This is a genomic window from Congzhengia sp. (genome assembly GCF_037235575.1).
Taxonomy (GTDB): Bacteria; Bacillota; Clostridia; order UBA1381; family UBA9506; genus Congzhengia; species Congzhengia minquanensis.
Genome location: NZ_JAXUNN010000039.1, coordinates 115,344 through 172,319 on the forward strand (window position 1 = coordinate 115,344; position 56,976 = coordinate 172,319).

Sequence of the window (56,976 nt, forward strand, 5' to 3'; positions counted from 1 at the left end):
CTTGACATTTTTGATTGTGCGTGATACAATGCGTATATGGAAAGCGAACTTTACATTCGAGGAGGAGATACAGTGAATAACCGATTGGAGGAAATCCGCAAGCACCACGGCCTGACGCAGGAAGAGCTGGCCGACCGGCTTGCGGTTTCCAGGCAGACCATTGGCTCTTTGGAAAGCGGGCGGTATAACCCGTCCATTCTTTTGGCGTTTAAAATCGCCAGGCTTTTTAACTTGTCGGTAGAGGAAATTTTTTTATATGAGGAGGAAGAACAATGAAAAATAAAGCTTTGAACATTCTTTTGTGTGTGTGCGGAATTTTAATTGCGCTCGTTTCCGCTTTTGTTTTAAAGGGGCAAGTGCCCAAACAGCTCAGCGGCGTGCTGATCGGTATTGGGGCTGGGCTGTTTGGCATGACGGCGTCAAACCTGTTTCTAATTCGATATAACAGCCGCCACCCGGAGGAGAGCAGGCGGGCGGATATTGAATCCCGTGACGAACGCACCATCGCAATCCGCAACCGCGCAAAAGCAATGAGCGCCGACATTATCCAGTGGTGCATCATTGCATTGGCTGCGGTTTCCATCGTCATGGATGCGCAGCTATGGGTCACCTTGGTAATTGTCGGTGTGTTTTTACTGAAAAACGTGTTAGAGGTTATTTTGATGATAAAGTATGAAAAAGAGATGTAAAATAATCAACAGGCGCACTGAATTCAGTGCGCCTGTTGATTATTTTTCGAAATGCACGTCCAGCTGGGGGTAGGGGATTTGAATTCCGTTAGCGTCGAAGGCTTTTTTCACCCGTTCTGTCAAATCAGATTTTACGTTTAGAAACTTGTCACATTCGCACCACACGTTTACAGAAAACACCAGAGCGCTGTCTGCCTGGTCGGAAAGAAAAATCATAGGCGCGGGGTCGTCTAAAATAAATTCGCAGTCGTTTACTACGGCGTTTAAAATTTCTTTTACCTTGTCTAAATCAGAGTTGTAGCTGACGGAAAAGAGAAAATCAGCCCGCCGGGTTTTGTTGGCCGAAACATTTACCATTTTTTCGTTGGACACTGTGCCGTTGGGAAAAATGACCCTGCGGTTGTCCGCTGTGGTAATTTTGGTGTAGAACATGCCAATTTCCGTAACTGTGCCGCTTTCGCCTTCCACAGAAATAAAATCGCCCACATTAAACGGCTTGAAAATGAGCAGAATAAGACCGCCGGCAATGTTTGACAAGCTTCCCTGCAGTGCCAGGCCAATGGCCACGCCGGCAGAGCCCACTACCGTGACAACCGAGGCGGTAGGGAACCCTACGATAGACGCGGCGGTGACAATGAGCAGTATTTTTAGCGAAACATGTATAAAGTTAATGGTAAAGGTCTTCACGCCGCCGTCCATTTTAGACATGCCGCGGCTCTTTTTTAAAAACTTTATGAACATGCGCACCAGCTTAAATCCAATAACCAGCACCAACCCGGCGCCTAAAAGTTTTAGGCCGGTGCTTGCGCAGAAGGAAACAAACCGGGCCAGCAAATCAGAAAGCATTTGTTTATCCATTTCATGATTCTCCTTTTTTTCGTTTACATAGCACCCATTATATCAAAATCCGCCGTGGTTTTCAACCGATAAATTTCTTTACAAAATTTGCCTTTCGTGATATACTAAATAAAGAATTGTTTTGGAAAGAGGGCTAATAAATGACAGACAAAATAAATGCATTTAAAAACAATATAAAGGATAAAAAGGTGTCGGTAATTGGAATCGGGGTAAGTAACCGTCCCTTAATTCATTTTTTAGCTGAAAACGGGGCTGTTGTAACCGCCCACGATAAAAAGACAGAGCAGGAGCTGGGGGATGCGGCACAGGAGCTAAAACAAAAAGGCATTCGGCTGGTTTTGGGCGAAGATTATTTAAACGGGATTGACGGCGAAATCGTGTTTAAAACCCCGGGACTTCGGTTCGACCACCCGGCGCTGACACGCGCACGGCAAAACGGGGCGCACATCACGTCGGAAATGGAAGTGTTTTTCGAGCTTTGCCCCGCAAGCATCATTGCCGTGACGGGCAGCGACGGAAAAACCACAACCACTACGTTAATTTATAAAATGCTGTCGGAGGCGGGACTGAAAACCTATTTGGGCGGCAACATCGGCATGCCGCTGCTCTCCCGGGTGGAAGAGATGAAAGAGAGCGATTATGTGGTGTTAGAACTTTCCAGCTTTCAGCTCCACACCATGAAAACCAGTCCCCTGGTTGCGGTGGTGACCAACATCACCCCCAATCATTTGGATTATCATAAAGACTATGCAGAATATATCGATGCAAAAAAAAATATTTTGTCCTTTCAAAACCAGGAAGGCACCGCAGTGCTGAATTTGGACAACGAGGTGACGGCTGGGCTTGTGAAAGAAGCGAAGGGGCGTGTGATGACGTTTTCTAAAAAGCACGTTTCGGCGGACATTTATTTTGACGGCACGGATATTTTTGTTTCCGGGAAAAAAGTGCTTGCGGCAAGGGACATTCAAATCCCCGGACAGCACAACGTGGAAAATTACATGGCGGCCATCGGCGCGGTTTATACACTGGTGCCGGAGGAGGTTATCCCCATTGTGGCCAAAACCTTTGGCGGCGTGGAACACAGAATTGAGTTGGTGCGGGAGCTTGGCGGCGTGAAATATTACAACAGCTCCATCGACTCGTCACCCAACCGCACGAAAAACACCCTAAATGTGTTTTCCCAGCCGGTAGTGCTCATTGCAGGCGGCAAGGACAAGGGAATACCCTATGATGAAGTTGGAAAACCTATTTTAGACCATGTGAAAACATTAATTTTAATTGGCGCAACGTCCCAGGTAATTTACAGCGCGGTGAAAGCCGAAATGGACAGGCAAAACAAAAAAATCCCGGTGTTTTTTGAAACCGATTATGAAGCGGCGGTGCGCCGGGCAAAAGACGCGGCCGCCCCGGGCGACGTGGTGCTGCTTTCTAACGCCAGCACCAGTTTTGACATGTTCCGTAATTTTGAAGAACGGGGCAACCTTTTTAAGGAGTTGGTGAACAGGCTATGATAGAAATTTTAAAACAATTATCGGATGCAGGCGGCATTTCCGGCTTTGAGTTTGTTTTGGCGCCAAAGGTGGAGGAACTTTTAAGGCCCTATTGCGACGAGGTGACCCGGGACCAATGCGGTAATGTAATCGGCTGGGTGCACTGCGGCGAAACCGACGCGCCTACGGTGATGATTGAAAGCCACATGGACGGCATTGGCCTGATGGTGAAAAATATTACAGATCGGGGCTTTTTAACCTTTGTGCCCATCGGCGGCATTGATCCGCGGATTCTTCCTGCCAGCGAGGTGGTTGTCTACGGGAAAAAAGAGTTGTTCGGTGTTATCGGTGCAAAACCGCCCCACTTGCAGTCGCAGGAGGACGCAAAAAAAGCACCCAAAATTTCGGATATGGCAATTGACGTGGGAATGAGCGCGGAGGAAGTGAAACAAATCGTTTCGGTGGGCGATATGGTATATTTTAAAACCGAAGCCGTGTCCCTGCCCTGTGGCAAAGGCTTTTCCGGCAAATATTTAGACGACCGGGCGGGCATCGTGTCCCTGCTCATTTGCCTGGAACGGCTAAAGGGCCATAAGCTTCCGTTCCACCTGGCTGTGCTGTGTGCAGTGCAGGAGGAAGTGGGCCTTCGGGGAGCTAAAATGGGTGCGCACAGCATTTTCCCCAGCGCTGCGCTGGTTGTAGACGTGTGCCACGGCAACACGCCGGACAGCGGGGCAGAGAGCGTGTTTGCTCCGGGCAGCGGAACGGTTTTGAGCCTGGGACCGAACATTCACCCAAAAATGGCGGAAATTGCAAAACGTGCGGCGGAGGAAAAGGGCATTCAATTCAGCTTAGACGTCGACGGCGGCAACACAGGCACCGACGCCTGGGCTGTTCAGGTGGCGCGAACGGGCATTGCCACGCTTTTACTTTCCATTCCGCTGCGGTATATGCACACCACAGTGGAAACGCTGAGCTTCGACGATGTTACTGCCACAGGCGACCTTTTGGCGGAAACGCTGATTCATTTAAAAGGGGAGGAATTTTCATCATGTATTTAAAAGAACTGACTGACCTTCCCGGCGTGTCCGGCGACGAGGGACAGGTTCGGGCATTTATCGCCGACAAGATGCAAAACTTGTGCGACGAACTGGTTACCGACAGCATTGGAAACCTCATTTGTTTGAAAAAGGGAACAGACGAAAATCCGAAAAGATTGATGGTCTGCGCCCACATGGACGAAGTGGGGCTGATTTGTTCCCGCATTACCGACGACGGGTTTATCAAGTTTAAGTGCGTTGGCGGCATCGACACCAGGGTGCTGGTGTCGAAAAAGGTGCGCATCGGACGCAGACTGATTTCCGGCGTCATTGGCGCTAAGGCAATTCACCTGCAGGAAAAAGAGGAGCGTGAGCAGGTGCCGAAGGTGACCGACCTCTACATTGACATTGGTGCAAAGGACAAAGCAGAAGCGGAAAAGCACGTGTCGGTGGGCGATTACTGTGTGTTCGACTCGGAGTTTGTGGAGTTTGGCAGCGGCTTTATCAAAGCCAAGGCGCTTGACGACCGGCTTGGATGTGCCTGCCTCATGTCATTGGCAGAGGAGCGGTTCGCGTTCGACCTTTATCTGGTGTTCACCGTGCAGGAGGAGGTAGGTCTTCGGGGCGCAAGGGTTGCGGCGGAACGCATTCGTCCTGATGCTGCCATTGTTTTGGAGGGCACGACCTGTTCGGACGTTTATGGAACAGACGAAAAGGACTATTCCACCATTTCCGGCGGCGGCGCGGCCCTTTCCATTTTAGACCGCGGCACCTACTACGACAAAGAGCTGACAAACGCGCTGTATGCCACGGCGAAACAACATGAAATTCCCGTGCAGTTTAAGCAAACGGCCTCCGGCGGAAACGACGCCGGGGCAATTCACACAGCCGCAGGCGGTGTGAAAACCGCGGCAATTTCCGTTCCTGCCCGGTATATTCACTCGCCCTCGTCGGTAGTGAACAAATCAGACTATGAGGCGCTTAAGGCCTTAATTCATACTTTTTTAAAGGAGGGCTTTTGTAAATGAAGCTTTTAAAAATGCTGGCCCAGGCCGCAGGGCCTTCCGGCAATGAGAACAGTGTGCGCGAAGTGATTAAGCGGGAGGTTGCTCCTCTGGCGGATGAAGTATATACCGACAATTTGGGAAGTCTGATTGCCCGCATAAAAGGGGACGGGCCAAAGGTGATGATTGATGCCCACATGGACGAGGTGGGTGTAATTGCCACGTTTATTGAAGACAGCGGCCTGGTGCGTTTTGCAAGCCTCGGCGGCTTAATGCCGAACACCGCCCTTTCTCAGCGGGTTCGCTTTTTAAACGGCGTTTTGGGCGTGGTTTCAAAAGAACAAAAGGAAAACGCGAAAGAGCTGAAGTTTGCAGATTTTTTCATCGACATTGGCGCTAAAAACAAAGCTGATGCTGAGAGCAAAATAAAAGTGGGCGACGCGGCCTGCTTTGAAGGCCCGTTTGAAGAAATCGGCACCCGGGTGGTTTCTAAGGCCTTAGATGACCGTGTGGGCTGTTATGTGCTGATTGAAACCATGAAAAAAATTAAGGAAAGCGGCGAATGCAAAAACGATTTATATTTTGTGTTCTCTGTGACCGAGGAACTGGGCCTAAGGGGCGCAAGAGCCGCGGCAGACGGCGTTTTGCCTGACTTTGCCGTTGCGGTAGACGTGACCATGACAGGCGATTTGCCGGGAAAAAACAAAATGGCAGTTCAGCTTGGCGGCGGCCCAGCGGTGAAAGTGAAGGACAATTCTATTCTCTGTCATCCCTATATGAAAAACTTTATGGTGCAAACTTGTGAAGAAAACAACATTCCGTTTCAAATGGAGGTTTTAGAGAGCGGCGGCACCAACGCCGGTGCAATTCACATATCGAACGGCGGCGTGGTCACGGGCGCAGTTTCCATTCCCGCACGGTTTATCCACACCCCCTGTGAAATGGTGGACATGGGCGACATTAACGGCGCGGTGACGCTGCTGACCAAAATGGCAGAAACAGGCTTTTCCATGTAATTTTATGCATGAATACCGCAGCTAAGCATGTTCGGATAGAATAAAAAAAGAGAGGGCATTTTTTCATGCCCTCCCGTTTGCAGACAAAATAATTTGCTATTCCATTATTGAGCCGTCTGGGTGAAACAACGGCAGTTTTTCCAAATAGATGATGTCGCTGCGGTCTGCCGCCTCGCCTTCGGCTAAAACCGCCATGCGGCCGGAAATAATGCCGCCTACGTGGTTCACCAGCTTTTCTAAAGCCGCTAAAGATTCGCCTGTGCTGATAACGTCGTCTACAATTAAAACGCGCTTGTTTTTCATAAACGCCGCGTCGCTTGCGTCGATGCTCAGTTCCTGCTGGTGGTCGGTGGTAATGGAGTTCACCTTCACGGTGACAATGTCTTTCATGTAAAGCTTGGGCCCCTTGCGGGCAACGATATATTTGTTCGTGCCGGCCTGGCGCGCCATTTCGCAGATTAAGGGAATTCCCTTTGCCTCGGCGGTTAACATCACGTCAAACTCCGGCGCGCGGGAGAGAAGCTCTTTTGCGCAGGCTGTAGTAATTTCCACATCGCCGAACATGATGAAAGCGGCGATATATAAATCGTCCGTCACGCGGCAGAGTGGCAGGGACCGTTTTAAGCCCGCAATTTCCATTTCATAAGCAGTTTTCATTGGTAAATCAAAACCTTTCAAAATTTGCTTTTGCCCGCCGTGTCGAAATGCGCCGGACAACGTTTTTATTATATAAAAATTGGAGCGCTAAGTCAATAAGGAATTTTAAAATTCGCAATTTCATGTAAAATTGTGAAAAAATTTACTTTTTTTATAAAATACACTTGCATTTTTGGACAAATTCATTTAAACTATAGTATAGGAAAATTGTGTATATTAATATTTATGGAGGTTAACTTATGATATCAGCAGGAGAATTCAGAAACGGCGTTACGTTTGAAATGGAGGGCAACGTGTTCCAGGTTGTGGAATTTCAGCACGTAAAGCCGGGAAAGGGCGCAGCGTTTGTCCGCACAAAGCTGAAAAACGTAATTACAGGGGCCGTGGTGGAAAAAACGTTCCGTCCCACTGAAAAAATGCCCAAAGCGCATATAGACAGAAAAAGCATGGCTTATTCATATAACGACGGCGATCTTTACTATTTTATGGACAACGAAACATTTGATATGATGCCCTTGGGCAAAGATCAGCTTGGCGACGCGCTTAAGTTTGTAACGGAGAATATGAACGTTACAATTCTGTCTTATAAAGGCAGCGTGTTCGGCGTTGAGCCCCCCACCTTTGTGGAGCTGAAAATCACCGAGACGGAGCCGGGCTTTAAGGGCGACACATCTACCGGCGCAACAAAGCCTGCAACGCTGGAAACCGGAGCTCAGATTAATGTTCCCCTGTTTGTTGACCAGGGCGACACCATCCGCGTAGACACAAGAACCGGGGAATATATGGAACGCGTTTAAGGAATACTATATTTTATTGGCAAATCAGCCAAATTTTGAAAGGAGCGAGGAATTATGGCATATCTCAGCGAGAAAGTAGCATACTTAAAAGGCCTGGCCGAAGGCATGAAACTGGACGACACAAAAAACGAGGGAAAAATGCTTTTGAAAATCATCGACGTGCTGGATGAAATTGCAGCAACCGTTGAAGAGCTGGACGAAGAAGTTTTAGATAACACAGAACGCATTGAAGAGGTGGAGGACTGCTTAGACGACGTGTGCGAAGACCTCTACGACGACGAGTGCGACGGTTGCACCGGATGCGACGGCGATGAAGATGAGGACTTTGACGAGGAAGAGGAGGACATGGAATTTTATGAAGTGGAGTGTCCGTCCTGCAAGGAAAAAGTTTATTTTGACGAGGATATGATTAACGACGAGGTATTAATCTGCCCCAACTGCAACGAAAAAATTGAAATCGAGTTTGAAGAGGGAGAGGAATAATTCATGGGTTCCTGCTGTTTCACAGGCCACCGGGCAATGAGCATGGAGGAGCAACAGCGGATTTATCCAATCCTGATGGAAAAACTTACAGAAGCAACGGCAAAAGGCGTCACCGTTTTTAGAAACGGTGGCGCCTTAGGCTTTGACACGATGTCGGCTTTGAGCGTAATTAAATTAAAGGAAAGACATCCGCAACTCAAGCTCTTTATCGACGCGCCCCACAGGGGCCAGTCGGAACGTTGGGAGGAGTTTGACAGAAATGTTTATGAATATATATTGGCCCGTGCCGACAAGGTTACGTATGTATCGGAACGCTACCAGAGGGGCTGCATGCAGAAGCGCAACCGCTTTATGGTAGACAATTCTGACTTTGTGATTGCATATGTAAAAAGAATCCGCGGCGGTTCCTATTACACTGCCTGCTATGCAGAAAGCCTGGGCAAGGAGGTTGTTTATTTATGACCGTCTTCGCGCGCAGCGTTTTCAGCCGCCAGCCGGTCAATTTGACCCATGTCCTCCGCTAAATCTGTTTTGCCCATTGCCGCCCGCTCCAGGGCGGTTATTTTTTTCAGCATTTCCACAATAATGTCGTTCTGGCTCTTTAAAAGCTTTCGCACAGCCGCCATGTCAGCGGTGTAAACACTGCGGCGCACATAGTCTGTGCCGGGCGTTCCGTGCCGTGGATTAAATTCCAGCTGCTGGGCGTGTTCCGTGCCGGCGGGGGTATTCTGCCTGCGGTGACTTTCCGTGCCGCCGTTGGGAGTTTCGCTCCGAAGCGCCTGTCTTCTGGGCTTTTCTTTCGGAGGGTGCTCTAAAATGTCACGGGTTAAGTAGAGCATAATTTTCCCGTCCTGGCGGTAGCCATAGGTGAAAAAGCTTTCGCTGTCCGACTGAATGTGGTACAGCACGTTCTCCTGGGTGGTGCCGCGGATATATTTTTTCGGTGCATTCCACTTGTTATTTTCCGACAGCGCGGTGGTCATTACCAGCCCGTTTTCACACCAGCTGATGGACAGGCGGCCGCCGACGTCCGACATCGCAAGTCCCTCCGACTGGCCGGAAACCAAATGCACAGCAGAAATGGCGCATTCATCGGTGTTGGTGTTTTTTGTCAGGAACAAAATGTTTACAAACTTGTCAAAGGCGGCATAGGCGGCAATTTGCAGGTTGTCATCTTCATCTGCCGTTATTGCGGCGTGCTCTAAATTGCAGCCGCAGTCTAAGGGCTGAAACCCGTCAAAATCCTTCCGCGACCAGCGGAACTTTTTGGTGCCGTAAACCTCCTCGCCGTTTCGGTAGAGCAGGGTTAAATCGCTGGTTTGATGGCTGCAGACAGAAAAGTCCGTGCCTTGAATGTAGTCCACCACCTTGGGTTGCCCGGCAGCATCGCCTAAGAGTTGGTGCACCAAAATATCGTCATCCTTAGAATGAATGACATAAAACAAATTTACAAAATTTCCAATGAGGGTTAGCGTGAGATTTTTAAACGCAGGCGTTTTATCCCGGTTCTCCAAAAGCCGGCGGGTGGTCCAGGTTTCCCCGTCGAAGGTTAAATATACAATGGCTCCGGCTGCGTCCTGGCACACAACGTGGATGTGTTTCTCCGTGGCGGCGGCGTAAAAGTCGTCATAGGCGCCGGGAAGAATACACTCCGAAAATGTAAATCTGGCATCGGCCTTTTTGCTTACACAAAGCCCCTGGGCGGGTTTTATAAAAAAGTGATACCAGGTGCCGCCAAAGGCAATAATATGTTCTCTCTTCATCATTTTCACCTTTCCATGTATTACGTTTGCTTATTAATAACGTATGAACCTTGGAAACTGAAAATGCCTTTCGTAAAATTTTTTTTAAAATTTTTAAAAGCAGGGAACTTTTTGCAAAAATGAACGTCACAATTAATAAACCGGGGCAATTTATAATTGCCCCGGGAGGATTGACAAAACTACATGCTAATTTTGGCAGAAAGGGAAATGATTATGAAAAAAGTAATATCGCTTATGCTGGCGGTTCTGATGAGCCTGTCGGTTTCAGGCGCTGTGTTTGCAGACGCCGAGGTCAGCGAAAACATGAAAAATGCAATTTTGCTGGCAAAGGACAAACTGGGAATTGACGACGAGACTTATGTTATGGAGGACTGTTCTGAAACGGAAAACCGCGGCGAAAAAACCTATTCCATCACCTGGAAAAGCCGGGGCGAATATGACAGCGGCAATATATCTGTGGAAATAGATGGTGACGGACTGGTGTGGGGCTACGGAGAATATAACCGCAGCAGCGAATCAAAACCCCTTCCGGCCTGCACGTGGGACGAGGGAAAACAGGCGGCCCAGGCATTTTTAGAGGCCATGAACCCGCAAGTGGCCAAAGAAGCCGTGTTTGATAACATTATTTATTCAAAATACAGCGGAAACTTTACCGTTACATATGTGCGTATGCACAACGGCATTAAAGTGAACAACACAGCGGCAGTTACGGTGAACGCGGATACCCGGAAAGCCGTGGGGCTAGACTCCAACTGGAACAAAAATGCGACCTTTGAAGAGGGCACTCCCATCTCGCTTGACCAAGCGAAAGACGTGTTCAAAAGCGACATCGCCTACGACCTTTATTACTATGAAAAAGCTCCGTCCTATTATGCGGACGATGCGGCAGACAATGAGATATGCTTAATTTATATGATAAAAGGCGAAAATAAGTATATCAACGCGTTCACCGGAAATCTTGAAACTTACGGCGAGCTTGCCAAAAACAGTGGCGGTGGTTCAAGTTCAAGAAACGAGGCTACGAAAGACGAAATATCCGACAGCGGCGATAAACCTTCCCTCTCTGAAGAAGAAATTGCTTATATTCAGGAGGTAGAAGGCCTCATTTCCAAAGAGGAGGCAGAAGCAAAAGCCCGTGCTGTTTCCGAATTTCAGCTTAGCAGCGAAATGAAGCTAACCGCGGTTTCGTTAACTACGTCTTACCGCGACGAATATATTTACCGCCTGTCGTTCCACAACGGTAAGGAGGATGAAGATTATAAATATGCCTCCGTTACGGTGGACGCGAAAGATGGCGTGGTAATCAGCTTTGACTCCAGTCCTTGGAGCTACCGGGAACTGACAGAGGAGGAGAAGGCTGAAAAACCGGCCATTGATAAAGCAAATGCGCTGAAATTCATTCAGCAATATTATCCCGATTTGGCCGGCATGGTGGAAAACACACAAAATAATGAATATACCACCTATTTTGCCAGGGTGCACGATGGCGTAGCGTTCAGCAACAACGGTTTTTCCTTTCATTACCGCGACGGCAAGCTGGCCTCCTTTGACCTTTCCTGGTCGAAGCTGGACATTCCGTCAAAATCCGCGGCGAAACCATTGGATGAGGCCTATGGCGTGATTTTGGGCGAGGACAAATTTACCCTAAGCTACATTCCTACCTACAACGAAAACCAGTGCGAAATGAAGCTTGCCTACAGATTAGATGATGTGTCTATCTACAGCGCGGTGAGCCTGCGTCCGTTAAATTACAGAATGGAAGAAAAGGAAGATTTTGAAATTGCTTACACCGATATCACAGGCCACTATGCGGAAAATGCAATTCGAAAGCTGGCAGAAGTTGAGCTTGCCCTGGGTGACCCGAAGGAGAACGAATTCCACCCGGAAGAAACTGTGAAGCAGGAGGAGTTTCTAACCTTTGTCTGCAAAGCGTTTGACCGAGGCACCCATGATATGTATAAAAACTTAGTTTCGTCCGGTATTTTAACAAAAGAAGAAATTGCGCCGAAAAAGGACGTTACCAGAATGGAAGCAATTCGTTACATTGTGAAGCTATTTGGCATGGGCGAGGTTGCAGAAAAAACCGGCATTTTTAAAGACATTTACACAGACGTCAGCGAGGCTGACAGAGGCTATGCGGCAATTGCAGCCGGATATAAAATTGTAAACAGCGAGGTAACAGAGCTTTATCCCGAAAACGGGCTGAGACGCGCAGACGCTGTGATGATGATGTATAACTGGCTGACAAAATAAAACTCCATTTAAAATGGAACCCCTCACGCAAACAGCCCGGAAAGCACATGCTTTCCGGGCTGTTTGTCATATGGTTTTTAAATAGGTTAAAACGTCTTGCTTCATTTGTAGAATGTTCATTTTTTTGTCCCCGCGATACCAGTTTAAAAACACGCCGGTTTCAGCACAGGCACGTTTTGTTAAAATGTCTTCCAAATTTTTAGCCGCCTGGGTTAAGAATACGCGCGCTTCCTGTTTATTTTGCCTCCTTGCAGAATCCGTCCCAAGCTTTACGTTTTTTGCATAATCATATAGGCAGTGCATAACATAACTGTGCAGTTCTAAAGAGCTGATTAAGTGCGCTTTTGCCGCGCCGCTGACGCCGCTTTCTTTTTTTACGTCGGCATACACTTCGTTAAACCCTATAGACGCGGCTTCAAACAGCTTTTCCATGCCTGGGTCGTGAAAATGTTCATCGCCTGTCATTAAATCCTGTGCAAAGCGCCGCAGGAAGCCGTCGTTAAGCGAGAGGTTATGGAAAGGAAGCGGGCCATATTCGTGATAGTTAAAATTGTTTCTATCGCAATACCAGCGCAAAAGCTCGCCGCTCCCTTCTGCAAAGGCGTTGAAATAGCGCCGGTAAAATGTGCAAACCGTTTCTGCCGCACCGCCGTAAAGCTGCGTGCAATATTGTAAAACGGTGTCGGTTGCACTGCTTATATCCCATGCCATTTTTGAAAATCCGAAGGCCGACATGGTAAATTCTCTGATGTTCGAAATGTTTAAAATGGCATAGTCCCCACAGGCGGATTGAAGGGCTGTTTCAAGGCAATAACGCATTTTTTCCGGTTGCGTGCCCTCGGTTAAGTGGGGGCCCCAGTTCCAAAACTGCACATGGTAATATACACCGTAACTTCGGCCTTTTTCCCGCTTAACCCGCCAAAAATCGTCCGACCACAACTGGTTATACCCAATATCAGAAAAAATGATGGTCGTCTTTTGGGGAATGGTTAAAAAGCCCTGGTTAAACAAATCCGCCCCCTCCATCCACAGGGTAGCAGTGGAATAAAAGTTTTCCGTGCCCAAAACGTCTTTCACCAGCTCATATTGGGCATGAATCGCGTCGGAAATCAGGCTGCCGCGCTCCTTTGGCGTGCTGCCTACCAGCCTGTCGGCGTGCCACACCGGGCGGTCTGCCTTTCCCCTAAGTCCAAGCTGCCAGATAACACGGGGATATTTAGCCCATTTTTGCGCATAGTGCCGCCAAATTTCAAACATTTTTTTCCGGTTTGAGATGAACGAAATTTCGCACTTCTCACCGCGGGCTTTCAAATAGTTTTGAAAGGTAAAGTAAGAAACGCCCATAGGTTCAATGTGGTGCTGGGAAACATAAAGCCCGCGGCGAGCGCAAATTGCAACCAGCGTTTCTTCTGCCGGATTACAAATGTCCACGAAAGAGGAGGGAATGATCAGATTCATCTTAAGCCGCAGAGCGGTTTCCGCCACCATTTCCATTGCCTGCGGATGAATGACCTGGCCGTAGAACGGATAGTCGATATCCCGTATTCCGCCATTTTCCATCCACTCTGTTAATAAGTCTTCGTCGTTTAAAAAGAAACCGCGGAAGCCAAAGCTTTTTGGTCTGCCGGAAATGATTTGTGCCGGAACGGCCAAATTCTGCCGCACATCGGGCAGAACGCCGTCAAATAAATAGCAGGGCGGAATGTTTAAAATCTCCTCGCAAAAGGTGTAAATGCCCCACATGGTGCCAAAATCGTCTGTTCCTAAAATATAGATCATATTTTCCTGAACTGTGATGGCATAGCCCTCTTTGCCTGTCGGCTGTTCTGCACCTCTTGCCGCTTCTGCCGCCTGTGGATTGGAAACCGTGCCGATAAATATTGAGTTTGCCTTTGGCACGCCGTAGGCAAGCGGTTTCGGGCGTTCTTTGCCGGACAATCGGCAAAGGTCTTTTTGCAAATCCTCTGCGGCAAGATACACCCAGCTTTCCTCACCGTCTGCGGCAAAAATTTCTGCGCTCTTTCCATTTTCGATTAGCTGAAACATAATGGTTCTCCTCCTTTTTTCTTGATTATATCACAGTTGTTGGCTGCGTCAAGCAATAAAACAGGAAAAAAGTTGCACAATTCGCTACGTCTTGACAGCGAACGGAATGGGGGATATAATGAATAAAAAAGGAGGGCGGATAAATGGAACGGTTTATGGTTTCAACTACCGCGCCGATACAGCATTTAAGCTGGGTGGCGGTGGAGCGTGAGAGGGGCCGCGTTGTGAGCTTTTCCGGCGGCAGGCTGTGGGACACGCTGATTGTGGTGGTGGAGGGGAGTCTGCTGTATCAGCCCTGCGGCAAGCGGGCGTGCGACGGATTCACAGCCCAAAAGGGCGACTGCGTGTTCTTTCCCCGCGGCGCAAAAAACATCTGCACCTATTTAGAGGGCCGCAACAGAATCATCAGCGTGCAAATGCAGGCGGCGGGACAGACGGCTTTTTTTCATAACCGTCCCAAGCTTTATCCCAACGCAGCGGCGGACGGGGAGGTGAACAGAGTTATCACCTCGGTGCTTTCCTGTGAGGACATTGAGCCCCAGGCACGTTCCCTTTTTTTAACCTCCCAGTTCTATCTGCTGTTATATCATTTAAAGCGCAGCTTTTTAAACAGTGCGGAATGGGAGCAGAACCAAAGGGACTATCAGCGTTTAAAGCCCGCCATTGACGACCTGACGCTGCATTTTTACGAAAACAGGAAAGCTGCGGAATATGCCGCCATGGTGCACATGTGCGAAAGCGGGTTTCGGAAGCTGTTTTTAAAATGCATGGGCCAAAGCCCCATTGCATACCGCAACGCGGTGCGTATGCAAAAGGCGAACGACATGCTGACAAGCGGCGAGTTTTCTGTCACCCAGGCGGCCCAAGCGGTAGGGATTGAGAACCTCTCGTTTTTTTGCCGGGAATATAAAAAATTTTTTGGCACATGTGCAAACCGAAGAAGCGGCGGCTGAAAAATTTTTGGAAAATTATCTATTTTTGCCGCGGTGAGCCGGAGGCACGGACTTTTTTAACTTTTTTTACAAAATAAAGTTTTCTTTGGATATTTTTAAGCAGCATACAAATAATAGGATTGTAACAAAACGTTAAAAAAGGAGATTTTTAAAAATATGAAAGCGACGGGAATAGTCAGAAGAATAGACGACTTGGGACGCGTAGTTATTCCGAAAGAAATCCGCAGGACACTCCGCATCAGAGAAGGCGCACCTTTAGAAATCTACACGGGCAAGGACGGCGAAGTTATATTTAAAAAATATTCTCCTGTGGGAGAGCTTGGCGAGTTTGCGGGTGACTATGCGGAAACGTTGGCGAAAACAAGCGGTTTTCCCATCTGCATTACTGACATGGACAGCGTTATTGCCGTTTCCGGCGTGCCCAAGCGCGAGCTTTCCGACAAGAAAGTAAGCACCGACATTGAAAAGCTCATGGAGGAGAAAACCACCTTCATCTGCCGGGGACAGGAAAACAAAACCGTTCCCGTTATAGAGGGCAGCGAAAAATATAACGCGGGCATTGTGGCCCCCATTGTGTCCGAGGGCGACACCATTGGCTCAGTGGTGTTCTTTTCAAACGAGCAGGCTCCGAAAATGGGCGAGATTGAAGAAAAACTTGCGCTTTCCGCAGCAGGATTTTTAGGACGGCATATTGAGCAGTAATCAAATAGAAAGAAAAGCCCGGAGATTTCACTCCGGGCTTTTCTTCTGCGCCAAACCACTTGATTTTAAAACCAATTTATGTTAAACTGTTTTTAACATTTTACGATGACAAACCACAACAGGAGGATTTGCACATGGCAGAACAAGTAACAATCAAAAACGAATTTTTAACGGTGGACATCAGCACCCTGGGTGCGGAAATCCAGCGCGTTAAGGGCGCGGGAGGCACAGAATTTTTGTGGAATGGGGACGAAGCGGTCTGGAGCGGCAGGGCCCCTATTCTGTTTCCCATCTGCGGCGGCCTGAAGGAGGACAAATATGTGCTGGAGGGCAGGGAATATACCATGTTCAAGCACGGTTTTATCAAAAATAAAACCTTTACCGTTGTTACGGCGGAAGACGCTAAGGCCGAGCTGGTGTTTTGCGCAGACGAAGAAACGAAAAAGGAATATCCCTATTCTTTTGCTTTCCGTGTAATTTTTGAGCTGACAGGAAACAGTCTCGCCGTTTCCTACAAGGTTGAAAACGAAAACGGTAAAACCATGTATTTCAGCGTAGGTGCCCACGAGGCATATGCCTGCCCGGACGGCATTGAAAATTACAGCGTGGTGTTTGAAAAAAACGAAACCTTAGACAGCTACATTTTAGACGGAAACCTGTTGGAGAAAAATTTTATCCGCGTTATGGAAAACGGCACGGAGTTCCCCTTAAAGTATGATTATTTTCAGGTAGATGCGTTGGTGTTTAAAAGCCTGCAGTCAAGAAAAGTGACACTGGTTCATAAAAATTCAGCAAAAAAAGTTACAGTTTCCTTTCCAGGGCATGACTTTTTCCTGCTGTGGACCAAGCCCACGGGACGATATATCTGCTTAGAGCCTTGGTGCGGCATTCCCGACGGGGTGGACGCAGATTTCGATTTTGCAAACAAAGAGGGAATTATCCCCCTGCCGGCTGGTGAAACTTACACGGCAGTTCACACCATAACCTTTGAGGAATAAATTGAACGATTAAATAAAAACAACAGGGAGGCATTTGAAAATGAAACCGGAGCTTGTTAAATTCACTGTTGCGCCATCGGTGGTGCAGGCGGACTGCGAAAGCGAAATTCAAATTACAAGTCAAGACGGCTGTTTCCAGTTTTTCGACGACGTGACCTACGACGTGGAGTTTATTCCCATGGAGGAAAGCGACGTCCCCATGGATCAGGCCATGTCGCTGTGTGGGTTCGACCTGAACAGAAAATCCGTTCAGGCCAGGCCGGAACACGGCATTTTAAAACTGCGCTATTTCTTTTCGGGCGAGCAGGAGTGGAAAATTCACATTTCTACAGTCGGATATGGGCCGCATTTAAACCCGCTTTATGAACCCTACCGCCCCTATTGGGACAGCTTGATGAAAGCCCCGGAGCAGGGCGTATACCTCTCCGTCTATTCTTTGAAGCCCGACCTGCTTGGCCGGCGGGCGCTGAGGGGCGATTTGCACATTCACACGTCGATATCCGATGGGAAGGAAACGCCTGAAATGGTTGCGGCCGAATACCGCGCCGCAGGCTATGACTTCATTGCCATAACCGACCACAACGTTTTCGGCACGGCAAAAAATGCAATAGATAAGTTTCAGTTTCAAACGGATTTTCAAATATTCATGGGCGAAGAGGTGCACAACGGCTATGCGGGCTATTTCCACATGGTGAACGTTGGCGGAACCTACAGCGTGAACGATATCTATTTAAACGATCCCCAGCGGGTGGAAAAAGAGGCCCAGGCACTGGCGGAAGAAGTGGAAGTGCCAAAGGGCTTGGACAGGCGCGAATATTTAAACCGAGTTTGGCTTTACCGGGAAATTAAAAAAAGCGGCGGGTTTGCTATTTATCCCCACCCCTACTGGCAGGTTTCTCACCACTATCACACGGAAACAAAAATGACGAGAGCAATTTTAAAAAACGGCCTCTGTGACGCCTATGAAGTGCTGGGCGGTTGCGGGCCGGAGGACAACAACCTGCAAACCGCACTTTACAGCGAGCTGCGGGCAGAGGGAACAGAGGTTCCGGTGGTCGGCTCAACCGACAGCCACTCGGTTTTAGACGCACGGACGCATTTTAAAAATGCGTCTACCATTGCATTTGTTCAAAACGGCGACGTGTTAGGTGCAGTTGCGTCGGGCTACAGCGTTGCAGCAGAGCACCTGCCCGGCGAAAGCACAAGGGTTTATGGTCCGTTTCGGCTGGTGAAATATGCCCAGTTCCTCCTGCAAAACTATTTCCCGGTTCACAACCGGCTTTGCCAGGCGGCGGGAACCGCAATTTTAGGGCTGGTGTGCGGTGAAAACATAAACGCTTTGGCAGAGGCGCAGGAGGCACGCGTTGCCTCCTTTGAACAACAATTCTTCGGCAGATAAGGAGTATTTCATGAAAAAAATAACGGCACTTTTCCTTGCAGTTTTGTTTTTGTTTCCATCCCTTTCCGCCGGCGCGGAAGAACCGGGCGCAGACGCTCCTGTCTTAGAGTTTGCCGCCAATGAGAATGGAAAATATATTTACTGCAACAACCCGGAATGGATTCGGAGTGAAAATCTGGCGGATAACTCTAACCCAAATCCAAAGTTTTTAATGAATAATGAGAATTTGGGCCCTGACCAATATACCATGTTCATTTCTTTAGTGAACAGAACGGAATTGCCAAAAGCAAACGGAACAGGATTTGGCACACAGGGATTCGACATTGAGGTGGACGTACTTGTCCGCGCTAAGGAGGACACAGAGCTTCGCCTTACATCAGTTGGGTTTGAGGTGCCGGAGCAAAAAAAATATTATTTAAACGGAAACGCATATACCGCAGAGGAGGACTTAGGGTGCTTCACAGCCTGGGCAAGCTATTTAAAAACGCCCGTTTCACAGCTGGACTCAGGCAAAAGCTACCAGCCTGTGTCCTTTCACGAAACCACGGTTACGGTGGAAAAGGGTGAAGCGGTGTGGCTGAGCAGGTTCATTCCCAACTACCGCGAGGTGCCCTTCTGCCGCGTGGTGCACATGATGGCAGACTTTGAAATTGTGTCTGGTATGGCAGATGTGAACATTGCGGCTCTGCGGTCTACCGGCGTACTTTCAGACAGGAGCAATTTTGTAAAGGACGCGGCCTTCGGCTCCTATGTGCGGGAAAACCAGCACAAGGGAATTGCAGACGCAAAAAATCAGGTGGACGCAAACCTCAATTTTGTGATTGACGACTCGTTCACCGACGGGACAAAGCTTCCTGTGACAATTGTAAATCAATATGCCTATGAAGGCAATACGGTGACGAACTGGTTCACCAACCTAAACCCCAGGGCCGACCCGTGGAATAAATATAACGCGGCGGAGTCTTCGCTTTTAAAATTTCGTTATGAAGACCCCAAAAAGCTTAGCTACTACGGGAAAAATGTGCCGGCCTCCCAGCAGAACAACGTGTGGCGCTTCGACTCGGAGCATGCAGATACCACCCAATATCCCGGCAGAATTTGCGGCTTTACAAAAAATCAATATGTTCCAAACTTCCCGCTTTCCGGCTCGGTTGACGAAAGCCTCTGTCCCAATTTGGGCAATTACGGCGTGTTTCAAAACTATCACATCACCATTGACAACCAGGGAAAAGAGGACAAATATTTTTTGTATAAGCTTAACACCATGTCCAACAATTTAATTATTCTGCGGGACGAAAATGGGGACGTTTTACAGCCATACCCTGTTACCAAGGGGGCAACGGCTGTAAAAGAGAGCGACTGTCTGGCCTGTGTGAAGCTTCCCGCTGGAGTGAGCACGAAATTTACACTCACCGTGGTGCTCACCACCAACCACTACGGCGGGATGGAAAACGCCTTTGTTGTCAGCGATACGCCAAGCCCTGTGAAAACCTATGACGATTCATGCCTATATAATGTAAAGAATACATCGTTTACAGGAAACGAAACATTAAAATGGGCTGACGGCAATCTGCTGAAAACCCAAGACGGTCGAACTTTTAAAAACACAGGCATGACGGAAACTACGAAACGCCAGTTTCACGGCCGGGTGGGCGAAATGCGGTTTTTATACACACCGGCCGGGTATGTTGCCAAATCCTGCCTGTACGACGGCACGCCCTACTACAACGTGCGCGAGTTCTACCGGGATGTGTACCTGTTAGATGAAAGCTTTAACATAAAGCTGAGCCACCGGTTCGACAGTTATGCTACAGATATGTCCTATGCAAACGGGAAATTTTATGTAAATGCAGGAACAATTTTCGAGTCGGAGGATTTTGTGACCTGGAATAAGTCTGCCCTTACTGAAATGCCCGTTGGAAATTTAGGAAACCTTGCTGCATATATGAAAAACGGCAGACTGTTTTTGTCGGTAGGCGGGGAAGAATTCTTACAGCCAGAGGCTGTGCCCCCGGCGTATGTGGACGCAATCGGCAACGTGTTCTACTGCGCAGACGGACGCGATTTGTTCGTTTCAGCCAACTGCTTGAGCTGGAAAAAATATACTTTCTCAGAGAAAATTAACGCTTTGGGCAGACACGGTAATATACTCACGGTAAACGGCGCCCAAGAGGTGGACGTATCAGAGGTTTTCAGCACCACCGCTGTAAAGCTTGGTGATCAGCTGTTAGAACTTGCCGTCCCCATGTTGATAACAGAGGACGAAACCGCCTATATTCCGCTCCGCGCTTTTGCGGAAGTGGTTGGTGCCGCAGTAAGCTGGGACGCAGACGCAGGCGAGGCAAAGGTTTTTTACAATAAAAACGAATTTGTGTTCTCTAAGCACAATTTCGGCGGCACCATGTACCTTTCAGAAACAGAAGCGGAAGAAGTGCTCAAAAAGGACGTAAAAGCGTATCCTGATGCAGTTATAATAGAATAGGCAGAAAGGAGAAGGGGCATATCATTTTATGAACTGATATGCTCTTTTTCGTTGCGGATTTTTATATCAATATAAAAATTTTTAAAATTTATGCAATAATTCCGCATCTTAAGTTGTATGAAATATGTATTTGCAAATACACCCCAAGGGAAAGGAGCGAAGGAAATGACCGATGGCGAAAACCAGTATTTTTCGAACATGTACGAAAAATATGCAAAGTCCGTTTACAGTGTATGTCTGCTTTACCTAAAAAGCAAAGAAGACGCCGAAGAAGCAGTAACAGAAGCGTTCATACGGCTCATGAAGCAACGGCCAGATTTTGAAAACGATGCTCATGCAAAATCATATTTAATAAAAATATCTGTTAATATCTGTAAAAATCTATTAAAGTCGGGCTGGAAGAAAAATGTGGTTCATAATGAAGAGATATTGCAGTATATGACATCTTCTGAGGACAGGGGAGTCATGGAAGAGGTTTTATCTTTGTCCCCGAAATACAGAGTTGTAATCTATATGCATTATTATGAAGGTTATACAGCTCAGGAGATAGCCGATATTATGAACATATCGCTTCCGGCAGTTTTATCCAGACTGTCACGCGGACGCGGTAAGCTTAAGGAGATTTTAATAAAGGGAGGATTTTTTTATGCGTGAGAATGACCTAAGGCGGGTATTTGTAAAAATTGAACCGGATGTTGCGCTGAAAGGCAGAATCATCAATAGAATAGATCATTTGGAGGACAACAATATGAAACATGCCTCAAAAAAAGGAATACGCCGCACTGTCGTAATTGCAGCATGTATTACAGCAGTCAGTATTACAACAGTGTTTGCGGCAGGAAACATTATTTCCTATTTTCAGTCTGAGAAATCGGTGGAGCTAACAGATATGAACGCTCTTTCGCGATATAATGAAGAGGTAGGTATAACAGCCTCAAATCATGGTTATACCCTGACGATTGATAACCTTGCCACCGATGATAATTTTATGCACGTATTTTATACGCTGAAACAAGACAATGGATTTACAGAACAAGACGGGGAAAAGCATTTGTGGTTTATATGCCGCATAAATGGTCAGGTTGCAAACTTTGGCAATCATAATGAGGAATATGGATATTTATCAGAGGACGGCAGCTACAAGGGCGTTTTAAAGCTGAATATAGCTTCGATGAAAATTCCTGAAACTTTTAAATTTGAGATGTATTCTGTTGAAGGTTCACAGCTTAACGGCGAATTTGAAGGCGATTATCTTTACCGCGACGGCGTTCAGCTCACGGAGAGCGACATTTCGAAACTTTTATATGTTTCAACCACCGCGAACAAGTCGAGCGTGAAGACAAAGAGTATTGTAAGAAACATTCATAGAAAATTCAGCGTTCCATATTATGACAAAGACAATAACCTGAAAACAGGCGAAGCCGAAATTTCAAAAGTTGTATTTTCACCGTTTGGAAATCAGATTATCGTAAAGGATAAATGCAAAGGCGCAGGCGCAACGTCTGTGAGCGGCTGGGCGCTGTTTGATGAAAACGGGAAGAGCCTGGATATTTTAAATACGGATTTTACTGGGTCGCCGGAGGGCGCGGAATCTACAAATGCAATTGAATTTTTAAAAGCAGATATAAATACCAAGTATTTAAAGTTCGTGCCGATGAAACAAGATACATATGAATTTTTAAGAATGAATACACAGGCAATCGGCACATATCCGCTCACGTTTAAAGTGAATCGTTATGGCAATGTGGTAGTTACGGACGTACGTATCACAGATGGCAAAATAGAAATAGATTACTTTAAAGATGGGTTTTCATCACCTGATCCAGATTTTAAGCTGCTGGACAAGGAAGGCAATAAGGCTGAGTCATTGGAAAAACACGGCTGTCTTCAAACAACGCGTGTTCATCATAACACAAATTCCTATACGATTATCTATGAATATTACACTGAATATGATGAAAGTGGAAATAAGGTACCATTTGAAAAAAGCTCGGTAAGCAAGGAAAATCTTGAAAAGCAATTTACGCAGATTGGTATCGGAGAATATGAATTCATGCTGGATTACGATAACGCCATTGATATGAATTTAAAATAATGTACCAGACAAATTGAATATCAGGAGGCATTGAAAAACGGCTTGGTTTTGACACCATGCCGTTTTTTCAGCTTATTATTGCGGCCGAAACACCACTGTGAAAGCCGAGCCTTCGCCCAGAGTGCTTTTTACAGAGATTTCAGCGCCGCTGGACTGCACAATGTGCTTAACAATGGAAAGCCCCAGCCCCGTTCCGTTCACTTTTTTCGAGTGACTCTTGTCTACCCGGTAAAACCGCTCGAACAGGCGGTCAATGCTGTCGGGCGGAATTCCAATGCCCGTGTCGGCTACGCACAGCATGTTATTGGAAAGCGTAACCGTAACCGAGCCGCCGTCCTTGTTATACTTTAAAGCATTGTCACACAGGTTAAAAATCAGCTCGTGCATCTGCCTGCGGTTGGCAACCACCTGGGTGTCGCCGCCGGCAAGCGTAAGTAAAATGTCTCGTTTTGCGGCCTGTGCCTCAAGGGACTCTAATACTTCTGCGGCTACGGCTTTCAGCGAAACGTTTTCCTTTTGCGCTGCCGGGCCGTTTTCCTCTAAGTTAGAGAGAGCAATAATATCGTCGATTAGCGTTATCAGCCGCGCACTTTCCTTTTCAATTTTTGCGGCAAAGCCTTTCACGTCCTCCGGCTTGGCAATGCCGTTGGTAATGATTTGGGAATAGCCGAAAATGGTGGTTAAAGGCGTTTTCAATTCGTGGGACACGTTAGCCGAAAACTCCCGGCGTATTTGCTCCGAACGGTGTTTCTCACTTACGTCGAACATCAAAATAACCATGCCGCAGACAATATTTTGCTCAAAAACCGGCGTGAAAAACATTTGATATGTTTTGCCGCCGGCTTCAAACAGCACGTCGTTGTTTTTGCCCTGTGAGGCCTCTTTTAGGTGCTGCTCAAACTGTCCGCTGTTTGGAATGGACAAAAAGGGTTTATATTTTACGTCCCGTTCGTCCGCGTTTAAAATCTCCTGTGCGCAGCGGTTCATGGCAAGAATATTGCCGGTGCTGTCTAAGATTACCAGCCCTTCATTCATGTTGGAGGTAACGGTTTGCAGCTGCAGTTTCTGCGACTTTGCCTTGTCGCTCTGGCGCTTAATTTCTGTGTCCTGGTTGGTGAGTTTTGCAATGAGGGGCTTAATCTCCTCATACATAGTGTCCGTATCGGCAAAGTTCATCAGCGCGGCTTCGCGAAACGGCGCAATGATGTTGTTGGTAATGGCCCGCGCAACGTTAGCGGCCACAATGGAAATGAACACCGCGGCCAAAACCGCCACAAACAAAATTCCGCCGAACAGTGCAGGCAGGTTGTGACGCGTGGAGGCAACGCAAAGTACATTTCCGTCAGAAAGGTATGTCATACAATAATAAGTTTTTGAAAAGTTCTCTAAATGAAATGTTGAATAAACAGAAAAGTCGTTATTGCCGTGCAATATGTTTGCGCGTATCTTTTCAGCGGAAATGGGCAGATCGGAGCCATAAACTTTTTGTCCGCCGGCGGAAAAAACAGCAAACTGGTTTTCAAAGGTATGCCCGCTTAAATCGCCGCCTGTGTCGGCAAGTTCATAAATCAGCCTGGTTTCTGTTACAAGCTCAGATTTCACCTGCTGGGTCAGGCAGACATAAAACGCTGACAGCATAAAAACAGTGGCAAGGGAAAGAGTTAAAATGGTAAGCAGACACATGCTGCGATAAATTTTCTGAAACATGTCAGTCCACCTTATAGCCCACGTTCCGCACGGTTTCAATGCAGCTTCCTGCCGCGCCCAGCTTTTGCCGCAGGGTACGAATGTGCACGTCCACCGTTCTCGACTCGCCCTTAAAATCCGTGCCCCAAACACTGACCATCAGCTTGTCACGAGTCATTACAAGTCCCTTGTTACGAATAAGCTGGGAAAGCAGCTCAAACTCTTTGTATGTAAGGGTAACTTCGTTTTCACCCACCGTTACCCGGCGGGAGTTGCTGTCCACTGTAATGTTTCCTAACTTTAATACCCCGGCGGTGGTCTTTTTTGCGCTGCGGCGGAGCACTGCGTTAATCCGCGAAATCAGCTCGGGAATGTCAAAGGGCTTGGTAACATAGTCGTCCGCACCGCCGTCTAAGGCCTTAATCTTGTCAATCTGACCGGATTTTGCTGTGAGCATAATGGTAGGAATGGAAGCTGTTTTTCCGCTCGCTTTCAGCTTTTTTAAAATCTGCATTCCATCCTCGTCGGGCAACATTATGTCTAACAGCACCAGCGAGGGAGTTTTGGTTTTCATTCCTTCCCAAAAGGCGGCTGCGCTGTCAAACCCCGTTACCCGGAACCCGGAGGAGCTTAACGTATATTCAATCAGTTCTTTAATATCGGCGTCGTCCTCAACACAAAAAATATCCTGCATACCAATAAACCGCCTTTCGCTTGAATTAAATTACATACTTTTGTTTATAAGCCTCATACCGCTGTGCAAAATCGTTGCCGCCGCTTCCCTTAACGTTGGAGAGATATTCGTGGGTTTCAAAGCTGTCGTTGGCAACCTCAATTAAGCAGACCGCAACGTTGGAGCAGTGGTCTGCCACCCGCTCGTAGTTGGTTAATAGGTCGGAGAACACAAACCCGGTTTCAATGGAACACTCGTTTTTGCGCACCCGCTGAATGTGCCTGTTTTTCATTTTGTTTTTCAGCCGGTCAATCAGTTGTTCTAATGGCTCAACCTGTTTTGCAAGCTCTAAATCCTCTTTCATAAACGCATCGGTGGTCAGTGTTAAAATCTCTGCCACCGCGCGGGAAATGACCTGAATTTCTTTCATGCCGTCTGAGGAGAACATGATTTTTTTGGTAAATATCTCCTCTGCCACCTCGGCCAAGTTTACAGCATGGTCGCTCATGCGCTCAAAATCGCCGATTGAGTGGAGCAGGTTTGATATTTCGTGGCTGTCATCCAACGACAAGCTTTCGCGGCTTAGCTTTACCAGATAGGTGCCTAGCTTGTCCTCATATTTGTCCACAATCTCCTCATTTTCCCGAATAATGGCCGCCTTTTCACTGCTGAAATCCTTTATGAGCGACATAGCCAAAAACAGGCTGTCCCGGGAGAGCACCGCCATGTGATCGGTCACGTCCTTTGCACGGGCTATGGCAACCGAGGGGGTAGCAAGCAAACGCTCGTCCAGCAGGGAAATTTTCTCTTCTTTTCCGTTGGGGCCATCTTCTTTAATAATAAAATACGCCAGTTTCTCCAGCCATTTTGTAAAGGGGAACAAAATCAGCGTAGACGTTAAGTTAAAAATGGTGTGCACCGCTGCAATTCCTGCCGCATTAATGGAATCGTTAATAAACGGAAATCCAATAGTGGCCTTTAAGGTGTAAAACAAAATTAAAAAGACAAGCGCGCCGATTACATTAAAGCACAGATGAACCACAGCCGTTCTTCTGGCGTTTTTGTTGGTGCCGATGGAAGAGAGCAGGGCTGTTACCGTGGTGCCGATGTTTTGCCCCAAAATAATGGGAACAGCATTGGCATATGTAATGCTGCCCGTAACAGACAGAGCCTGCAAAATTCCCACAGAAGCAGATGAACTTTGAATAATCGCCGTGAGCAGCGCGCCGGTTAAAATGCCTAAAACGGGATTTGAGAACAGAAGCAGCATGTTTGCAAAATCAGGATTTTCAGCAAGGGGCTTCACTGCGGCAGACATCATATCCATGCCGGTCATCAGCACCGCAAAGCCAAGAAAAATTGAGCCGGTGGCTTTTGTGTTGTCAGACTTTGAAAACATAGCAAAAATAATGCCAATGAACGCTAAAATCGGCGCAAAGGACGAAGGCTTTACCAGCTGAAGAAAAAAGTTGTCCCCCTGAATTCCGGAAAGGCTCAGCAGCCACGAAGTCACCGTAGTACCAATGTTTGCGCCCATGATTACGCCGATGGACTGTGAGAGCTTCATAATGCCGGAATTTACAAACCCTACCACCATAACCGTGGTGGCGGAGGAGCTTTGAATGATGGCCGTAACGCCTACGCCTAATAGCAGGCCCTTAATGGGGCTGGAGGTTAAGTGCTCTAAAATTGACTTTAACCGGTCGCCCGAGCGCTTTTCCAAGCCCTCGCCCATTACATTCATTCCAAACAGAAAAATTGCAAGACCACCTAATAGTGTAAATACTGAAAAAATACTCATTTTTTCCTCCGTAAACAAAAACTTTACATCCATTTTATTATATTCTCGTTAAGTTTAAAATAGATTTATGTAAAATTTATGTAAAATTTGTAGCAAACTGGTTAAATTCTGTTCTTTTTCTTATATTCTCCCGGTGTCATTCCTTTTAGTTTTTTAAAGGTCTGGGTAAAGTGGCTGCTGTCGTTAAACCCGCACAATGATGCGACTTCGGTAACCGACTCAGAAGTGGTAACAAGCAGCCGTTCTGCATTTTGAATTCTAACCAGGGTTAAAAATTCGTGAAACCCCATCCCTGCGTAGCTTTTAAACTTCTTTGAAAAATGGCTTTTGCTCATGTTATATTTTAATGCCAAATCATCAAGGGAAATATCCAGCATGTAGTGCTCGGTAATGTCTATTTTCACCTGCTCCATCAGCGGGTTGGATTCTGGAACGGGACTGCCGGCGGTAATCCTGGAAAGATGAATGAGCAAAAGGCTTGTTAAAGCTTCAACCGCACAGAGGGACAACGGTTCATCTCGTTTATATTCTTTTCCGATTTCCTCTAAAAGGGGGAACAAACTCCAGCCGTCTTTAATGTGTGGAGTTTGAAAACAGGTTAACATCTGCTTGTCCATATTTTTAATATGGGTGGAAAAAAAAGAAAGAACAATTCGCTCCGTCATAGCATTGTGATAGGACTGGTGTTTTACATAAGGAGGAATCAACAGAAAATCGCCGGGGACAAGATAATAGGTTCCGTAATCGGTAAAATGCAAAATGCCTCCCGATATCATAAACAGAATTTCGTAATTGGCATGACACTGCACATCCGGCAGAAGAAAAGGGTTTGCTGTTTGAGCCCGATTATAAAAAATCGTTTCAGAACATTCATTAAAATAAACAATTGACATGGCAATTCCATCTCCTGTCGTTTCATATCATTCGTTTCTTGTTTTTATTATACCATAAGTAAAAATGCTTGCTTGCAAGGGCATTTTTGCGAAGCCGTCAATTTCGCAGTTCGCGCTCAAGCGCGGAAGGGCTCCGCCCGAAGGCTTGCGAAGCAAGGCTTCCTGCGAATATTATACCATAGGTGCAAGCCGCCAATCGGCTTGCTTCACACCGATACAATAAACACATCTCGGAAAAGCGTTTGCGCTTTTCCTCCTTGGCGTTGTGTTTATTATATCATATTTTAACTTTCAAAACAATTTTTTTATGTTTTTTTATCTATTTTGCACTAAAATATTATGGTTATCTGAAACTGTTTCGAATATAATGTTGTTAATAAGCTATGGGGATAGTTTATCAAATGATTAACGGAGAAGAGAGGTAGATGTTATGAAAAAATTTTTAGCAGTACTTTTTAGCACTGCATTGCTGCTGAGCGCGCTTGCGCCGGCAAGCATTGCGGCTGAGCAGGAGGCACTCCCTGAGGGCGCTTTTCAGCTTGAGTTTGAAACGTTGGCACAAGCCGCAAATGCCGGCAACCTGCTAACGGAAGCAGAGAAGCCTGGTGATGTGTCGGTAGAATATGCCAGCGGAAAGTCCTTATGGGGGAATACCGGAACACACATAGACCCGAGCGCAGCCTTTACCTTTACCGCGCCCCAGGCGGGGTATTACGATGTGTATTATGCCCTTGGCAATGCCGGAGCAAACACGGTGGATTTAAGCCAAGTATCACTGACCGTCAATGATGAATTGGCCGGTGACAATATAAAAAACAACACACAGATAGAGGATCTTTCCCAATATCAGGACAATGAAAACGGGGGCAAAACTCGGATTTATCCCTGGCAGCATATGGGTATGACCCTGTTTAAAGGTTCTTCCGTTTGCTATCTCAATGAGGGAGAAAACACGCTGAAGGCGGAAGTGACAATATCAGGCGGTAATTATAAGGCATTTAAGTTTTTTGCCGACTATATTCAATTTGTTCCGGTGCAGGGGAAGGTTGTTCAGGCGGGCGATGGTCTGACGCGGATTGAACTCCCTTCGCCGCTCAAAATTAAAGCGTCTGCTTCGGCAAGCTTTGATTTCACCGTTTTAAAGGACGGAAATTATGCGTTTATGGCAAACCGCAACACAGATTACAGCGACGGCACGCTTACAGCAACGGTAACGGAGCAGGACAGCGGAGCGGAGACAGCTGTTTGCACCGACGTGGGCTGGAACGGGGCCGCAAGCGGGCAAAAGCCTTACGCAAGGGTCGGCACCGGCACGACCGGAACGGTAGCGCTCAAGGCAAATGTTCCATACACATTTACTATTACGTCATCCGCCGGGTTTACCACATCTTACTTTGACGTAATTTGTACCGATATTGACGTAAGCGGAAAAACGCTGATTCCGTCGCACTATTACACAAGAACGAACCAAAACACCGACCATTTTTTAAATAACCACGACTTTACAAATGAAATGGAAACATATATCCCGGCAAATTATCCGGAGTATGCTATTGTCGGCCAGCCAAAATCCGGGGAGCTTGCAACACCGTGGAACAAAGCCCCGATTTCTGTTTTGATTACGAAAGGAGGATATGCGGATTATACGCTAAATATTCCAAAGGCGGGTCAATACAGCTTCCGGGTGTATACGTCGGTTTACAGCGGTAGCCAGACGGCATATCCTGAGCCTGTGTATTTCTCAGTTGACGGAACGGAAAAAGGGGCTGTACAATATGATCCTGCCGCCTGGACGGATAAAAACAAAATACTTACGTTTCAAACAGAGCTTTCTGCCGGCCGGCATACACTAAAAATTTCCCGGAAGCAAATTGGCGACGGATCCACTCAAAATACATTTATGTACATTCCTTTTCTAACGGCCGAACCTGTGAAACCTGCGGCTGCAATGTATTTGGGAAGCACTGTCGAGGAAAACAAAATTTCCCTTGTGCAAAACGGAGATTTAATTGCAAAAATTGAGACAAACGGAACCGTACCTCACGAACAAAACATTATGGCATTTTTTGCGATTTACGACGATGAAAAACAGCTGGTGCGCGTTGCAAGTCACATTGGGGCTATCAATGAAGACGCAATAACCTTAACCATCGACAATTTTGCCGCAGAGGCAGAAAAAAAATATAAAGCAAAAGCCTTTTTGTGGAACGACAAGCTCCAGGGGGACTCTTTTGTGCTGGCGGAAGCAGTGGGGCTAGACGATTTGGTTGATTTTAAAGTAACCGTGCCAGAAGGCAGAGAGCCAGTGGTGCTTCAATTAACCGACCCGCAGATCATCGACGCCTCCCAGGAGCGCACGCCGGAACGGCTCGGGGCAAGTTTGGATGCATATTACGCGAAAGACCAAATGGATGCCCGATGCTATTCCTACATGAAAGAAGCTATTGAAGCGACCCAACCGGATTTGATTTTGCTCACCGGCGACTTGGTTTATGGCGAGTTTGATGACAATGGGTCGTCCTTTACAAAGCTTGTAGAGTTTATGGAAGGCTTTGGCATTCCCTGGGCGCCGGTTTTTGGTAATCATGAAAATGAAAGCGCTATGGGGGCAGACTGGCAATGCGATCGGTTTGAAAATGCTCAGAATTGCCTTTTTAAGCAAAGAAGTCTGACCGGAAATGGAAACTACACCGTGGGAATTTTCCAGGGCGGTGTTTTAAAGCGGGTTTTCTTCATGCTGGACTCCAACGGCTGCGGAAACATGAGTAATGCTTCTTTTGCAAACGGTCATTCTAAAAAGGCCATTGGATTTGGCACGGATCAAATTGCGTGGTATACGGACGTCGGAAAGAAAATTAATATTCTTTCACCTGAAACAAAAGTTTCCTTTGCGTTTCATATTCCCCTGGCAATGTTCCAACAGGCCTATATAAAATATGGATTTGCAAACGATGATTCCTTCACACCGATCGATATAGATGCGATTGAGAATAAAGAAGCCGGCGATTTCGGCTATCTTGGAGGCAAAATCAGCAGCGTTTGCGACGCGGACTACAGTGCATATAACGCCATGAAGCGCATAGGGGCCGATTCTCTTTTTACCGGCCATCTGCACGAGCAGAGCGCCAGCGTTATCTATGATGGAGTTCGCTTCCAGTTCGGCCAGAAATCATCAACCTACGACCAGACAAATTACAGAAAAGAAGATGGAAGCATTGCATTTTCTTATACAAATGCCGGAACGCCCATTGTCGGCGGAACGGTTATGAAGCTTACCGAACAAACCGGCGGCATCGGCGAGGCATTCATTTATTACTGCAAAACAGAATCGTAAATCATTGTCTGAAGATAAACACCTATTAATCTATAGCGAGGCTGAAGATACATTTTCGTATTTTCAGCCTCTTATATCTCGGTTTAAATAATTCGCTTAACAGATTTTCTGAGGCAGGCCGGTGTTTGGTGAAATTCCTTTTTAAAGACAGTGTCAAAATACTGACGGCTGCAAAATCCGCATAAATCTGCAATTTTATCTAAGGAAAGCCTGCTGTTCAGTACGAGATGGCGGGCCAATTTTAAACGTTCAATTTGTAAAAAGCGCCAGGGGGTTTGACCGGTAAGTTCTTTAAAAGTTTTGTGAAAAAAACTGGGGCTTAGCGCTGCGGACCTTGCTATATCCGCCAAAGTCAGTTCTTCTTTCAGATGCTTTTTCATAAATTCCTCTGCGGCATAAATGTTGTCGGCGTAAACCTTAAGCGATCCGCCGGTATATAGTTTTTGCTCTCGCAGTATTCCGGCCAGAATTTGGGTCAGCTTCCCGGATATCATTGTTTCCCATCCGGCAGAGTGGTAAGAAAATTCCTGCACACATTCCGAAAAAAGCCCGGAAAACCACTGATAATTGAATGATTTATATACCAATGGAGCAAGACTTAGCGCTTCAATTTCAGCGGTAGGAAATGTCGGCATAAATTTAATGAAATAGCATTCGAAGCTTTTTTTGCTGTATCTGTTTGAACCGGGAGCGGCCAAAAGAATGTTTCCTATACGGTGGGGATAAGCAACGCCGTTTATAAAACTAAAACCGTTTTCTGTGGTGTAGAATTCCAAATCAAAACAGTCGACCGGACGCAGCGGCGTAGTTTCGCATTTAAAAAACTGTTTCGATACATAATATCCGACTTCAATCAAATGAAAAAGAGCCAAAGCATTCACCGTCCAAAATAAGATTTTATAAAAAATAGATAACATTATACATAGAAAAATAGGTGAAATATCTCTATAATAAATATTATCTTAGAAAAATTTATAAAAGTCAATAAAAAATAAGGACGTGATGAAAAAAATGGAATTTCAAGTTAAGGGGCACGAACCGAGTTTATTGCCTCCGGGAAACTGGAAATTAGTTTGGTACGATGAATTTGACGGAACAGAGCTTGACAGAAGCAAATGGGATTTTCGGTTGCATATGATGGGGAAGCGCCATAAAACATGGGATGATGAGGGCGTAAGACTTGATGGAAAGTCACATGCTGTGTTTTCCATATACGAAAAAAACGGCGAAATATGTTCCTCTCAGCTTCAGACAGGGTATAATTTTATGGATGCGGAAAGCGCGGAGGAGGATTGTTGGAACGGCGGCCTCGTTTGGCCTATCGGCAAATTAAAACAACACAAATTTTTGCATAAATTCGGATATTATGAATGCCGGTGCAAGCTTCAGAAAAAAGCAGGGTGGTGGTCTGCGTTTTGGCTGCAGTCTCCGGTCATCGGTTCCAGTTCTGATCCACAAGTTTCCGGCGTGGAAAATGATATTATGGAAAGCTTTACGCCTGGGAAAATCATTGAACATTGCAATCATTTTAACGGGTACGGCGAAGATCATCAGGTTGCAAAGGCCGGAAACGGATTGGCACTTGATGTGGACGAATGGCATGTGTTTGGAATGAAATGGAATGAAAATGGATATACCTTTTATGTTGATGGAAAAGAAGACGGACACATCAGCGGGCCTGTTTCACAAATTCCGCAGTTTATATTAATTTCTACCGAGGTGAACGGCTACCGCGCTAAAGAACGATGTGCAACAAGTGAGGCGAAAGAGGCTGTAGGAGACGTATTCACAGTGGATTATGTACGTGTATTTGACGAGATAAAATAGAAAAAAGCATTGATTTAACGGATTTTAAATTCAGATTAAGGGAAAGAGTGCAAATTTTCTTTTGCACTCTTTCTTTTCGTTTGACCAAACCCGCTGTTGCATGGTATAATTATTTTTGAAAATGCTTGCAAGCAACCGTTTTCGTTTTTTGGTACAATATAAACTGAGGTGGAAAAAACGTGTTAAGCAAAAAGAACAATATCATAAGAAAAGAGAATTACCATGCGTTCCGCACCGGCATGCGCGACGGAATTCCAATCGGCTTAGGTTACCTTGCGGTTTCGTTTTCTTTGGGCATTGCCGCCCAAAACGCCGGACTTTCGCCGTTTCAAGGTTTTTTGGTCAGCCTTTTGTGTAACGCTTCGGCGGGGGAATATGCAGGGTTTACCTTAATTGCGGCAGACGCTGCTTTTGTAGAGGTGGCAATTATTACCATGGTTGCCAACGCTAGGTATCTTTTGATGAGCTGTGCCATGAGCCAGCGAATTGCGCCGGCCACAGGCCTTTTGCACCGTCTGCTTCTAAGCTTTGGCTTAACGGACGAGTTGTTCGGCATTGCGGTGGCAAGGCCGGGAAGTATAAATCCATACTACTCCTATGGCGCGTTTTTTGTTGCGTCGCCCTGCTGGGCGTTTGGGACAGCCCTTGGGGCAGTTGCGGGCAATGTGCTCCCAGTGCGGATTGTCAGCGCGTTAAGCGTTGCGCTGTTTGGCATGTTTCTGGCGGTGTTTGTGCCGCCTGCGAGGAAAGATAAAGTAATAGCGGGAATTGTAATCGCCTGCTTTGTGCTCAGTTTTTCTGCGTCTGTCCTGCCGGTTTTGTCCCAGCTTTCCGAGGGCGTGCGGATTATTATTTTAACAGTGGCAATTTCGTCCGCTGCGGCCCTGATTTTTCCGAAAAAAGACGAACCGGAGGAGAAAACGGCATGACACACAACATGTATGCTTACATTTTAATTATGGCGGGTGTAACGTTTGCAATCCGTGCGCTGCCCCTTGCCTTAATTCAAAAACAAATTCAAAACAGATTTTTAAAATCATTTTTATACTATGTGCCCTACGTAACCCTGGCGGTGATGACATTTCCCGCAATTTTGCACGCCACGCAAAGCCCCATCTCCGGCGGGTTAGCTCTTGCTGCCGGAGCAGTTTCGGCCTGGCGCGGCGCAGGGCTTTTTAAGGTGGCGGTTATCAGCTGCGCTGTGGTGTTTGCGGCAGAACTGGTTTTGAGTGCCGCGTTCATGCTTTAAGGCCTTATGGTGAAAAAATAAGGTTGAAAAAAAGGGCGTTTTATGGTAAAATAAATATAGCACCTGTAAGGAGACCAAACATGAAACGAATTTTAAGCAGACTGCGCCGGGCGGCAGAAGACTACAGCATGATTGACAGCGGCGACAGAATCGCTGTGGGGGTTTCCGGCGGGAAGGACTCGTTAGCGGCCCTAATGGCCATGAAAAACCTTCAGCGCTTTTACCCGAAACCGTTTTATTTAGAGGCAATTACCATCGACATGGGCTTTGACAATATGGATTTTGCAGCCGTGGCCGCGCTTTGCGAAGAAAACGACATTCCATATCACATAGAAAAATCAGACATAAAACAAATCATTTTTGATTACAGAAAAGAAGAAAATCCCTGCTCGCTGTGTGCGAATCTGCGGCGCGGCGCCATGTGTACCGCGGCAAAAAAGCGGGACATTAAAAAAATTGTTTACGGCCACCATTTTGACGACGTGGTGAACACCTTTTTCCTCAGCCTGTTTTATGAGGGAAGGCTAAACTGCTTTGCCCCCGTTACATATTTAGAGCGGATGGACGTGACGGTGCTACGTCCGTTGATTTATGTGGAGGAAAAAGACATTGTGCGGTTTGCCAATAATACCGCGCTGCCGGTGGTGAAAAGCACCTGCCCGGCGGACAAAAACACCAAACGGCAGTATGTGGCCGACCTGTTAGAAGGGTTAGACCAGGAAAATCCCGGCTTAAAACACCGTATTTTTACAGCGGTTCAAAAATCCGGAATAAAGGGATGGAGCCTTTAGGCAATCAGAAAGGAGCGAATTATGAAAAAACGAATGGTAAGTTTCATTGCAATATTTACCCTGGCGCTGTCTAGCAGCTTTATCGCAGACGCCGCTGTTTTAAACGAGGTTGTGGAGGAGCGCGAACTGATCGGCGGCGTGACCTATAAACATATTCAGCGGCTTGAGGACTATGGCTGGCAGGACGTTTACGCCGTGCAGGCAGACTTAAAGGCCCCCGGCGTGAAGTTAGAGGTTTTAAAAAGTCAAAACGGAGAAAGCTTTTTGGAAAACACCTATCAAATGGCAGTAGACAGCGGGGCCTTAGCCGCGGTGAACGCTGACTTTTTTGCGGCAAAGCGGGGCCAGAGCGGCCGGGGCAGCGCCGTGGGCGTTGAGGTGCGGGACGGAAAACTCACGTCTTCTGCCTCGGTAACAGAAAACATGAACACATTTTATAAGGTGTTCGGAGACGAGCGGTTCTATGTAAACGCTTTTGTGTTTAACATGAGCGTTACTGCCGCAAACGGCAAGACGGACAAAATTAAGGTTGTGAACAAATACGACGATTTAACAGGTATCGTTATGTATACCGACGATTGGGGCGAATATTCCGTCGGCTCAAAAGGCGGCAGCATTGAAGTTGCCGTAGACGAAAATGGCACTGTGGTAAACAAGGTGACAGAGTCAGACCCTATCGTGATTCCAAAGGGCGGCTATGTTTTAGCGTCCCACATGTCCTACAACACGTTTTTGTTAGACAATGTAAATATAGGCGACGTGATTTCGGTGGATATTCAGTCCACGCCGGACATCAATTACATTGAAACTGCAGTGGGCGGCGGCGGAATTATTTTAAGCGAGGGCAAAGTGCCGTCGAAATTCTCCCACAACATTTCGGGAAGAAACCCCAGAAGCGCAGTGGGCATTGACCAAACCGGCACAGTTGTTACCATTGTTGCGGTGGACGGCAGAAGAACAGACTCAAAAGGAATGACCCAAACAGAACTGGGCTATTTAATGGCAGATCTTGGCTGTTACACAGCGCTGAACTTTGACGGCGGCGGCTCTACCTTAATGGCGGTGGACAATAACGGCGAAAAAGAGGTTGTAAACAAGCCCTCTGACGGCGGATACCGAAAGGTGACAAACTCGTTAGGAATTATGACCACGGCGGAGGATAACGCACCGGCAACAAGAGCCCGGTTTAACGCTCAGGACAATGTGTTTGTGAATGCTTCGGTGAAACTAAACCTCACCGGGGTGGACGATTATAACCGCCAGGCGGCGATTGACACTTCCTCTGCAGTTTATGCTACCGACGGCACCGGCACCGTATCAGACGGCGTGTTCTACCCGTCTAAAACAGGCACATCTTACGTTACGGCAGAGTGCGGCGGGTTCATCGCGGAAAAGACCTTTACCGTTTTGCCGGCACCGAGAGAAATGAACTTTAAAGAAACGAAAATCACCTTAAATTCCGGCGAAAGCTACACACCTGTGATTATCGGCAAAGACGCAAACGGCAGCAAGGCGGAAATCCGTCTGTCCGACGCGGTTGTCACGGTGTCAGGCGGCGCAGTTACCGTTTCCGGCGATGCCATTACGGCAACCGCCCCCGGCGCTGCGGTGGTTACCGCAGTTCTGGGCGAAATTTCAGCCAATATGGCCGTGATGGTTGACGGGGCAGAGGAAATTGCCGTGCCGGACAACATTACCGTACCAGACACACAAAACACATATAAAGATTTAACCGAGGAAGGGGCATTCCGCTTCTCCGTGTTCGGCAACACCAGAGATGTTTCCACTCTATTTGACCAATTTATCATGAACAACGCGTTGTATAAAATGAAGCTTTCTTCTGACTTTCAGGTATTTTTGGGAGCAAACGTCAACACAAAGGAGATTGAAAAGGTTTCAAGCAACTATGTGCTGGCAAAAAATTATAACTGTTTCGGCGACGGGCCAAATACGTTCATCACTTTGCCTAACGTGTCCGGCAAGGTTTACACGGGGGATGTTTCCGTGTGGTCGAAATTCCAAAACGATGTGAAAAACGCAGGCCAAAATCTGTTTATCTTTTTAGACAGAAATTTCATTTCCAATAACCAGGTAGAGTTTTTATCCTTTACGAAAACTGTGAACGCAGCAGCACAAAGCGGAAAAAATGTGTATGTGTTCGGCGGCGGCTTCGTAAACCAGAACACGGTGGACGACGGCGTGCGCTACATAAACACCGCAGGTGTGTTCCCAAGCGTAGCGATTGACGGTACCAGCCCCTCTTACATAAAGTATGTGTTGGTTACCATTAATGGGAATGAAGTGACCTATGAATACAGACCGATTATAGGAGACTGACAACAATGCGAAAAAAAGAAAAAATGCAGGTGATTCACGACTATCTGTGCCAAACCTATGGCGACACCCCCTGTACGCTAACGTATGAAAACCCCTTCGAGCTTTTGGTTTCGGCTTGCCTTGCGGCCCAGTGCACCGACGCGCGGGTGAACATGGTAACGCCGGCGCTGTTTGCAAAATATCCTACGGTAAAGGCTTTTGCCGAGGCCGATACGGCAGACGTAGAGGAGATCATTCGCTCCACAGGCTTTTTCAGAAACAAGGCCAAAAATATTGTGGCCTGCGCCAATGTGCTGATAGACCGGTTTGACGGAAAAGTGCCGGACAACATGGAAGATTTACTCTCCCTTCCCGGGGTGGGGCGCAAAATTGCAAATCTTTTGTTGGGCGACGTGTTTGGCAAGCCATGCATTGTGGTTGACACCCACTGCAAGCGCATAACCGGCCTTTTGGGTCTGACCAAAAACACCGACCCTGCCAAAATTGAGGTGGATTTAAAAAAAATTGTAGACCCGGAATATGGCAGTCTGTTCTGTCATCAGCTGGTGGAGCACGGCAGAAATATTTGTATTGCAAGGCGGCCGCAGTGCTCCATTTGCGGCATGAACACGGTTTGCGACTATTATAACAAAAATACGGGGGCAAAAAATTGACGGATAAAATCAGGCTCGACGCTTATTTAACAGAACACGCCTTAGCGCCCAGCCGGGAAAAGGCTAAGGCGTTGATTATGGCGGGCGTGGTGTTTGTGGACAACCAGAAATGCGACAAGGCCGGCACCTTTGTAACAGCGGCACAAACCATTGAGGTGCGTGGCGGCGGCTTAAAATATGTCAGCCGCGGCGGGCTGAAGCTGGAAAAGGCCATGGAGGAGTTTCCCATTTCGCTAAAGGATAAGGTTTGCATGGACATTGGCGCCTCCACCGGTGGTTTTACGGACTGTATGCTTCAGAACGGCGCGAAAAAGGTGTTTGCTGTGGACGTGGGCTATGGCCAGCTTGCCTGGAAATTAAGGTGCGACGACCGGGTGGTGAACTTAGAGCGCACCAACATCCGCTACGTCACGGCGGAAGACATAGGCGAAGCGTTGGATTTTGTCTCGGTGGACGTGGCGTTTATTTCGCTGAAGCTGGTGCTTCCTGTGGCGTTTCAGCTGCTGAAAGAGAACGGCGGGGTTGTGGCGCTTATAAAGCCCCAGTTTGAGGCAGGTAAGGAAAAGGTGGGCAAAAAGGGCGTAGTGAAAGAACAGTCCACCCACGTTGAGGTGGTGCGCGCCATCTACGATTTTGCACAGGAAGCGGGTTTTAGCGTTTTGGGCCTTTCCTTTTCCCCCATTAAAGGGCCTGAGGGCAATATTGAATATTTAATCTATTTAAAAAAGGGCGGAGAAACCACCGTTCAGCCTGAGGACGCGGAATCTGTTGTGGCTTGTTCTCACGAGGTTTTGGACAAAAGGGACTAAACCATGCAAATATTTTTAATTCACTTTTTACTTTGGAATTTTGGCGTCATGCTGATATACGGGCTGGATAAGCTGTGCGCGATTTATTCGTTCCGGCGGGTAAGCGAGCAGGCGCTTCTTGCCTGTGCGTTTTTAATGGGCAGCTTTGGCGCAGTGCTTGGAATGGCGCTTTTCCACCACAAAACAGCAAAGCAAAAATTTCGGTTTTTTGTGCCGCTTGCCTGCGTGGTAAATGCCGTAATTTTGGGTGTTTTGGCGTCAGTGCTGCTTTAAATGTAACAAATGGATAAAAAATTCAACTTTTTTTTAAAATACACTTGTTTTTTCTTGGTATTTATATTATAATATACGAATGTGTGAAATTGTATTTTGCAGTTTCATGTTCGTACTACGGATGGTCCTCTGCCGGTTTAACCGGGCATGAACGTCTTTGAAGGAGAGGAGGAGTTTTTAATGGATTTAATTAAGGAATTAACCAAAGACCAGATCAGAACAGATTTGCCGGAGTTAGAAGTCGGAAGCACCGTAAAAGTGCATGTAAAGGTTAAAGAAGGAAACCGTGAAAGAATTCAGGTGTTTGAAGGCACCATCATTAAGGTTCAGCACGGCGGAATTCAGAAGACGTTTACCGTTCGCCGCTTGTCCTACGGAATTGGCGTTGAACGTACATTCCCTGTGAATTCACCTAAGATTGCAAAAATCGAGGTTGTAAGAAAGGGTAAAGTAAGAAGAGCAAAGCTCTATTACTTAAGAGACAGGGTCGGCAAGGCTGCAAAGGTAAAAGAAAAACTCTAAAATCGGATTTTGCCGCATTTCGCGGCAAGACTATGAAAAGCGCAGATTGCCGCTTTTACATGTGTAGTCGTAATGGCAGGGGTGCGGATTAAACTCCCTTGCCATTTAAACTATGCGTTTCTATTGAAAAAGCGCATAGAATTATTGTCTCGAAAGGGGACGTAAATTATGGATGAAAATAACAGACTTCCTGAAGAAGATGAAAAAAAGGAACCTGAAGAAATAAATAACGTGCAGGAGCCTGACGGCTGCGCGCAGCCTGCGGAGGCACCCACGGAAACAGACGACAGCCTCACCGAGGAGGAATATATCACCGCTCAGGCATACACCGACAATGTTTTAGACCAAATGGGCCAAACCCAGGTGCGTGGAGGCTGGGCCAAGGAGCTTTACGAATGGACGTCGTCTATTGCCATTGCCGTGGTGCTGGCACTTTTAATAAACCAGTTCCTGTTTGCACTGGTGCAGGTGGATGGTCAGTCCATGGAGCCAACGCTCTACCACAACGAGCGGCTGGTGGTGCGCAAAGCGTTCTACACGCCAAAGCAAAAAGATATTGTTATTTTAAAATCCGAAGCCATTCAAAAATATATTGTTAAACGTGTCATTGCTCTGCCGGGCCAAACGGTAGACTTTGACGGCGAGCGGAACGTGGTGGTTGACGGTGTAACTTTAGACGAGCCGTATATTAAAGAAAAGCAGATTTCTTTCGGAAACCTGTATGCCTACCCCTTAACCGTGCCCAAAAAGGGCGAAATCGCGAATTTGGATTATATTATGTCTGAGGCAAATTTAAAAGCGGGCAAGGGCACGATGACGTTCGACATGCGGGCGGACGGCAGTGTTGAAATTAAAGGAAGCGAGCTGGTGGCAGACGGCGTGTTTGAAGAAGGAAAGACCACCTATAAGCAAAACTGCTATTTCGTTATGGGCGACAACCGCAATCATTCCAGCGACAGCAGAACCTTAGGGTTAATTCCTGAAAGTGAAGTGGTAGGAAAATCCTCTATCAGGCTGTTTCCGTTTTCTAAAATCGGCAAAATAGATTAACCAAAAAAATAAATTCCACAACGGCAAGGCGGTGCGCACTTGCCGTTGTACTTATTTTTTATGAATTTGAGGTGTATTATGAATATACAGTGGTTTCCAGGACACATGGCGAAAACCAGACGGCAAATTGAAGAAAAGTTAAAGCTCATCGATGTGGTGGTGGAGATTTTAGACGCGCGGATTCCCGTTTCGTCTCAAAATCCCGATATTTCGGAAATGACAAAGGGCAAACCCCGGGTTGCGGTGCTGAACAAGGCAGATTTAGCAGACGAAACTGTTACCAAACAGTGGGTTTCGTTTTATAAACAAAACAATGTTGAGGTCACTTTGGCAGACTGTGCAAAGGGCCGCGGCATTAACGAGTCGGTGGCCGCGGTTAAGCGCGCATTGGCCGAAAAACTGTCTAATGACAGCGAAAAGGGCATGAACCGCGCCATTAAAATTTTGGTTGCCGGCGTGCCCAACGTGGGCAAATCCTCTTACATCAACCGCCTGTCCGGTAACCGGCGCGCCGCTGTGGGCGACCGCCCCGGAGTCACCCGGGGGCAGCAGTGGATCCGCCTGAAAAGCGGCATTGAACTGTTAGACACCCCGGGAATTTTGTGGCCCAAGTTTGAAGATGAAACGGTGGGTCTGCATTTGGCGTTTACCGGCTCCATTAAAGACGAAATTATAGATACCGAGCTTTTGGCCTGCAAACTGGCAGAATTTTTAAACCAAAATTACCGGGAGTTGTTTTGCGCCCGGTATAAGCTGGAAAACACAGAGGGGCTTCAGGGGTTTGAGCTGGTGGAACTGCTGGGCAGAAAACGCGGTTTTGTGGTTTCCGGCGGCGAGATTGACTTTCTGCGGGCCTCCAACATTTTGCTGGACGAGTTTCGTGCAGGAAAAATCGGACGAATCAGCCTGGAAAAGCCCGAAGATTTGGAGGTAAGCGTGCAATGACGTTGTTTGAATTTGACCAAACCGTTCGGGCCGCACACCACGTTTCCTGCTTGGCCGGGGTGGACGAAGCGGGCCGCGGCCCGCTGGCAGGGCCTGTGTTCGCGGCGGCGGTGATTTTGCCGCCTGATTTTCCGGGAGAAGGTATCCGCGACTCGAAAAAGCTTTCCGAAAAAAAACGGGAGGCATTAGAAGCAAAAATAAAGGAAAAAGCCCTGGCATTTTCGGTGTGCGCGGCAGAGGTTCCGTTAATTGAAGAAGTTAACATTTTAAACGCTACGTTTATCGCAATGAAATCGGCCCTGGCGAAGCTCACCGTTTGTCCGGAGTTCGTTTTGGTAGACGGCAACCGTTCTCCGGGAATTGAACTATCCCACGACTGCATTGTGGGGGGGGACAATAAAAGCTTGTCTGTGGCCGCAGCGTCTATTTTGGCAAAGGTAGCGCGGGACCGGTTTGTAAAAGAGGTATTGGCAAAAGAATATCCACAGTATCAGTTTGAAAAGCACAAGGGCTACGGCACAAAACTACACTTTGAAAAAATTGCCGAGTTCGGCCCGTGCCCCCAACACCGTCGCTCGTTTTTAAAGAAAAAGTTTGGTGAGTTTAAATGAATGCACAACAAAGCGGAAAGCTTGGGGAAGACGCGGCCTGCGTATATTTAAAAAAGAAACGCTACGCGATTTTGGCCCGAAACTACCGCAAACGGTTCGGCGAAATTGACATTATTGCGCAAAGAAAAAGCAAAATTGTGTTTGTCGAGGTAAAAACCCGTTCCGGCGCGAGCTATGGAATGCCCAGCGAAGCGGTGGACTATTATAAACAGCAAAAGATTATTAAAACCGCACAGAGCTACCTGCTTGAACACCGCTTAGACGGAGAAATTTCTTTTGATGTAATTGAGGTGCTTCTGTCCGGCGGAAAGGTTTTGTCGGTGAACCACATAGAAAACGCATTTATTACATAAATTACTAAAGAAAGAAAATAAAGCGCCTGCTTTCATGAAAGCAGGGGAAAGGTTCGGTAATTTATGAAGCAATTCACGGTGATTGACGCCCATTGCGACACCGCAAGCGAACTGCTGGACAAAAACGAATGCCTTTTCTCAAACACGGGGCATTTGTCCATTGAAAAAATGAAGGGCTATCAAAGCTATGTTCAGTTTTACGCGGCTTGGGTCAGCAAGCGGGAAAAAAATCCCCTTTTGCGTGCGGTGGAAATCATTGACAGGCTTAAGTGCGAGCTTGAAAAAAACAAAGAATACATGGAAGAAATTAGAACGGCAGAAGAACTAAATTCTGTGCTGTCCCGCGGGAAGCACGGCGCAGTTCTTGCCATTGAAGATGCAAGGGCGCTTTGCGGCTCTCTTTCCGCTCTGCGTATGTTTCACAGGTTGGGCGTGCGGGCAATCACCCTGGCCTGGAACGACAATAACGACGTAACCGACGGCGCTGCGTCTGAGCGGGGCGCGGGGTTAACAGCCTTTGGCAAAGACGTTGTGCGGGAAATGAACCGCCTGCACATGATGGTGGACGTGTCTCACATTACGCCCAGGGGGTTTTGGGACGTTTTAGAGCGCTCAAACGCTCCGGTTTTGGCCTCCCACTCCAACGCAGCGGCTGTGTGCGGCCACAGGAGAAATTTGAATGACGAGCAAATCTGCGCTCTTGTGCAGTCCGGCGGCATGGTTTGCGTAAATATTTATCCCGATTTTTTGACGGACAGCAAAACGGCAGACATAACAGACGTTCTGCGCCACACCGATCATATTTTATCTTTAGGCGGAGAAAACAGCCTGGGGCTTGGCTCCGATTTTGACGGGGTAGACAGACTGCCGCAAGGCTTTTTTGGCGCGGAGGACTATGTAAAACTGTTCAACGAAATGTCCCGCTGCGGCTACAGTGATGCATTAATTGACAAAATCACCCACAAAAACATGGTAAACTTTATGGAAAGAATAGAAAAATGAAAATATTTGTATTTTCTGTTGCATTTTTACGCCGGATATATTAAAATAGAAGAGATAAAAAAGATAAAATGAAACCGTGTTTCATTGAAAAATCATTTAGAGGGGCGATTAACTTGTACATATCAGACAAAGTGAAAAGCATCAGTCCTTCGTCAACCTTGGCGATTGACTCAAAGTTTAAACAGATGAAGGCAGAGGGCGTTGACGTTGTGGGCTTTGGCACCGGCGAGCCGGACTTCGACACGCCGGACTATATTAAAAAAGCTGCGGTTGAGGCTATCGCCGGCGGCAAAACCAAATATACCCCCGCCGCAGGTACTATGGAACTGCGGCGCGCAATCTGCGACAAATTAAAGCGGGAAAACGGCCTTGACTATGAGCCAAACCAAATCGTCGTAACCAACGGCGCAAAACACGCCTTAGTGAACACCTTCATGGCAATTTTAAACGAAGGCGACGAAGTGATTATTCCATCGCCCTACTGGGTGAGCTACCCCGAAATGGTGAAAATAGCCGACGGTGTTTCGGTGATTATTGAAACAAAGGAAGAAGACGAGTTTAAATTCACAGCCAAAGAGTTTGAAGACGCAATTACCCCCAAAACCCGGGCGCTGGTTTTAAACAGCCCCTCAAACCCAACCGGCATGGTTTATACAGAAAGGGAACTTCGCTCTATTGCCGAGGTTGCGGTAAAACATAACATTTATGTTGTAGCCGACGAAATTTACGAGCATTTAATTTACGAAGGCAAGCATGTGAGCATTGCCTCGTTTCACGATAAAATTAAGGACCTGACCATCATCATTAACGGCGTGTCGAAAACCTACGCCATGACGGGGTGGAGAATCGGCTACAGCGCTTCCCATCCGGAGGTTGCAAAGGCAATTTCCAATTTGCAGTCCCACGCCACGTCAAACCCCAATTCCATTGCTCAGGCAGCAACGGTTGCGGCTTTAAACGGCGGCGAGGAAGAAATCGCCCGCATGAAAGCGGAGTTTCAAAAGCGCAGGGACTATATGGTGGAGCGCATTAACTCCATTCCCGGAGTGTCCTGCAGAAATCCCCACGGTGCGTTTTATGTAGTGATGAACATTTCCCAGCTTAAGGGAAAACTACTCGGCGGCAGAACCATTCATACGTCTGACGACTTTGCCGACGTGCTGCTGGAGAAGGCCGGGCTTGCCCTGGTTCCCTGCAGCGGCTTCGGCGCTGACGATTTTGTTAGATGGTCTTACGCCACCAGCATGGAAAATATAGTGGAGGGCCTAAACAGGTTAGAAACGTTTTTGGCCCAGGAACTTAAATAAACACTTTAAGGAGAGAGAAAATAATGAGAAGCATTAAACTTGACTATTCAAAAACGTTAAATTTTGTTTCCCGAGAGGAAATTGAGGCCATGGAACAGCAGGTTTTAGCCGCCCACAAAACCCTGACGGAAAAAACAGGGGAGGGCAGCGACTATCTTGGCTGGCTCAATTTACCTTTCGACTATGACAAGGAAGAATTTGCACGCATAAAGATGAGTGCAGAAAAAATTAAAAGTGACTCCGACGTGCTGATTGTTATCGGCATCGGCGGTTCATATCTGGGTGCGAAAGCGGCCATTGACATGCTTTCCAACAATTTCTATAACCTGCTTTCCAAAGATGAACGGAAAACGCCTCAGATTTTGTTTGCCGGCAACTCCATCAGCGGGTCATACCTCTCCCAGCTTTTAAAATTTGTGGAGAAGAAGGACTTTTCTGTGAACGTTATTTCCAAATCGGGCACAACCACTGAGCCTGCTGTGGCTTTTCGTGTGTTTAAGGAGCTTTTGGAGAAGAAATATGGCAAGGAAGGCGCAAAATCAAGAATTTATGCCACAACCGACAAAGAAAAAGGCGCGCTGAAAAATTTGGCGGACAGCGAGGGCTATGAAACCTTTGTCGTGCCGGACGACGTTGGCGGCCGGTTTTCCGTGCTGACTGCCGTTGGCCTGCTTCCCATTGCTGTTTCCGGCGCGGACATCGACCAGCTTATGGCGGGCGCACAGGCGGCTGTGAAAGAATATGAAGGCTGCGACTTAAAGACGAACGACTGCTACATGTATGCGGCAATCAGAAATATTTTATACAACAAGGGCAAGCAGACGGAGCTTGTGGTGAACTATGAGCCAAGACTGCACTATTTCGGCGAGTGGTGGAAGCAGCTCTATGGCGAAAGCGAGGGAAAAGACGGCAAGGGAATTTTACCGGCTGCTGTTGACTTTTCTACCGACCTGCACTCCATGGGCCAGTATATTCAGGACGGGCGCAGGGTTCTGTTTGAAACTGTGCTGAATGTAGAAGAATCAAGCGACGACGTGACCATTGACGAAACAGAGGACAACATCGACGGATTAAACTTTTTGGCAGGAAAAACCATGAGCTTTGTGAACAACAAGGCATTTTTGGGAACGCTTCTGGCACACAACGACGGCGGCGTGCCGAATATGGTTGTGAACATCCCAGAAATAAACGAATATTATTTGGGTATGCTGATTTATTTCTTTGAAAAGGCATGCGGCATCAGCGGCTACATTCTCGGCGTAAACCCCTTTAACCAGCCCGGTGTGGAGGCATATAAAAAGAACATGTTTGCCCTGCTGGGAAAACCTGGCTTTGAGCAGGAAAAAGAAGCACTTGAAAAAAGGCTTGGCATGTGATATACTAATTTTGAATTGATTGATACACCTAACAGCAAAAAATACCGCAAGCATCAAACATTGCCCAGCGGTTCGGAGGATTGAAAAATGCAGTATCGCAGCACCCGTGACAGTAACACACAAGTAACATCTGCAATGGCAATTAAAACCGGCCTTGCTCCCGACGGCGGTCTTTTTCTGCCCGAAACGGTTCCACAGGTTTCGTTGTCTGAAATTGAGGCCCTTTGCGGCATGACCTATAACGAACGGGCGGTGGACATTTTAAGCCGGTTTTTGACGGATTTTACACAGGAGGAAATTACCACTTGCGTTAACCGCGCCTACAGCCGCGAAAAGTTTGAAACGGAGGAAATCGCTCCTATTTTCAAGCTGAACCAAAACACATACTTTTTAGAACTGTGGCATGGCCCAACCTGCGCGTTTAAAGATATGGCGCTGCAAATTCTGCCCCACCTGCTGCTGAAGTCCATTCATAAAACAGGCGAAACCAAAGAGGTGGTTATTTTGGTGGCAACCTCGGGCGACACGGGCAAGGCAGCGTTAGAAGGATTTAAGGACGTAGCCGGCACAAGAATTATTGTGTTTTACCCAGCCGACGGCGTTTCTGACATTCAAAAACGGCAAATGGTAACCCAAGACGGCAACAATGTGGACGTTGCGGCAGTTTGCGGCAATTTTGACGATGCGCAAAACGGCGTGAAACAGATTTTCACTGACAAAGATTATAATGAAATGCTGGCGCAAAACGGCTTTATGCTGTCCAGCGCTAACTCCATAAACTGGGGCAGACTGGTTCCTCAGGTGGTGTACTATTTTTCAGCCTATGCGAATTTATTGAAAAACAACGAAATTAAGCTGGGGGACAAAATTAATTTTGTAGTGCCCACCGGCAATTTTGGAAATATTTTGGCGGCCTATTATGCAAAAGAAATGGGCCTGCCGGTGAACAGGCTTATCTGCGCGTCTAACGAAAATAACGTGCTGACAGACTTTATCAAAACCGGCGTCTACGACAAAAACCGCAGCTTTAAAACCACAGTTTCCCCCTCGATGGACATTTTAATCTCCAGCAATTTAGAGCGTCTTTTGTCTTTAGCCACCAACGGTGACGACGGGCAGGTGAAAGCGTGGATGGAAAATTTAAAATCCACAGGAAAATACGAAGTGTCTGCCGGTGTGAAACAAAAAATTCTGGAAACGTTCTGGGGCGGATTCTGCGACGACGACGATACCTTAGACGAAATTAACCGCGTATTCCGCGAGACCAGCTATATAATGGACACCCACACGGCTGTGGCCAAACGGGTGTTGAACCAATATGCGGCAGAAACAGGCGACGCCACAAAAACGGTGATCTGTTCCACCGCAAGTCCATTTAAGTTCTCAGACAGCGTGTTAACAGCCATAAAAGGCGCGCCGGAAACAGGGGACGCTTTTACGCAGTTAGATGAGCTTGCCGAAACAGCCCAGGCGTCAATCCCAAAATCTTTGGCCGAGCTGAAAACAAAGCCGGTGATTTTCAGAACCACCTGTGAAAAAGACGAGATGGTCGACGTTGTCAGCCAAATGCTGAATTTGGCGTAGGAGGATTTTCATGGATTGGATACAGCTTCGCATTTCCACCACAACAGAGGGCATTGAGCCTGTTTGTGCCGTGTTGATGGACGCCGGCATTACGGGCATGGAGATAGAAGATGCGAAAGATTTTCATTGCTTTTTAGAAGCCAACCGCAGCACATGGGACTATGTGGACGAAGAACTGATGTCGGCTTTTGGCGGCGATACTTGCGTGAAATTTTACGTTACAGACAACGCCTGCGGCGCCGACATGCGCACACAGGTTACCGAGGGATTAAAGCGCCTGGCCGCTATGGACGAAAAAGGCGAATATGGCGCTCTTTCTGTCACCTCTGCCAACATGAAGGAGGAGGACTGGGCGGAAAATTGGAAACAATATTTTAAGCCGATGAACGTAGGCGACAAAATTTTGATTCTGCCTGAGTGGGAACGCTTAACCGAGCCGACAGACCGCACGGTGTTCACTGTAAACCCGGGCATGAGCTTCGGCACAGGCTCCCATCACACCACCCAGCTATGCATTCAGGACCTGGAGCAGCGCATAGCACCCGGAATGTCTGTTTTAGACTTGGGGTGCGGCAGCGGAATTTTATCTATCATTGCTTTGCTTTTGGGCGCAAAAGACGCCACAGCGGTGGACATTGACCCCAATGCGGTGGAAATTGCAGTGCAAAACGCAAAGCGTAACAGGATAGACTTAAATACATACCGCACGTTTTCCGGCGACATTGTCAGCGACAAAGTGCTTTTTCGTGCGGTAGCCGACAAAGAATATGACATTGTGTTGGCCAACATTGTGGCAGATGTAATTATCGGCATGGAGCCGGTCATTCCAAAACTTCTCAAGTCCGGCGGCGTGTTCATAACCTCAGGCATTATTCAAGAGCGCGAAGCCGATGTGACGGCTGCATACGAAAAAACAGGGCTAACCTTAACCGGCCGGCAGGAACAGGGCGGCTGGGTAGCACTGCAATATATTAAATGACATTTACTCCCAAGACAGCTTGTTTTGGGAGTAATTTTCAGTAAAACAGACAATAAACACGCAATTGAACCAGACGAGCTTTTTACGACAGCGAAAGCCGCCTCCTATATTGACGTATGCAAGGGCTGGCAGGAGGAATTTATTTAAGGAGCTGTGTATATTTTTGGAACGTAAAAGCGGAGTTTTAATGCACATTTCGTCGCTTCCCGGTGAATATTCCATCGGAAGCTTCGGAACTGAAGCAAAACAATTTATAGACTTTTTAAAAAGCTGTGGCTTTACCTATTGGCAGGTTTTGCCGTTTTGTATGATTGACGAGTGTAACTCGCCTTATAAATCCTATTCTGCCTTTGGCGGAAACCCCTATTTTGTTGATTTGAATACGCTGTATCATCAGGGCCTTTTAACCGACGGGGAGATGAGCTCCCAGCGGCAGCAAACGCCGTTTAGCTGTGAATATGTTCGACTTTACCACAACCGCGTTTCTGTTTTGACGGCGGCTTCGCAGCGGGCGGAAAATGTTCAGGAGATTGAAACGTTCATTGAAAATGATTCGCACTTAAAAGCCTTCTGTGAGTTTATGACGTTAAAGCAGGCCAACCACCAGGCGCCCTGGTATGAATGGACCAATTTTGAAATGGACAAAGATACACTGTTTGCCTGGAAGTTTATTCAGTTCCACTTTTTCACCCAGTGGGCCGAAATTAAGCAATACGCCAACAGCCGCGGCGTGAAATTGATTGGCGACATGCCCATTTATGTGTCGCTGGACAGCGCGGATGTTTGGAGCAATAAAGAATTGTTTTTGCTGGACGAAAACAACCGTCCTACAAGCGTTGCCGGCGTTCCGCCGGACTATTTTGCGCAGGACGGCCAGCTTTGGGGCAACCCTATTTATAACTGGGGCAAAATGCGCGAAACAAACTTTTCATGGTGGCGGGAGCGCATGATGCACATGTTTTCTATGTTTGACAGCGTAAGAATTGATCATTTTCGGGGAATTGAGTCTTACTGGGCGGTTCCGGGAAGCGCGAAAACAGCCCGCGAAGGCAAGTGGGAAAAAGGCCCGGGCATGGAACTGGTGGAAGCAATTCGCCAAATTCAGGGGGAAAGAAGCGTAATCGCAGAGGATTTGGGCGACATTACCCAGGAGGTCATCGATCTGGTGAACAACAGCGGTTTCCCCGGTATGCGGGTGTTCCAGTTCGCCTTCATGGGTGGCGGCGACACACCACATTTGCCTCACAATTATCCAAACAACTGCGTGGCTTACACCGGCACTCACGACAACAACACTCTTTTGGGCTACCTTTGGGAGCTTGATCCCCAAACGCGACGGCATATGCTAAAATATTGCGGCTATACCGACGAAAACTGGGAGAAAGGCTACGACGCCATTTTGCGAACCATGTTTGCAAGCCACGCCGGGCTTGTTGTTCTGCCCATTCAGGATTTGCTGGGCTACGGCTCGGACACACGCTTAAACATTCCCGGAAAGGCAGACGGGAACTGGCAATACCGCGTGACGGAGGAACAGCTAAACGCTATTGACAAAGAAAAATTTAAACAGTTGAACGAACTTTATAAACGCACATAAAAGGAGACAAAATTATGAGGACAATTCAAAACATTGCCTATGCCGGCACAAACAACGAACGGCAGCTGCTGGATTTGTATCTGCCTGAGACAGAAAACTTTAAGACGTTTGTCTATTTTCACGGCGGCGGTTTAGAGGCCGGCTCAAAAGGGGAGGGTATTGATGAATTTGCCGGGTTAATTGACAAAAATATTGCGGTTGCGCGGGTAAACTACAGGCTCTATCCCTTTGCGCAGTTTCCTGACTTTATCCGCGACTGCGCGGCAAGCCTTGCATGGGTAAAAGACCACATCAAAGAATATGGCGGCAGTGACACAATATTTGCCGGTGGTTCCTCCGCCGGCGGATACATTGCCATGATGTTGTATTTCGACAAAAAATATTTGGCGCCCTTTCACCTTTCGCCCAACGATTTTGCAGGCTTTGTGTTCGACGCGGGCCAGCCAACTACCCACTTTAACGTTTTAAGGGAGCGTGGAGAAGACCCGCGGCGGGTTATCATAGACGATTGTGCCCCCATCTTCCATATTAATGACTACAGCGGCGAGCCGCCTGTGCTGGTAATTGTTTCGGACGACGATATGCAAAACCGGTATGAGCAGACGCAGCTTTTGCTTTCCACCATGAATCATTTCGGTTACCCAAAAGAAAACATCGCATTTCAGCTGATGGAGAACAGCGAGCACTGTTCCTACTGCTCTCAGCCCATTTTTGCGCAAATGATTTACGACTTCATAGAAAAGAGGAACGCACGTTGAAAAATTCGTTTTTTTACATATTGCTTACAGCAGTTTTGTTTACCACTTTAGAGCCAGTCAGCAAGCTCATCGCAGCAGACGTTTCTCCCCTGGCCATGACGTTTATCCGGTTTTTTATCGGCGGCGCAATGCTGCTGCCCTTTGCTGTTACAAAACTGCGCAAGAACAACATTAAGCTTTCTGCAAAGGATTTTATCACACTGGCTCTTTTGGGGGTTTTATGCATCTGTATCAGCATGCTGATGCTGCAGGTGGCAGTTTTAAAGGCGGACTCTCCGGCTTTAATCGCCATCATTTTTTGCTCTAACTCTGTGTTCACCATTTTATTGGCAACGGTGTTTTTAAAAGAAAAGATGACGGTGAAAAAGGCTTTGGCAATGGTTTTGTGCATTGCCGGCGTGCTTGTTTTAGCAGACTTTTCTTCCGGCACAAACGTGGTTTCAATCTTGCTTGCCGTGGGCGCGGCGCTAACCTTCAGCCTGTATACGGTTTTGAGCAAAAAATATTCTGCTAAGTTAAGCGGCGTTATCCAAACCGGATTTTCGTTCTTTTTTGGCAGCCTGGTGCTGCTGGTCATTTTGCTGTTCACTGGTGAAAGCATTTTTTCCGGCCTCACCACAGGCAAAACCATTGGAATTATGCTCTATTTAGGAGTTGCCGTTACAGGACTGGGCTACTGGGCATTTTTTAGGGCCATGGAAAAGTCTTCCGCCACGGCGGCTTCCACAGCGTTTTTTATAAAACCCATTTTAACGCCCTTTGCGGCGTTTTTCATCAATGGAATTGCTCCGGCGCCAAAGGTGTTTGCCGCTTTAATTTTAGTGGTGGCCGGCTCTGTGCTTGCCTCCATGCCTACAAAACAAATGGAGCCTTCCGAACAGCATACGCAAACTATAAATTAAAGGACTGCATTTATGAACGTATATGATTTCGACAACACCATTTACGACGGGGAAAGCGTTTTCGATTTTTACCTCTACAGCGTGCGCAGACAGCCAAAGCTCATTCGCTACTTGTTTGTGGTGGTTAAAGCGTTTTTAAAGTATAAGTTTTGCCGCATTACCACGGAGGAGTTTGAAAAGATTGCAGAGAAGCACGCCCAAAACTATTTATCTCAGCTGAAAGACATTGATTTTTTAATAAAAGATTTTTGGGATAAAAATCAGCACAAGATAAAACATTTTTATCTTTGCTCCAGACGGGAAGACGACGTTATCATTTCCGCGTCTATTGGTTTTTTGCTGGAGGAGCTGTTTTCCCGCATTGGCGTAAAAAATTATTTGGCCACAGAGGTGGACAAATATACAGGAGAGGTTCAAAAAATTTGTTACTGGAAAAACAAGGTGCAGCTTTTTTACAGTCGGTTTCCCGGCGCGGAAATAGAAAATTTTTATACCGACTCGAAAAATGACGCCGCAATGATGCAAATAGCAAACCGAACATATATGGTAAAGGGCGAAGATTTAGAACTGATTGACGGAACCAGCTGCGAAGAATTCGCGCTGAACCACATTGGATAGCGGGGGAGAGAAATGTTTTATGTTTACCTGCTCGCCTGCCGCGACAACACCCTATACTGCGGCTATACCAACGATTTAGAAAAGAGACTCTCAGCCCACAACAGCGGCAGGGGTGCAAAATATACGAAAAGCCGGCTTCCCGTACGTCTGGTTTACAGCGAGGCCTATGAAGACAAGTCAGACGCATTAAAGCGCGAATGCGCCGTGAAAAAGTTGAAAAAGAGCCAAAAGCTAAAACTGATTGAACAACAAAACAGCGGCCGGTTATAACCGCTGCCAAAAGTGTGGTTTTAACCGCGGTCGTTTGCTTCACCGCTTGTTCGAATTGCGGTCTGCGACCGCTCCCGGGTGATGGCTTGAAATTCGGTCAGGGTGTTCGAGCGAAAGATGCCTGCCCGGGGAACGCGAAAGCGGTTTTCCCGTTTGCATGTTCCCCATCCAAAGGAGCGGAAAGCGATGTCGTAATAGCGAGAGGCCTGCTCGCCTAAATCTTTCGACCAGAAACCGCCTGGTGCTGCCAGCGCACGCACGGGTTTTTTAGTGACGGTTTCAATGACAGCTTTTGAATGGGAAAACTGATATTCCGTTTCATCATGGGTCAGGTTTTTTAAATTCTGATGGGAAACCGTGTGACTCTGAATGCTTACCAAACCACTGTCAGACATTTCTTTCAGCTGGGCGCCAGTCATGCGTCCGGGCTTCCCAATCTCGTCTGAAACCACAAAAATAGTTGCTTTTAGGCCATATTTTTTTAAAAGTGGAAAAGCAGTGGTGTAGTTGTCGATGTATCCGTCGTCAAAGGTGATGACAACGGGGCGGTGGGTTTTTCCTGCCTCCGGTAGTTCCTCCGCAAAAATGCCGGTATATTTCATGCGCTTTAAGTAGGCGAGCTGCTGTTCAAAATCTTTCACCTTAACGCTTAATGCCTCGTCTTTTCCCACAGGAACGTCGCTGATGCTGTGGTACATAAAAACGGGAACCGAGGGTTCCGCCAAAACGTCGCAGGCAGGAGAGGCGTCAAGCGTCAGCACAACAACGGCAAACAAAAGTGCAAAGGCCAATTTTAAATGTTTCACAGCGAAATTGCCTCCTAAATGAATGGATGGCACCATTTTATCATTTTCGACAGAAAAAAACAACCCCTTAGGCGTGTTTGCTACAGGATTGTAACAAAAAAGGAATGCCAAGCAGACATTCCCAAAAAGCTCTTATAACAGAGCGCAAATTTTCACTTTGTTGAGCAAATCTGTAAGCCGGGTTCTGTATTTGATGATTATCTGTCTAGGCCGCACATTACTGCACGGCTCAAGCCACCGCCAAACACAGGCATGCCGGGCCGGCTAAGCCTGCGTAAGCCAATACGGTGTTGCTTCGGATGGGGTTTACATGGCCGCAGCGTCGCCGCAGCGCCGGTGAGCTCTTACCTCGCCTTTCCACCTTTACCTGCACAGGCACATATTGTACAATTCAATCTTTACAGAAAGCTATGCAGGAAGTCTATTTCTGTTGCACTGTCCTTAGAGTCGCCTCCACCGGGAGTTACCCGGCACCCTTGCCCTGCGAAGCCCGGACTTTCCTCGTGAGAAACAATTCTCCCGCAACCATCTGACTTACTCAACTTTTTTATTATATCATTGAAACAAATGTTTGTCAATAAAACGGTAAAATTAAAAAAAATACTTGACAATTTATGTGTTTGATAGTATAATATATTTCTGTTAGCGAGTGTGCTGGAATCGGCAGACAGGCACGTTTGAGGGGCGTGTGTCGTAGACGTACGGGTTCAAGTCCCGTCACTCGCACCAACATTTTAATAACATGATAGGGTGGGTAGCAGATGCAAAAAATAGTTTATATCAGCAACAGTCGGGATTATACCGAACAAAACGATATCAATGACAATAAATATCTCGTGCGCATAAATAAATTATTAGAAGAAGGCTGGACAATTTCGCAGTTGAATCCATATACTGTTGATGTAGATCCTAAGCTTGAAAATTATCTGCATAAAGAAACCCTTGTATCATTTGTTATTCTTGAAAAGAACGAAGAAAAGAGCCAATAACACTGTTTTTCGGCCGTCAAGAACCTTTGCTTTTACTGCATTTGTGACTAAGTTCTGTAAGAACACTCACACCAAAAGCCGCAGCAATCACGCTGCGGTTTCATTTTGGGGAATTAGCTCAGCTGGGAGAGCGCGTGGTTCGCAATCACGAGGTCAGGGGTTCGATCCCCCTATTCTCCACCACATCGCGGCAAGCATTTTAGCTTGCCGCTTTTTCTTTTGCAAAACACGTTTGCGTGTTACATCTATTTTGTATTTATTGTAATTTTGTGTCTCATAGCGTCCTCCAGCGTTTGATACAGCATTTCCACATCAATGGGTTTTGCAATATGCACATTCATTCCTGCCTCCAGTGCCAGCGCCACATCCTCGCGGAACGCGTTGGCGGTCATAGCAATAATAGGGATGGTGCGGGCGTTGGGGCAGCCGGAGCTTCGGACTACCTTTGTGGCCTGATAGCCGTCCAGTTGCAGTTTCGTCCTTTTAAAGAGCAGAACCAGTCAACCGTTTCCCTATCGTTACGTACGCACACAACCTCAGCTCCGGACTTTTGTAAAATCTCCGCCTCAATTTCGCTGTAGTCGTAAGCGGTTATGATAATGATTGGAGTATCGGGGCCAATGGTTGCGCGAATTCCAAACTTCTTCAAAAGAAAAGAGGCATATGCGCAGTCGTCAGGGGCGTCGTCGCTTATCAGCACACGAAGTGAGCCCATTGCAGGATATAGAACTGCTTCGGATTGTGTGGTTTTTTCAAATGGCACCTCTACAACAAAGGTGGTTCTCCTTCATCGGGGCTGCTTTTTACGGATACGGTGCCATTAAAAAGACTGACAAGGTTTTTGGTAATGGGCATTTTAAAACCGGTCCCGCCAATCGTGTTCTCCTGTTCAAAGGGTTCATAGAGCTTTTGCAAAAACTTCTCGCTCATGCCCCTGCCCGTGTCTGACATCGTAAACCGCAGTTTCACCTCGCCGCTGCCGGGAAGACTTTTCACATCGAAAAGCACTCTGCTATTTTCCGGCGTAAATTTTACAGCGTTTGACAAAAGATTAATCAAAATCTGGTTTATGCGCATTGCGTCGCCCAGCAGCTCCTCCAGTAAAATTGTGTACAGACGCCTTAAATTCCAGTCCACGTGCAGCCGCCTGGGGATAAATGATGGTTGTAACATCTAAAATATCGTTAATGAGGGAGAGCAGGTGTTTGGAAGAAAAGCTGATCTTTTCCAGACAGTCCTTTGTGCGTGCATTGTCACCAATCTGTGCGGCGGCAATTGTGGTCATACCAATGATGGCGTTCATGGGAGTGCGGTTTTCGTGAGACATGCAGGAAAGAAAATCCCGTTTCGCGGTGTTGGTCTGCTGGGCGCTTTTTAAATCGTCCTGAAGCTTCGCCAAAAAGGGACGTGTTCGCCCTGTTTCACCTTGTCAAGCTGGGGAATGATATGCTCTTTGTTGACCTCTAAAAGCTCCATGTGAAGGTGGTCTTTAATGAGATCTTTAGCTACAAAACCCGAAATATTATCATATAATGGACTGTGCCTTTTCTATTTGAACAAAATCATTTACGTTAATTATGACCGAGTAGGCAATAGGAAAACCATCAAATTCATTTTATGTGATAACGCCGTTACGCTGCACCCACACATGTCCGCCGCCCTTAACTGGCATTTGGGTGATAAGGCTGTATTTTGTTTCACCTGCATGAATTGATTCTTTTATAACGTTTTGAATTTTTTTAGCTCCTCTTCGTAATGGTGATACGGATAATAAAGGTACGGGCGGTTGTGGAACAGCGCCACCATTCCCACCGTTTCTATTTTATAATAAAGCATGCCATAAAAAAATGATAAAATGCAACAACCTGCGAAAATTTCGTTTTAAAGCAGGATGAAACTGCTTTCTTTTTCTATAGTGGTATGATATAATAATGAAAAATATGATAAGGGGTATAGGGGGAAACAGATTTTGGATTCCAACCGAATGGAGCTTCATCAGCTAATTTATGAACTTTTCAAACGGCAAATTATGTTTGGCGTTCACCACTTTGAGGATACGCTCCCAACAATGAAAGAGGCCAGCGAATATTTTTTTGTGTCAGTTGACACTGTCCGCAAGGCCTACCTTAAGCTGAAGCAGGAGGGATATATCACCCTTAGCACGGGCGTTGGCGCTGTGGTCAGTGTGCGGTATGGAAACAGGGCAATTCGGCGCAATATTCAAAATTTTTTTGCCCGCCGTAGGACTGCACTGTT

At 47.0% G+C, this 56,976-nt stretch carries 57 protein-coding genes, 2 tRNA genes, 1 other RNA gene and 1 pseudogene (1 of these 61 cut by a window edge); 46 read left to right on the top strand and 15 right to left on the bottom strand.

The annotated features are described in order from the left end of the window. The first annotated feature begins 72 nt into the window (after window positions 1–72). On the top strand, window positions 73–276 hold the full coding sequence (locus WIG73_RS10060) for a helix-turn-helix transcriptional regulator (RefSeq protein ID WP_337400416.1): 204 nt from the start codon (window positions 73–75) through the stop codon (window positions 274–276). Next, the gene (locus tag WIG73_RS10065; protein WP_249310873.1) at window positions 273–689 is read left to right on the top strand and encodes a hypothetical protein; all 417 of its coding nucleotides are present in this window, start codon (window positions 273–275) and stop codon (window positions 687–689) included. Before WIG73_RS10060 ends, WIG73_RS10065 begins: the two co-directional genes overlap by 4 nt. A 39-nt stretch (window positions 690–728) precedes the next feature. Here WIG73_RS10065 and WIG73_RS10070 read toward each other — a convergent pair whose 3' ends face one another. Beyond that, the gene (locus WIG73_RS10070) at window positions 729–1,547 is read right to left on the bottom strand and encodes a mechanosensitive ion channel domain-containing protein (RefSeq protein WP_177680621.1); all 819 of its coding nucleotides are present in this window, start codon (window positions 1,545–1,547) and stop codon (window positions 729–731) included. A 140-nt stretch (window positions 1,548–1,687) separates the two neighbouring features. Between WIG73_RS10070 and murD the strand changes: the two genes are divergently transcribed. From murD to WIG73_RS10090, 4 genes are read left to right on the top strand one after another with little or no spacing between them, the layout of a single operon-like run. Next, window positions 1,688–3,058 carry a UDP-N-acetylmuramoyl-L-alanine--D-glutamate ligase gene (murD, locus tag WIG73_RS10075; protein WP_337400418.1) on the top strand — a complete coding sequence of 457 codons (1,371 nt, stop codon included), beginning with the start codon at window positions 1,688–1,690 and terminating at the stop codon, window positions 3,056–3,058. After that, the gene (locus WIG73_RS10080; RefSeq protein WP_337400419.1) at window positions 3,055–4,098 is read left to right on the top strand and encodes a M42 family peptidase; all 1,044 of its coding nucleotides are present in this window, start codon (window positions 3,055–3,057) and stop codon (window positions 4,096–4,098) included. The genes murD and WIG73_RS10080 overlap by 4 nt, the downstream gene beginning before the upstream one ends. Beyond that, window positions 4,089–5,105, top strand: a complete 1,017-nt coding sequence (locus tag WIG73_RS10085; RefSeq protein WP_337400421.1) for a M42 family metallopeptidase — start codon at window positions 4,089–4,091, stop codon at window positions 5,103–5,105. Before WIG73_RS10080 ends, WIG73_RS10085 begins: the two co-directional genes overlap by 10 nt. Beyond that, window positions 5,102–6,097, top strand: a complete 996-nt coding sequence (locus tag WIG73_RS10090) for a M42 family metallopeptidase (RefSeq protein WP_337400422.1) — start codon at window positions 5,102–5,104, stop codon at window positions 6,095–6,097. Before WIG73_RS10085 ends, WIG73_RS10090 begins: the two co-directional genes overlap by 4 nt. 96 nt (window positions 6,098–6,193) lie before the next feature. On the opposite strand, the gene WIG73_RS10095 is transcribed toward WIG73_RS10090, so the two are convergent. Next, window positions 6,194–6,754 carry a phosphoribosyltransferase family protein gene (locus WIG73_RS10095; protein ID WP_337400611.1) on the bottom strand — a complete coding sequence of 187 codons (561 nt, stop codon included), beginning with the start codon at window positions 6,752–6,754 and terminating at the stop codon, window positions 6,194–6,196. Window positions 6,755–6,993: 239 nt separating this feature from the next. Here WIG73_RS10095 and efp point away from each other — a divergent pair, with 239 nt between their 5' ends. Genes efp through WIG73_RS10110 form a run of 3 tightly spaced genes read left to right on the top strand, consistent with a single transcriptional unit; the run spans window position 6,994 to window position 8,496 of the window. Further along, window positions 6,994–7,551, top strand: coding sequence for an elongation factor P (gene efp / locus WIG73_RS10100; protein ID WP_337400423.1), 558 nt, complete (start codon window positions 6,994–6,996; stop codon window positions 7,549–7,551). A 54-nt stretch (window positions 7,552–7,605) separates the two neighbouring features. Continuing rightward, window positions 7,606–8,034 carry a CD1247 N-terminal domain-containing protein gene (locus tag WIG73_RS10105; RefSeq protein ID WP_177680633.1) on the top strand — a complete coding sequence of 143 codons (429 nt, stop codon included), beginning with the start codon at window positions 7,606–7,608 and terminating at the stop codon, window positions 8,032–8,034. Window positions 8,035–8,037: 3 nt separating this feature from the next. Further along, a complete protein-coding gene (locus tag WIG73_RS10110; RefSeq protein WP_337400424.1) occupies window positions 8,038–8,496 on the top strand; it encodes an SLOG family protein in 459 nt (152 codons plus the stop codon). On the opposite strand, the gene WIG73_RS10115 is transcribed toward WIG73_RS10110, so the two are convergent. Then, window positions 8,487–9,800 (bottom strand): hypothetical protein, encoded by a 1,314-nt coding sequence (locus WIG73_RS10115; protein WP_337400425.1) that lies wholly within the window; start codon window positions 9,798–9,800, stop codon window positions 8,487–8,489. The genes WIG73_RS10110 and WIG73_RS10115 overlap by 10 nt on opposite strands. A 210-nt stretch (window positions 9,801–10,010) precedes the next feature. Between WIG73_RS10115 and WIG73_RS10120 the strand changes: the two genes are divergently transcribed. Next, the gene (locus WIG73_RS10120) at window positions 10,011–12,050 is read left to right on the top strand and encodes a YcdB/YcdC domain-containing protein (RefSeq protein ID WP_337400426.1); all 2,040 of its coding nucleotides are present in this window, start codon (window positions 10,011–10,013) and stop codon (window positions 12,048–12,050) included. A 66-nt stretch (window positions 12,051–12,116) separates the two neighbouring features. Here the strand turns inward: WIG73_RS10120 and WIG73_RS10125 are convergent, their stop codons facing one another. Continuing rightward, window positions 12,117–14,096, bottom strand: coding sequence for a glycosyl hydrolase 115 family protein (locus WIG73_RS10125; RefSeq protein ID WP_337400427.1), 1,980 nt, complete (start codon window positions 14,094–14,096; stop codon window positions 12,117–12,119). Window positions 14,097–14,239: 143 nt separating this feature from the next. Here WIG73_RS10125 and WIG73_RS10130 point away from each other — a divergent pair, with 143 nt between their 5' ends. The 7 genes from WIG73_RS10130 (at window position 14,240) to WIG73_RS10160 (ending at window position 22,725) form a co-directional block, all read left to right on the top strand. Further along, a complete protein-coding gene (locus WIG73_RS10130) occupies window positions 14,240–15,049 on the top strand; it encodes an AraC family transcriptional regulator (protein WP_337400428.1) in 810 nt (269 codons plus the stop codon). A gap of 156 nt (window positions 15,050–15,205) precedes the next feature. Continuing rightward, window positions 15,206–15,751 (top strand): stage V sporulation protein T, encoded by a 546-nt coding sequence (spoVT, locus tag WIG73_RS10135; protein WP_177679400.1) that lies wholly within the window; start codon window positions 15,206–15,208, stop codon window positions 15,749–15,751. Between the two features lie 134 nt (window positions 15,752–15,885). After that, window positions 15,886–16,749 (top strand): aldose 1-epimerase family protein, encoded by an 864-nt coding sequence (locus tag WIG73_RS10140; protein ID WP_337400429.1) that lies wholly within the window; start codon window positions 15,886–15,888, stop codon window positions 16,747–16,749. 40 nt (window positions 16,750–16,789) lie between these two features. Next, window positions 16,790–18,148 (top strand): PHP domain-containing protein, encoded by a 1,359-nt coding sequence (locus WIG73_RS10145; protein ID WP_337400430.1) that lies wholly within the window; start codon window positions 16,790–16,792, stop codon window positions 18,146–18,148. Between the two features lie 10 nt (window positions 18,149–18,158). Continuing rightward, window positions 18,159–20,630 carry a stalk domain-containing protein gene (locus WIG73_RS10150; RefSeq protein ID WP_337400431.1) on the top strand — a complete coding sequence of 824 codons (2,472 nt, stop codon included), beginning with the start codon at window positions 18,159–18,161 and terminating at the stop codon, window positions 20,628–20,630. Window positions 20,631–20,747: 117 nt separating this feature from the next. After that, the gene (locus WIG73_RS10155; protein WP_337400432.1) at window positions 20,748–21,284 is read left to right on the top strand and encodes an RNA polymerase sigma factor; all 537 of its coding nucleotides are present in this window, start codon (window positions 20,748–20,750) and stop codon (window positions 21,282–21,284) included. Further along, window positions 21,277–22,725 (top strand): DUF4179 domain-containing protein, encoded by a 1,449-nt coding sequence (locus tag WIG73_RS10160; protein WP_337400433.1) that lies wholly within the window; start codon window positions 21,277–21,279, stop codon window positions 22,723–22,725. Before WIG73_RS10155 ends, WIG73_RS10160 begins: the two co-directional genes overlap by 8 nt. Window positions 22,726–22,800: 75 nt before the next feature. Here the strand turns inward: WIG73_RS10160 and WIG73_RS10165 are convergent, their stop codons facing one another. The 4 genes from WIG73_RS10165 to WIG73_RS10180 form a co-directional block, all read right to left on the bottom strand. Further along, complete coding sequence (locus tag WIG73_RS10165; protein ID WP_177679287.1) at window positions 22,801–24,432, bottom strand: ATP-binding protein; 1,632 nt, start codon at window positions 24,430–24,432, stop codon at window positions 22,801–22,803. Between the two features lies 1 nt (window position 24,433). Further along, window positions 24,434–25,105 (bottom strand): response regulator transcription factor, encoded by a 672-nt coding sequence (locus tag WIG73_RS10170; protein ID WP_337400434.1) that lies wholly within the window; start codon window positions 25,103–25,105, stop codon window positions 24,434–24,436. A gap of 25 nt (window positions 25,106–25,130) precedes the next feature. Further along, window positions 25,131–26,885 carry a Na/Pi symporter gene (locus tag WIG73_RS10175; protein WP_177679291.1) on the bottom strand — a complete coding sequence of 585 codons (1,755 nt, stop codon included), beginning with the start codon at window positions 26,883–26,885 and terminating at the stop codon, window positions 25,131–25,133. 101 nt (window positions 26,886–26,986) lie between these two features. After that, entirely contained in the window at window positions 26,987–27,778 is a 792-nt protein-coding gene (locus WIG73_RS10180) for a helix-turn-helix domain-containing protein (RefSeq protein ID WP_337400435.1), read from the bottom strand. 430 nt (window positions 27,779–28,208) lie between these two features. Here WIG73_RS10180 and WIG73_RS10185 point away from each other — a divergent pair, with 430 nt between their 5' ends. Further along, the gene (locus tag WIG73_RS10185; protein WP_337400436.1) at window positions 28,209–31,112 is read left to right on the top strand and encodes a metallophosphoesterase; all 2,904 of its coding nucleotides are present in this window, start codon (window positions 28,209–28,211) and stop codon (window positions 31,110–31,112) included. Window positions 31,113–31,195: 83 nt separating this feature from the next. On the opposite strand, the gene WIG73_RS10190 is transcribed toward WIG73_RS10185, so the two are convergent. Then, entirely contained in the window at window positions 31,196–31,984 is a 789-nt protein-coding gene (locus WIG73_RS10190; RefSeq protein ID WP_337400437.1) for an AraC family transcriptional regulator, read from the bottom strand. A 139-nt stretch (window positions 31,985–32,123) separates the two neighbouring features. Between WIG73_RS10190 and WIG73_RS10195 the strand changes: the two genes are divergently transcribed. From WIG73_RS10195 to WIG73_RS10310, 24 genes are all read left to right on the top strand, one after another. Beyond that, window positions 32,124–32,939, top strand: coding sequence for a family 16 glycosylhydrolase (locus WIG73_RS10195; RefSeq protein ID WP_177679021.1), 816 nt, complete (start codon window positions 32,124–32,126; stop codon window positions 32,937–32,939). Window positions 32,940–33,118: 179 nt separating this feature from the next. Then, entirely contained in the window at window positions 33,119–33,868 is a 750-nt protein-coding gene (locus tag WIG73_RS10200) for an AzlC family ABC transporter permease (protein WP_337400438.1), read from the top strand. After that, complete coding sequence (locus WIG73_RS10205; protein WP_337400439.1) at window positions 33,865–34,188, top strand: AzlD domain-containing protein; 324 nt, start codon at window positions 33,865–33,867, stop codon at window positions 34,186–34,188. The genes WIG73_RS10200 and WIG73_RS10205 overlap by 4 nt, the downstream gene beginning before the upstream one ends. Window positions 34,189–34,268: 80 nt before the next feature. Then, the gene (locus tag WIG73_RS10210) at window positions 34,269–34,979 is read left to right on the top strand and encodes an ATP-binding protein (RefSeq protein WP_337400440.1); all 711 of its coding nucleotides are present in this window, start codon (window positions 34,269–34,271) and stop codon (window positions 34,977–34,979) included. Between the two features lie 21 nt (window positions 34,980–35,000). Beyond that, a complete protein-coding gene (locus WIG73_RS10215) occupies window positions 35,001–37,316 on the top strand; it encodes a phosphodiester glycosidase family protein (protein ID WP_337400441.1) in 2,316 nt (771 codons plus the stop codon). Window positions 37,317–37,321: 5 nt separating this feature from the next. After that, entirely contained in the window at window positions 37,322–37,969 is a 648-nt protein-coding gene (gene nth / locus WIG73_RS10220; protein WP_177679016.1) for an endonuclease III, read from the top strand. Then, entirely contained in the window at window positions 37,966–38,778 is an 813-nt protein-coding gene (locus WIG73_RS10225; protein ID WP_337400442.1) for a TlyA family RNA methyltransferase, read from the top strand. The genes nth and WIG73_RS10225 overlap by 4 nt, the downstream gene beginning before the upstream one ends. Before the next feature lie 48 nt (window positions 38,779–38,826). After that, entirely contained in the window at window positions 38,827–39,051 is a 225-nt protein-coding gene (locus WIG73_RS10230; RefSeq protein ID WP_249310846.1) for a DUF1294 domain-containing protein, read from the top strand. 180 nt (window positions 39,052–39,231) lie between these two features. Beyond that, complete coding sequence (gene rplS, locus WIG73_RS10235) at window positions 39,232–39,573, top strand: 50S ribosomal protein L19 (RefSeq protein WP_249310845.1); 342 nt, start codon at window positions 39,232–39,234, stop codon at window positions 39,571–39,573. 168 nt (window positions 39,574–39,741) lie between these two features. Then, window positions 39,742–40,623 (top strand): signal peptidase I, encoded by an 882-nt coding sequence (gene lepB / locus WIG73_RS10240; RefSeq protein WP_337400444.1) that lies wholly within the window; start codon window positions 39,742–39,744, stop codon window positions 40,621–40,623. 78 nt (window positions 40,624–40,701) lie between these two features. Continuing rightward, window positions 40,702–41,568, top strand: coding sequence for a ribosome biogenesis GTPase YlqF (ylqF, locus tag WIG73_RS10245; RefSeq protein ID WP_337400445.1), 867 nt, complete (start codon window positions 40,702–40,704; stop codon window positions 41,566–41,568). Continuing rightward, window positions 41,565–42,179, top strand: coding sequence for a ribonuclease HII (locus WIG73_RS10250; protein ID WP_337400446.1), 615 nt, complete (start codon window positions 41,565–41,567; stop codon window positions 42,177–42,179). Before ylqF ends, WIG73_RS10250 begins: the two co-directional genes overlap by 4 nt. Continuing rightward, entirely contained in the window at window positions 42,176–42,532 is a 357-nt protein-coding gene (locus WIG73_RS10255) for a YraN family protein (protein WP_337400448.1), read from the top strand. Before WIG73_RS10250 ends, WIG73_RS10255 begins: the two co-directional genes overlap by 4 nt. Before the next feature lie 63 nt (window positions 42,533–42,595). Continuing rightward, entirely contained in the window at window positions 42,596–43,534 is a 939-nt protein-coding gene (locus WIG73_RS10260; protein WP_337400450.1) for a dipeptidase, read from the top strand. Window positions 43,535–43,647: 113 nt separating this feature from the next. Next, the gene (locus tag WIG73_RS10265) at window positions 43,648–44,841 is read left to right on the top strand and encodes a pyridoxal phosphate-dependent aminotransferase (RefSeq protein ID WP_337400451.1); all 1,194 of its coding nucleotides are present in this window, start codon (window positions 43,648–43,650) and stop codon (window positions 44,839–44,841) included. A gap of 20 nt (window positions 44,842–44,861) precedes the next feature. After that, a complete protein-coding gene (locus WIG73_RS10270; protein ID WP_249311497.1) occupies window positions 44,862–46,217 on the top strand; it encodes a glucose-6-phosphate isomerase in 1,356 nt (451 codons plus the stop codon). A gap of 87 nt (window positions 46,218–46,304) precedes the next feature. Further along, the gene (thrC, locus tag WIG73_RS10275) at window positions 46,305–47,801 is read left to right on the top strand and encodes a threonine synthase (protein ID WP_337400452.1); all 1,497 of its coding nucleotides are present in this window, start codon (window positions 46,305–46,307) and stop codon (window positions 47,799–47,801) included. Between the two features lie 10 nt (window positions 47,802–47,811). Then, window positions 47,812–48,780: a 50S ribosomal protein L11 methyltransferase gene (gene prmA, locus WIG73_RS10280; RefSeq protein ID WP_337400454.1), complete on the top strand. Its 969-nt coding sequence runs from the start codon at window positions 47,812–47,814 to the stop codon at window positions 48,778–48,780. Window positions 48,781–48,804: 24 nt separating this feature from the next. Further along, window positions 48,805–48,927, top strand: coding sequence for a hypothetical protein (locus WIG73_RS10285; protein WP_337400455.1), 123 nt, complete (start codon window positions 48,805–48,807; stop codon window positions 48,925–48,927). 16 nt (window positions 48,928–48,943) lie between these two features. After that, window positions 48,944–50,377, top strand: a complete 1,434-nt coding sequence (malQ, locus tag WIG73_RS10290; RefSeq protein WP_337400456.1) for a 4-alpha-glucanotransferase — start codon at window positions 48,944–48,946, stop codon at window positions 50,375–50,377. Window positions 50,378–50,391: 14 nt separating this feature from the next. Further along, window positions 50,392–51,135: an alpha/beta hydrolase gene (locus tag WIG73_RS10295; protein WP_337400457.1), complete on the top strand. Its 744-nt coding sequence runs from the start codon at window positions 50,392–50,394 to the stop codon at window positions 51,133–51,135. Continuing rightward, window positions 51,132–52,037, top strand: coding sequence for an EamA family transporter (locus WIG73_RS10300; protein WP_337400458.1), 906 nt, complete (start codon window positions 51,132–51,134; stop codon window positions 52,035–52,037). The genes WIG73_RS10295 and WIG73_RS10300 overlap by 4 nt, the downstream gene beginning before the upstream one ends. Before the next feature lie 12 nt (window positions 52,038–52,049). Further along, the gene (locus WIG73_RS10305; RefSeq protein WP_337400459.1) at window positions 52,050–52,655 is read left to right on the top strand and encodes a haloacid dehalogenase-like hydrolase; all 606 of its coding nucleotides are present in this window, start codon (window positions 52,050–52,052) and stop codon (window positions 52,653–52,655) included. A gap of 12 nt (window positions 52,656–52,667) precedes the next feature. Further along, a complete protein-coding gene (locus WIG73_RS10310) occupies window positions 52,668–52,925 on the top strand; it encodes a GIY-YIG nuclease family protein (protein WP_337400460.1) in 258 nt (85 codons plus the stop codon). Between the two features lie 20 nt (window positions 52,926–52,945). Here WIG73_RS10310 and WIG73_RS10315 read toward each other — a convergent pair whose 3' ends face one another. Both WIG73_RS10315 and rnpB read right to left on the bottom strand, forming a co-directional pair. Further along, complete coding sequence (locus WIG73_RS10315) at window positions 52,946–53,731, bottom strand: polysaccharide deacetylase family protein (protein WP_337400462.1); 786 nt, start codon at window positions 53,729–53,731, stop codon at window positions 52,946–52,948. A gap of 157 nt (window positions 53,732–53,888) precedes the next feature. Beyond that, an RNA gene (gene rnpB, locus WIG73_RS10320) (RNase P RNA component class A) lies at window positions 53,889–54,272 on the bottom strand. A gap of 104 nt (window positions 54,273–54,376) precedes the next feature. On the opposite strand from rnpB, the gene WIG73_RS10325 reads away from it, so the two are divergent. From WIG73_RS10325 to WIG73_RS10335, 3 genes are all read left to right on the top strand, one after another. Then, window positions 54,377–54,460 (top strand) — tRNA-Leu (locus WIG73_RS10325). Between the two features lie 32 nt (window positions 54,461–54,492). Continuing rightward, window positions 54,493–54,720: a hypothetical protein gene (locus WIG73_RS10330; RefSeq protein WP_249310826.1), complete on the top strand. Its 228-nt coding sequence runs from the start codon at window positions 54,493–54,495 to the stop codon at window positions 54,718–54,720. Window positions 54,721–54,827: 107 nt separating this feature from the next. Beyond that, window positions 54,828–54,903: transfer RNA gene (locus WIG73_RS10335), tRNA-Ala, on the top strand. A 164-nt stretch (window positions 54,904–55,067) separates the two neighbouring features. Here WIG73_RS10335 and WIG73_RS10340 read toward each other — a convergent pair. The 4 genes and pseudogenes from WIG73_RS10340 to WIG73_RS10355 form a co-directional block, all read right to left on the bottom strand. Further along, window positions 55,068–55,220, bottom strand: a pseudogene (locus WIG73_RS10340) (hypothetical protein); the annotation flags it as partial. After that, window positions 55,160–55,435: a hypothetical protein gene (locus WIG73_RS10345; protein ID WP_337400464.1), complete on the bottom strand. Its 276-nt coding sequence runs from the start codon at window positions 55,433–55,435 to the stop codon at window positions 55,160–55,162. The pseudogene WIG73_RS10340 and the gene WIG73_RS10345, both read right to left, overlap by 61 nt. Before the next feature lie 50 nt (window positions 55,436–55,485). After that, the gene (locus WIG73_RS10350; RefSeq protein ID WP_337400465.1) at window positions 55,486–55,857 is read right to left on the bottom strand and encodes an ATP-binding protein; all 372 of its coding nucleotides are present in this window, start codon (window positions 55,855–55,857) and stop codon (window positions 55,486–55,488) included. Beyond that, window positions 55,772–56,119: a histidine kinase dimerization/phospho-acceptor domain-containing protein gene (locus WIG73_RS10355; RefSeq protein WP_337400466.1), complete on the bottom strand. Its 348-nt coding sequence runs from the start codon at window positions 56,117–56,119 to the stop codon at window positions 55,772–55,774. The genes WIG73_RS10350 and WIG73_RS10355 overlap by 86 nt, the downstream gene beginning before the upstream one ends. Window positions 56,120–56,689: 570 nt before the next feature. On the opposite strand from WIG73_RS10355, the gene WIG73_RS10360 reads away from it, so the two are divergent. After that, a protein-coding gene (locus tag WIG73_RS10360) for a GntR family transcriptional regulator (protein ID WP_337400467.1) crosses the window boundary here: on the top strand, window positions 56,690–56,976 show its 5' portion. Its footprint extends 1,174 nt past the window's final position; only the first 287 of its 1,461 coding nucleotides appear in the window; it begins with the start codon at window positions 56,690–56,692; its stop codon lies beyond the right edge, outside the window.

What these genes read in the sequence shown, in the direction of transcription:
- WIG73_RS10080 (WP_337400419.1), top strand. Translation starts at nt 3,055, where the DNA reads ATGATAGAAATTTTAAAACAATTATCGGATGCAGGCGGCATTTCCGGC.
- WIG73_RS10330 (WP_249310826.1), top strand. Translation starts at nt 54,493, where the DNA reads ATGCAAAAAATAGTTTATATCAGCAACAGTCGGGATTATACCGAACAA.
- WIG73_RS10260 (WP_337400450.1), top strand. Translation starts at nt 42,596, where the DNA reads ATGAAGCAATTCACGGTGATTGACGCCCATTGCGACACCGCAAGCGAA.
- efp (WP_337400423.1), top strand. Translation starts at nt 6,994, where the DNA reads ATGATATCAGCAGGAGAATTCAGAAACGGCGTTACGTTTGAAATGGAG.
- WIG73_RS10130 (WP_337400428.1), top strand. Translation starts at nt 14,240, where the DNA reads ATGGAACGGTTTATGGTTTCAACTACCGCGCCGATACAGCATTTAAGC.
- WIG73_RS10230 (WP_249310846.1), top strand. Translation starts at nt 38,827, where the DNA reads ATGCTGATATACGGGCTGGATAAGCTGTGCGCGATTTATTCGTTCCGG.
- WIG73_RS10295 (WP_337400457.1), top strand. Translation starts at nt 50,392, where the DNA reads ATGAGGACAATTCAAAACATTGCCTATGCCGGCACAAACAACGAACGG.
- WIG73_RS10210 (WP_337400440.1), top strand. Translation starts at nt 34,269, where the DNA reads ATGAAACGAATTTTAAGCAGACTGCGCCGGGCGGCAGAAGACTACAGC.
- lepB (WP_337400444.1), top strand. Translation starts at nt 39,742, where the DNA reads ATGGATGAAAATAACAGACTTCCTGAAGAAGATGAAAAAAAGGAACCT.
- WIG73_RS10175 (WP_177679291.1), bottom strand. Translation starts at nt 26,885, where the DNA reads ATGAGTATTTTTTCAGTATTTACACTATTAGGTGGTCTTGCAATTTTT.
- WIG73_RS10120 (WP_337400426.1), top strand. Translation starts at nt 10,011, where the DNA reads ATGAAAAAAGTAATATCGCTTATGCTGGCGGTTCTGATGAGCCTGTCG.
- WIG73_RS10170 (WP_337400434.1), bottom strand. Translation starts at nt 25,105, where the DNA reads ATGCAGGATATTTTTTGTGTTGAGGACGACGCCGATATTAAAGAACTG.
- WIG73_RS10145 (WP_337400430.1), top strand. Translation starts at nt 16,790, where the DNA reads ATGAAACCGGAGCTTGTTAAATTCACTGTTGCGCCATCGGTGGTGCAG.
- WIG73_RS10105 (WP_177680633.1), top strand. Translation starts at nt 7,606, where the DNA reads ATGGCATATCTCAGCGAGAAAGTAGCATACTTAAAAGGCCTGGCCGAA.
- WIG73_RS10065 (WP_249310873.1), top strand. Translation starts at nt 273, where the DNA reads ATGAAAAATAAAGCTTTGAACATTCTTTTGTGTGTGTGCGGAATTTTA.
- WIG73_RS10180 (WP_337400435.1), bottom strand. Translation starts at nt 27,778, where the DNA reads ATGTCAATTGTTTATTTTAATGAATGTTCTGAAACGATTTTTTATAAT.
- rplS (WP_249310845.1), top strand. Translation starts at nt 39,232, where the DNA reads ATGGATTTAATTAAGGAATTAACCAAAGACCAGATCAGAACAGATTTG.
- WIG73_RS10110 (WP_337400424.1), top strand. Translation starts at nt 8,038, where the DNA reads ATGGGTTCCTGCTGTTTCACAGGCCACCGGGCAATGAGCATGGAGGAG.
- WIG73_RS10195 (WP_177679021.1), top strand. Translation starts at nt 32,124, where the DNA reads ATGGAATTTCAAGTTAAGGGGCACGAACCGAGTTTATTGCCTCCGGGA.
- WIG73_RS10070 (WP_177680621.1), bottom strand. Translation starts at nt 1,547, where the DNA reads ATGGATAAACAAATGCTTTCTGATTTGCTGGCCCGGTTTGTTTCCTTC.
- WIG73_RS10305 (WP_337400459.1), top strand. Translation starts at nt 52,050, where the DNA reads ATGAACGTATATGATTTCGACAACACCATTTACGACGGGGAAAGCGTT.
- spoVT (WP_177679400.1), top strand. Translation starts at nt 15,206, where the DNA reads ATGAAAGCGACGGGAATAGTCAGAAGAATAGACGACTTGGGACGCGTA.
- WIG73_RS10090 (WP_337400422.1), top strand. Translation starts at nt 5,102, where the DNA reads ATGAAGCTTTTAAAAATGCTGGCCCAGGCCGCAGGGCCTTCCGGCAAT.
- murD (WP_337400418.1), top strand. Translation starts at nt 1,688, where the DNA reads ATGACAGACAAAATAAATGCATTTAAAAACAATATAAAGGATAAAAAG.
- WIG73_RS10185 (WP_337400436.1), top strand. Translation starts at nt 28,209, where the DNA reads ATGAAAAAATTTTTAGCAGTACTTTTTAGCACTGCATTGCTGCTGAGC.
- WIG73_RS10095 (WP_337400611.1), bottom strand. Translation starts at nt 6,754, where the DNA reads ATGAAAACTGCTTATGAAATGGAAATTGCGGGCTTAAAACGGTCCCTG.
- WIG73_RS10085 (WP_337400421.1), top strand. Translation starts at nt 4,089, where the DNA reads ATGTATTTAAAAGAACTGACTGACCTTCCCGGCGTGTCCGGCGACGAG.
- thrC (WP_337400452.1), top strand. Translation starts at nt 46,305, where the DNA reads ATGCAGTATCGCAGCACCCGTGACAGTAACACACAAGTAACATCTGCA.
- WIG73_RS10125 (WP_337400427.1), bottom strand. Translation starts at nt 14,096, where the DNA reads ATGTTTCAGCTAATCGAAAATGGAAAGAGCGCAGAAATTTTTGCCGCA.
- WIG73_RS10160 (WP_337400433.1), top strand. Translation starts at nt 21,277, where the DNA reads ATGCGTGAGAATGACCTAAGGCGGGTATTTGTAAAAATTGAACCGGAT.
- WIG73_RS10155 (WP_337400432.1), top strand. Translation starts at nt 20,748, where the DNA reads ATGAAATATGTATTTGCAAATACACCCCAAGGGAAAGGAGCGAAGGAA.
- prmA (WP_337400454.1), top strand. Translation starts at nt 47,812, where the DNA reads ATGGATTGGATACAGCTTCGCATTTCCACCACAACAGAGGGCATTGAG.
- WIG73_RS10345 (WP_337400464.1), bottom strand. Translation starts at nt 55,435, where the DNA reads ATGGGCTCACTTCGTGTGCTGATAAGCGACGACGCCCCTGACGACTGC.
- WIG73_RS10255 (WP_337400448.1), top strand. Translation starts at nt 42,176, where the DNA reads ATGAATGCACAACAAAGCGGAAAGCTTGGGGAAGACGCGGCCTGCGTA.
- WIG73_RS10165 (WP_177679287.1), bottom strand. Translation starts at nt 24,432, where the DNA reads ATGTTTCAGAAAATTTATCGCAGCATGTGTCTGCTTACCATTTTAACT.
- WIG73_RS10140 (WP_337400429.1), top strand. Translation starts at nt 15,886, where the DNA reads ATGGCAGAACAAGTAACAATCAAAAACGAATTTTTAACGGTGGACATC.
- WIG73_RS10115 (WP_337400425.1), bottom strand. Translation starts at nt 9,800, where the DNA reads ATGATGAAGAGAGAACATATTATTGCCTTTGGCGGCACCTGGTATCAC.
- WIG73_RS10250 (WP_337400446.1), top strand. Translation starts at nt 41,565, where the DNA reads ATGACGTTGTTTGAATTTGACCAAACCGTTCGGGCCGCACACCACGTT.
- ylqF (WP_337400445.1), top strand. Translation starts at nt 40,702, where the DNA reads ATGAATATACAGTGGTTTCCAGGACACATGGCGAAAACCAGACGGCAA.
- nth (WP_177679016.1), top strand. Translation starts at nt 37,322, where the DNA reads ATGCGAAAAAAAGAAAAAATGCAGGTGATTCACGACTATCTGTGCCAA.
- WIG73_RS10150 (WP_337400431.1), top strand. Translation starts at nt 18,159, where the DNA reads ATGAAAAAAATAACGGCACTTTTCCTTGCAGTTTTGTTTTTGTTTCCA.
- WIG73_RS10215 (WP_337400441.1), top strand. Translation starts at nt 35,001, where the DNA reads ATGAAAAAACGAATGGTAAGTTTCATTGCAATATTTACCCTGGCGCTG.
- WIG73_RS10310 (WP_337400460.1), top strand. Translation starts at nt 52,668, where the DNA reads ATGTTTTATGTTTACCTGCTCGCCTGCCGCGACAACACCCTATACTGC.
- WIG73_RS10205 (WP_337400439.1), top strand. Translation starts at nt 33,865, where the DNA reads ATGACACACAACATGTATGCTTACATTTTAATTATGGCGGGTGTAACG.